61 protein-coding genes and 1 tRNA gene (2 of these 62 only partly in view) are annotated in these 57,671 nt (G+C 37.2%); 53 read left to right on the top strand and 9 right to left on the bottom strand.

Annotated features, from left to right (window positions below):
- The 3 genes from A3I9_RS0101155 to A3I9_RS0101165 form a co-directional block, all read right to left on the bottom strand.
- Positions 1-319: the 5' portion of an NADPH-dependent FMN reductase gene (locus A3I9_RS0101155; protein ID WP_018377251.1), read on the bottom strand. It extends 227 nt beyond the left edge of the window; 319 of the gene's 546 nt are visible here — the first part of the coding sequence; its start codon is at positions 317-319; its stop codon lies off the left edge, out of view.
- A 146-nt stretch (positions 320-465) separates the two neighbouring features.
- Positions 466-1,065 carry an NADPH-dependent FMN reductase gene (locus A3I9_RS0101160; RefSeq protein WP_018377252.1) on the bottom strand — a complete coding sequence of 200 codons (600 nt, stop codon included), beginning with the start codon at positions 1,063-1,065 and terminating at the stop codon, positions 466-468.
- Between the two features lie 88 nt (positions 1,066-1,153).
- Positions 1,154-1,597 carry a MarR family winged helix-turn-helix transcriptional regulator gene (locus A3I9_RS0101165; RefSeq protein WP_018377253.1) on the bottom strand — a complete coding sequence of 148 codons (444 nt, stop codon included), beginning with the start codon at positions 1,595-1,597 and terminating at the stop codon, positions 1,154-1,156.
- A 200-nt stretch (positions 1,598-1,797) separates the two neighbouring features.
- Here A3I9_RS0101165 and A3I9_RS0101170 point away from each other — a divergent pair, with 200 nt between their 5' ends.
- The 16 genes from A3I9_RS0101170 (at position 1,798) to A3I9_RS0101250 (ending at position 16,514) form a co-directional block, all read left to right on the top strand.
- Positions 1,798-2,229, top strand: coding sequence for a cell wall elongation regulator TseB-like domain-containing protein (locus A3I9_RS0101170; RefSeq protein WP_018377254.1), 432 nt, complete (start codon positions 1,798-1,800; stop codon positions 2,227-2,229).
- Positions 2,226-3,407: a pyridoxal phosphate-dependent aminotransferase gene (locus A3I9_RS0101175; protein ID WP_018377255.1), complete on the top strand. Its 1,182-nt coding sequence runs from the start codon at positions 2,226-2,228 to the stop codon at positions 3,405-3,407. Before A3I9_RS0101170 ends, A3I9_RS0101175 begins: the two co-directional genes overlap by 4 nt.
- Positions 3,408-3,462: 55 nt before the next feature.
- Positions 3,463-4,809 carry an asparagine--tRNA ligase gene (asnS, locus tag A3I9_RS0101180; RefSeq protein ID WP_018377256.1) on the top strand — a complete coding sequence of 449 codons (1,347 nt, stop codon included), beginning with the start codon at positions 3,463-3,465 and terminating at the stop codon, positions 4,807-4,809.
- 442 nt (positions 4,810-5,251) lie between these two features.
- The gene (locus A3I9_RS12955) at positions 5,252-7,705 is read left to right on the top strand and encodes a DUF6287 domain-containing protein (RefSeq protein ID WP_018377257.1); all 2,454 of its coding nucleotides are present in this window, start codon (positions 5,252-5,254) and stop codon (positions 7,703-7,705) included.
- A 124-nt stretch (positions 7,706-7,829) separates the two neighbouring features.
- Positions 7,830-8,918 carry a helix-turn-helix transcriptional regulator gene (locus tag A3I9_RS0101190; protein WP_018377258.1) on the top strand — a complete coding sequence of 363 codons (1,089 nt, stop codon included), beginning with the start codon at positions 7,830-7,832 and terminating at the stop codon, positions 8,916-8,918.
- A 260-nt stretch (positions 8,919-9,178) separates the two neighbouring features.
- Positions 9,179-10,273 carry an iron-containing alcohol dehydrogenase family protein gene (locus tag A3I9_RS0101195; RefSeq protein WP_018377259.1) on the top strand — a complete coding sequence of 365 codons (1,095 nt, stop codon included), beginning with the start codon at positions 9,179-9,181 and terminating at the stop codon, positions 10,271-10,273.
- Between the two features lie 69 nt (positions 10,274-10,342).
- The gene (locus A3I9_RS0101200; RefSeq protein WP_026217278.1) at positions 10,343-10,723 is read left to right on the top strand and encodes a RidA family protein; all 381 of its coding nucleotides are present in this window, start codon (positions 10,343-10,345) and stop codon (positions 10,721-10,723) included.
- Between the two features lie 33 nt (positions 10,724-10,756).
- The gene (gene rapZ, locus A3I9_RS0101205; RefSeq protein ID WP_018377261.1) at positions 10,757-11,644 is read left to right on the top strand and encodes an RNase adapter RapZ; all 888 of its coding nucleotides are present in this window, start codon (positions 10,757-10,759) and stop codon (positions 11,642-11,644) included.
- Positions 11,641-12,615: a YvcK family protein gene (locus A3I9_RS0101210; RefSeq protein ID WP_018377262.1), complete on the top strand. Its 975-nt coding sequence runs from the start codon at positions 11,641-11,643 to the stop codon at positions 12,613-12,615. Before rapZ ends, A3I9_RS0101210 begins: the two co-directional genes overlap by 4 nt.
- Positions 12,612-13,523: a DNA-binding protein WhiA gene (gene whiA / locus A3I9_RS0101215; RefSeq protein WP_018377263.1), complete on the top strand. Its 912-nt coding sequence runs from the start codon at positions 12,612-12,614 to the stop codon at positions 13,521-13,523. The genes A3I9_RS0101210 and whiA overlap by 4 nt, the downstream gene beginning before the upstream one ends.
- 125 nt (positions 13,524-13,648) lie before the next feature.
- Positions 13,649-13,996, top strand: coding sequence for a 50S ribosomal protein L19 (gene rplS, locus A3I9_RS0101220; RefSeq protein WP_018374814.1), 348 nt, complete (start codon positions 13,649-13,651; stop codon positions 13,994-13,996).
- A gap of 364 nt (positions 13,997-14,360) precedes the next feature.
- Positions 14,361-15,038, top strand: a complete 678-nt coding sequence (locus A3I9_RS0101225) for a beta/alpha barrel domain-containing protein (protein ID WP_018377264.1) — start codon at positions 14,361-14,363, stop codon at positions 15,036-15,038.
- Positions 15,039-15,098: 60 nt separating this feature from the next.
- Positions 15,099-15,170, top strand: a tRNA-Arg gene (locus A3I9_RS0101230).
- A 310-nt stretch (positions 15,171-15,480) separates the two neighbouring features.
- Positions 15,481-15,792, top strand: coding sequence for a hypothetical protein (locus tag A3I9_RS13670; RefSeq protein WP_018377266.1), 312 nt, complete (start codon positions 15,481-15,483; stop codon positions 15,790-15,792).
- A gap of 10 nt (positions 15,793-15,802) precedes the next feature.
- The gene (locus A3I9_RS0101245; RefSeq protein WP_018377267.1) at positions 15,803-16,144 is read left to right on the top strand and encodes a hypothetical protein; all 342 of its coding nucleotides are present in this window, start codon (positions 15,803-15,805) and stop codon (positions 16,142-16,144) included.
- A gap of 1 nt (position 16,145) precedes the next feature.
- Positions 16,146-16,514 (top strand): hypothetical protein, encoded by a 369-nt coding sequence (locus tag A3I9_RS0101250; protein ID WP_018377268.1) that lies wholly within the window; start codon positions 16,146-16,148, stop codon positions 16,512-16,514.
- Positions 16,515-16,541: 27 nt separating this feature from the next.
- Here the strand turns inward: A3I9_RS0101250 and A3I9_RS0101255 are convergent, their stop codons facing one another.
- The 3 genes from A3I9_RS0101255 to A3I9_RS0101265 are packed head-to-tail and all read right to left on the bottom strand — an operon-like array spanning position 16,542 to position 17,973.
- On the bottom strand, positions 16,542-16,730 hold the full coding sequence (locus tag A3I9_RS0101255; RefSeq protein ID WP_018377269.1) for a competence regulator inhibitor paratox: 189 nt from the start codon (positions 16,728-16,730) through the stop codon (positions 16,542-16,544).
- Positions 16,731-16,765: 35 nt separating this feature from the next.
- Positions 16,766-17,635 carry an ImmA/IrrE family metallo-endopeptidase gene (locus A3I9_RS0101260; RefSeq protein WP_018377270.1) on the bottom strand — a complete coding sequence of 290 codons (870 nt, stop codon included), beginning with the start codon at positions 17,633-17,635 and terminating at the stop codon, positions 16,766-16,768.
- Positions 17,632-17,973, bottom strand: coding sequence for a helix-turn-helix domain-containing protein (locus A3I9_RS0101265; RefSeq protein ID WP_018377271.1), 342 nt, complete (start codon positions 17,971-17,973; stop codon positions 17,632-17,634). The genes A3I9_RS0101260 and A3I9_RS0101265 overlap by 4 nt, the downstream gene beginning before the upstream one ends.
- Before the next feature lie 145 nt (positions 17,974-18,118).
- On the opposite strand from A3I9_RS0101265, the gene A3I9_RS12340 reads away from it, so the two are divergent.
- Entirely contained in the window at positions 18,119-18,331 is a 213-nt protein-coding gene (locus A3I9_RS12340) for a helix-turn-helix domain-containing protein (RefSeq protein ID WP_018377272.1), read from the top strand.
- Here the strand turns inward: A3I9_RS12340 and A3I9_RS12345 are convergent.
- Together A3I9_RS12345 and A3I9_RS0101285 are read right to left on the bottom strand one after the other, a co-directional pair.
- Positions 18,328-18,720, bottom strand: coding sequence for a helix-turn-helix domain-containing protein (locus tag A3I9_RS12345; RefSeq protein ID WP_018377273.1), 393 nt, complete (start codon positions 18,718-18,720; stop codon positions 18,328-18,330). The two genes, A3I9_RS12340 and A3I9_RS12345, sit on opposite strands and share 4 nt — an antisense overlap.
- A gap of 377 nt (positions 18,721-19,097) precedes the next feature.
- Positions 19,098-19,526 carry a hypothetical protein gene (locus A3I9_RS0101285; protein WP_018377275.1) on the bottom strand — a complete coding sequence of 143 codons (429 nt, stop codon included), beginning with the start codon at positions 19,524-19,526 and terminating at the stop codon, positions 19,098-19,100.
- A gap of 727 nt (positions 19,527-20,253) precedes the next feature.
- Here A3I9_RS0101285 and A3I9_RS13320 point away from each other — a divergent pair.
- The 36 genes from A3I9_RS13320 (at position 20,254) to A3I9_RS0101470 (ending at position 57,515) form a co-directional block, all read left to right on the top strand.
- Positions 20,254-20,412: a hypothetical protein gene (locus A3I9_RS13320; RefSeq protein ID WP_018377276.1), complete on the top strand. Its 159-nt coding sequence runs from the start codon at positions 20,254-20,256 to the stop codon at positions 20,410-20,412.
- A 10-nt stretch (positions 20,413-20,422) separates the two neighbouring features.
- A complete protein-coding gene (locus A3I9_RS0101295; protein WP_018377277.1) occupies positions 20,423-20,713 on the top strand; it encodes a hypothetical protein in 291 nt (96 codons plus the stop codon).
- Positions 20,703-21,329: a hypothetical protein gene (locus tag A3I9_RS0101300; RefSeq protein WP_018377278.1), complete on the top strand. Its 627-nt coding sequence runs from the start codon at positions 20,703-20,705 to the stop codon at positions 21,327-21,329. Before A3I9_RS0101295 ends, A3I9_RS0101300 begins: the two co-directional genes overlap by 11 nt.
- Positions 21,330-21,433: 104 nt before the next feature.
- Positions 21,434-21,703 (top strand): hypothetical protein, encoded by a 270-nt coding sequence (locus tag A3I9_RS0101305; protein WP_169333642.1) that lies wholly within the window; start codon positions 21,434-21,436, stop codon positions 21,701-21,703.
- A gap of 15 nt (positions 21,704-21,718) precedes the next feature.
- Positions 21,719-22,435: a class A sortase gene (locus tag A3I9_RS0101310; protein ID WP_018377280.1), complete on the top strand. Its 717-nt coding sequence runs from the start codon at positions 21,719-21,721 to the stop codon at positions 22,433-22,435.
- Positions 22,436-22,600: 165 nt separating this feature from the next.
- Positions 22,601-24,859 (top strand): LPXTG cell wall anchor domain-containing protein, encoded by a 2,259-nt coding sequence (locus A3I9_RS0101315; protein ID WP_018377281.1) that lies wholly within the window; start codon positions 22,601-22,603, stop codon positions 24,857-24,859.
- Positions 24,859-26,607: a glycerophosphodiester phosphodiesterase family protein gene (locus tag A3I9_RS0101320; protein WP_018377282.1), complete on the top strand. Its 1,749-nt coding sequence runs from the start codon at positions 24,859-24,861 to the stop codon at positions 26,605-26,607. The genes A3I9_RS0101315 and A3I9_RS0101320 overlap by 1 nt, the downstream gene beginning before the upstream one ends.
- A gap of 89 nt (positions 26,608-26,696) precedes the next feature.
- Complete coding sequence (locus A3I9_RS0101325; protein WP_018377283.1) at positions 26,697-27,005, top strand: hypothetical protein; 309 nt, start codon at positions 26,697-26,699, stop codon at positions 27,003-27,005.
- A complete protein-coding gene (locus tag A3I9_RS0101330; RefSeq protein WP_018377284.1) occupies positions 27,005-27,469 on the top strand; it encodes a hypothetical protein in 465 nt (154 codons plus the stop codon). Before A3I9_RS0101325 ends, A3I9_RS0101330 begins: the two co-directional genes overlap by 1 nt.
- Before the next feature lie 3 nt (positions 27,470-27,472).
- A complete protein-coding gene (locus A3I9_RS0101335) occupies positions 27,473-29,125 on the top strand; it encodes an FtsK/SpoIIIE domain-containing protein (RefSeq protein ID WP_026217281.1) in 1,653 nt (550 codons plus the stop codon).
- Between the two features lie 289 nt (positions 29,126-29,414).
- Complete coding sequence (locus A3I9_RS0101340) at positions 29,415-30,668, top strand: replication initiation factor domain-containing protein (protein WP_018377286.1); 1,254 nt, start codon at positions 29,415-29,417, stop codon at positions 30,666-30,668.
- Between the two features lie 80 nt (positions 30,669-30,748).
- Complete coding sequence (locus A3I9_RS0101345) at positions 30,749-31,078, top strand: hypothetical protein (RefSeq protein WP_156809151.1); 330 nt, start codon at positions 30,749-30,751, stop codon at positions 31,076-31,078.
- 81 nt (positions 31,079-31,159) lie between these two features.
- Positions 31,160-31,453, top strand: a complete 294-nt coding sequence (locus tag A3I9_RS0101355) for a hypothetical protein (RefSeq protein ID WP_018377288.1) — start codon at positions 31,160-31,162, stop codon at positions 31,451-31,453.
- A 68-nt stretch (positions 31,454-31,521) separates the two neighbouring features.
- The gene (locus tag A3I9_RS0101360) at positions 31,522-31,893 is read left to right on the top strand and encodes a hypothetical protein (RefSeq protein WP_018377289.1); all 372 of its coding nucleotides are present in this window, start codon (positions 31,522-31,524) and stop codon (positions 31,891-31,893) included.
- A gap of 79 nt (positions 31,894-31,972) precedes the next feature.
- Complete coding sequence (locus A3I9_RS0101365; protein WP_018377290.1) at positions 31,973-32,182, top strand: hypothetical protein; 210 nt, start codon at positions 31,973-31,975, stop codon at positions 32,180-32,182.
- Positions 32,183-32,186: 4 nt separating this feature from the next.
- The gene (locus tag A3I9_RS0101370) at positions 32,187-32,663 is read left to right on the top strand and encodes a hypothetical protein (RefSeq protein ID WP_018377291.1); all 477 of its coding nucleotides are present in this window, start codon (positions 32,187-32,189) and stop codon (positions 32,661-32,663) included.
- A 60-nt stretch (positions 32,664-32,723) separates the two neighbouring features.
- Positions 32,724-33,413, top strand: a complete 690-nt coding sequence (locus A3I9_RS0101375) for a hypothetical protein (protein ID WP_018377292.1) — start codon at positions 32,724-32,726, stop codon at positions 33,411-33,413.
- 33 nt (positions 33,414-33,446) lie between these two features.
- Entirely contained in the window at positions 33,447-34,412 is a 966-nt protein-coding gene (locus A3I9_RS0101380; RefSeq protein ID WP_018377293.1) for a conjugal transfer protein, read from the top strand.
- Positions 34,413-34,426: 14 nt separating this feature from the next.
- Positions 34,427-34,648: a hypothetical protein gene (locus A3I9_RS0101385; protein ID WP_018377294.1), complete on the top strand. Its 222-nt coding sequence runs from the start codon at positions 34,427-34,429 to the stop codon at positions 34,646-34,648.
- 1 nt (position 34,649) lies between these two features.
- Entirely contained in the window at positions 34,650-35,060 is a 411-nt protein-coding gene (locus A3I9_RS0101390; RefSeq protein ID WP_018377295.1) for a conjugal transfer protein, read from the top strand.
- 84 nt (positions 35,061-35,144) lie between these two features.
- A complete protein-coding gene (locus A3I9_RS0101395) occupies positions 35,145-37,697 on the top strand; it encodes an ATP-binding protein (RefSeq protein ID WP_018377296.1) in 2,553 nt (850 codons plus the stop codon).
- Between the two features lie 11 nt (positions 37,698-37,708).
- Positions 37,709-39,616 carry a hypothetical protein gene (locus A3I9_RS0101400; protein WP_018377297.1) on the top strand — a complete coding sequence of 636 codons (1,908 nt, stop codon included), beginning with the start codon at positions 37,709-37,711 and terminating at the stop codon, positions 39,614-39,616.
- A complete protein-coding gene (locus A3I9_RS0101405) occupies positions 39,600-40,721 on the top strand; it encodes a CHAP domain-containing protein (RefSeq protein WP_018377298.1) in 1,122 nt (373 codons plus the stop codon). The genes A3I9_RS0101400 and A3I9_RS0101405 overlap by 17 nt, the downstream gene beginning before the upstream one ends.
- A 74-nt stretch (positions 40,722-40,795) precedes the next feature.
- The gene (locus tag A3I9_RS0101410) at positions 40,796-41,047 is read left to right on the top strand and encodes a hypothetical protein (protein WP_018377299.1); all 252 of its coding nucleotides are present in this window, start codon (positions 40,796-40,798) and stop codon (positions 41,045-41,047) included.
- Positions 41,040-41,285 (top strand): DUF4160 domain-containing protein, encoded by a 246-nt coding sequence (locus tag A3I9_RS0101415; protein ID WP_018377300.1) that lies wholly within the window; start codon positions 41,040-41,042, stop codon positions 41,283-41,285. The genes A3I9_RS0101410 and A3I9_RS0101415 overlap by 8 nt, the downstream gene beginning before the upstream one ends.
- A gap of 136 nt (positions 41,286-41,421) precedes the next feature.
- On the top strand, positions 41,422-41,967 hold the full coding sequence (locus A3I9_RS0101420) for a hypothetical protein (protein WP_018377301.1): 546 nt from the start codon (positions 41,422-41,424) through the stop codon (positions 41,965-41,967).
- Between the two features lie 167 nt (positions 41,968-42,134).
- Complete coding sequence (locus A3I9_RS0101425) at positions 42,135-42,470, top strand: DUF771 domain-containing protein (RefSeq protein ID WP_018377302.1); 336 nt, start codon at positions 42,135-42,137, stop codon at positions 42,468-42,470.
- Between the two features lie 37 nt (positions 42,471-42,507).
- On the top strand, positions 42,508-43,641 hold the full coding sequence (locus A3I9_RS0101430) for a site-specific integrase (RefSeq protein ID WP_018377303.1): 1,134 nt from the start codon (positions 42,508-42,510) through the stop codon (positions 43,639-43,641).
- Between the two features lie 202 nt (positions 43,642-43,843).
- The gene (locus A3I9_RS0101435) at positions 43,844-44,554 is read left to right on the top strand and encodes a LytR/AlgR family response regulator transcription factor (RefSeq protein ID WP_018377304.1); all 711 of its coding nucleotides are present in this window, start codon (positions 43,844-43,846) and stop codon (positions 44,552-44,554) included.
- Complete coding sequence (locus A3I9_RS0101440) at positions 44,554-45,864, top strand: sensor histidine kinase (protein ID WP_018377305.1); 1,311 nt, start codon at positions 44,554-44,556, stop codon at positions 45,862-45,864. The genes A3I9_RS0101435 and A3I9_RS0101440 overlap by 1 nt, the downstream gene beginning before the upstream one ends.
- A gap of 171 nt (positions 45,865-46,035) precedes the next feature.
- Positions 46,036-49,110, top strand: coding sequence for a glycoside hydrolase family 3 C-terminal domain-containing protein (locus A3I9_RS0101445; protein ID WP_018377306.1), 3,075 nt, complete (start codon positions 46,036-46,038; stop codon positions 49,108-49,110).
- Position 49,111: 1 nt separating this feature from the next.
- Positions 49,112-49,549, top strand: a complete 438-nt coding sequence (locus tag A3I9_RS0101450; RefSeq protein ID WP_018377307.1) for a hypothetical protein — start codon at positions 49,112-49,114, stop codon at positions 49,547-49,549.
- 159 nt (positions 49,550-49,708) lie between these two features.
- A complete protein-coding gene (locus tag A3I9_RS0101455; RefSeq protein WP_018377308.1) occupies positions 49,709-52,258 on the top strand; it encodes an alpha-L-rhamnosidase in 2,550 nt (849 codons plus the stop codon).
- A gap of 3 nt (positions 52,259-52,261) precedes the next feature.
- Positions 52,262-54,637: a glycoside hydrolase family 2 TIM barrel-domain containing protein gene (locus tag A3I9_RS0101460; protein WP_018377309.1), complete on the top strand. Its 2,376-nt coding sequence runs from the start codon at positions 52,262-52,264 to the stop codon at positions 54,635-54,637.
- A 27-nt stretch (positions 54,638-54,664) separates the two neighbouring features.
- A complete protein-coding gene (locus A3I9_RS0101465) occupies positions 54,665-56,104 on the top strand; it encodes an MFS transporter (RefSeq protein ID WP_018377310.1) in 1,440 nt (479 codons plus the stop codon).
- Positions 56,105-56,363: 259 nt separating this feature from the next.
- Positions 56,364-57,515: an iron-containing alcohol dehydrogenase gene (locus A3I9_RS0101470; RefSeq protein WP_018377311.1), complete on the top strand. Its 1,152-nt coding sequence runs from the start codon at positions 56,364-56,366 to the stop codon at positions 57,513-57,515.
- Between the two features lie 37 nt (positions 57,516-57,552).
- Here the strand turns inward: A3I9_RS0101470 and A3I9_RS0101475 are convergent, their stop codons facing one another.
- Positions 57,553-57,671, bottom strand: the end of a protein-coding gene (locus A3I9_RS0101475) for an AraC family transcriptional regulator (RefSeq protein WP_018377312.1). It continues 850 nt past the right edge of the window; the window shows 119 of its 969 coding nt (coding positions 851-969); the start codon falls outside the window, past its right edge; it ends in the stop codon at positions 57,553-57,555.

The following is a 57,671-nucleotide window of genomic DNA, read 5'->3' on the forward strand; positions in this document are numbered from 1 at the left end:
GAGCAGAAGGTCCTGAAGGATCTGTCAAGTCAAGTGCACGACTCAACCAATCAAGTGTATTTTTCAAAACACCTGGAATGGCAAAGTTATAAACTGGAGAGAAAATCCAGATAGCGTCAGCAGCAACCACTTCTTCACGAAGGGCAGCAATTTCAGGTAATACAGGTGTTTCAAGCTCTTGGTTAAACAATGGAACTTTTGTGATATCAAGGTAAGAAACCTCTGCTTTACCTGCCAATGCTTTTTCAGCTTGTTGAGCTAATTGGTGATTGAATGAACCTTGGCGTAATGAACCAACTAAAAATACTACTTTTGTCATGTTATATCCTTTTCTATTGAAAAATCTAGTGGGACTGAAGAATCCTACCTATAGCTATATTATCACTACGTAGCGTCAAAGTCAATTTTGATGTTTTCAAAATAAAAAAACTAGAAGTCATCTTCTAGCTTTTGTTTTGAAAGTGATTAGTTGATAGCTGCAAGGACTGCTTCCACTTGTTTATGCAATTGAGCAAGTGTAGCTTCTTCCGCAACAAATTTGCCATCAGCCCAAGCTGAACCATTGATGCTTGCAAGAGTCAATTCATCTACGAAGTTTGTGCGGATGAATGGGAGCAATGCACGGTATTGATCGGCAGCTTTTTCGTGATGTGCAGCAGAAGTGATGGTAACAGTTGTGACTTTTTCGTTGATTGCAGAAACACCTGATGTGTCTGAAAGATCTAGAGCGCGACTTAACCAATCAATTAAGTTTTTCAATGAACCTGGAATATTTGCGTTATAAACTGGTGAGAAGAACCATACAGCGTCTGCAGCAAGCACAGCATCACGCGCAGATTGCACAGCAGCTGGTGTTTCAGCTTCAAGGTCTTGTGAGAAGACAGGAACATCTTTCCAGTTCAAGTAAGAAACAGTTGCTTTTCCTTCAAGTGCTTTTTCAGCGTTTTGTGCCATTTGTGCATTGAATGAACCTTCACGGAGTGAACCAACTACGAATAAAATGTTTTTCATTTCTTTTACCTCTTCTTTTTGAAAGAATTTTTTAAAAGTGTCTAAGATTGCCATCTTGGGCTCCTTTTTTATGTGATTAGTAATTTATTTATCACTATGTAGTGATTATATTACAACAAACACATTTTGTAAAACATTTTGCTCACCGTTTGAATTTTTTTAGAATCCTTGCCAAATCTGCTTGTTCATCAGGCGTCAAGATTGAAAAAATGTGACCGATATTCTCATAATGCTCTGGTAAAATCTTTTCAATAGTCTTGCGTCCGAGTGGTGTCAAACCAATCAAAAAAGCACGTTTATCGTTTTCATCAGGCACCTTAAAAATATAGCCATCACGAATCATATTGCGGATGACAACGGTCATATTTCCTGAAGTACTTAGCAGTTTGTCAATGAGGTCTTGTATCCGAAGGTTCCCCTTATTATAAAGGGTTTCCATCACACCAAACTGACTAATGGTTAAATGGTGCTTTTTGATGGTCTCAATTTCTTGTCTGCTGATGGTGTTAGAAGCACGCCGAAAAATAACGAGATCTCTCAGGGCTTGTTCATTGTTTCTTAGAGTTTCTTCAATATTCTTCTTCATAAAAATATTTTAGCAAGATTTTGGATAAAATTCAATCCATATCCTAATTTTATTCTATAGAAATATTTTGCCAAATTTATAGAAACCTAGCAATCTATCTCAAGTTGTAGTATAATAAACCTACTATGGCAAACTCAAGACGAAGGACTCAATCTAGGAATAGGCGCTCATTTAGTACATGGAAACAATATCTGATTGGCATGTTTGTATTGCTTTCTGTTATTGCATTTTCAGCACTCTATTTATTGGATATGGCTGAACAACCATTTGTAAGAGTGAAGAAACAAGCAGTAGAAGTGGCGCAAAAGTATACAGACTTGAAGGAAGTATCACAGGTCAATATTTACAACGGAAAAGAAACGTACTATCAAGTGACTGGTCGAAATAAAGCTGGTGAGGACTTGTATGTTCTGGTGCCAGAAAAAACATCGAATATCTTTGTGTATCACCCATCTGAAGGAATTTCTCAAGAAGATGCACAAGCGCGTGCGATGGAAAATGGTGCGCAGGATATAGAACGAACGGTATTGGGCTATATGGATCAGCATGCTATCTGGGAAGTGAAGTCAGGGACCGCTTATTATCTAATTGATTTTAAAACAGGTGAATTATTGAAGAAGGAGGGGCTATGACGAGATTATCAAATCGAGTGTTGGAAATGGAAGAAAGTGTTACTTTGGCAGCCAATGCTAAAGCCAAGGCTTTAAAAGCACAAGGACGTGACATTCTATCATTGACCTTGGGGGAGCCTGACTTTGTGACCCCTAAGAATATCCAAGAAGCAGCCATTGCTTCGATTGAAAATGGAAAGGCAAGTTTTTATACGGTTGCTTCAGGTTTACCTGAGTTGAAGAATGCGATTAGCCAGTACATGGAACAGTTTTATGGCTATTCGGTGGCCCGCAACCAAGTTGTTGTGGCAACTGGGGCCAAGTTTGTTCTCTATGCTTTTTTTGCAACAGTCATTAATCCTGGAGACGAGGTGATCATTCCGACACCTTGTTGGGTATCTTATGTGGATCAGGTCAAGATGGTGGAGGGGGTTCCTGTTACGGTACCTACTTTAGAAAGCCATCAATTCAAAGCAACTGTAGCACAACTCGAAGCAGTTCGGACGGACCGAACGAAGGTTCTCTTGCTCAATTCTCCGTCCAATCCAACAGGGATGATTTATACCCGAGAGGAATTACAGGCGATTGGGGAATGGGCGGTTGCGCATGATATTCTGATTTTAGCAGATGATATTTATGGTCGTTTGGTATATAATGGAAATACGTTTACGGCTATTTCTAGCTTGTCAGAAGCCATTCGGAAGCAAACCATTGTGGTCAATGGTGTGTCAAAAACCTATGCTATGACAGGTTGGCGGGTTGGCTTTGCTGTGGGGGAAGAAGAAATCATCTCAGGCATGGCAAAGATCATCAGCCAGACAACGTCTAATCTGACAGCAGTTGCCCAGTATGCAGCCATTGAAGCGCTGACTGGAGACCAATCTTCTATCGAAGAAATGCGTCTTGCCTTTGAAGAACGCCTCAATACCATTTACCCATTGCTGACTGAAGTGCCGGGCTTTGATGTCATCAAACCACAGGGAGCCTTCTACCTTTTTCCAAATGTCAAAAAAGCTATGGAAATGAAAGGTTATACAGATGTGACAGACTTTACCAATGCAATTTTGGAAGAAGCAGAGGTCGCTCTAGTGACAGGGGCAGGATTTGGAGCGCCAGAAAATGTTCGCTTGAGCTACGCCAGTGACTTAGACACCCTCAAAGAAGCGGTTCGCCGCCTGAAAACCTTTATGGAGAAGTAAGTTTCCAAAAGGTAAATAAAAGAAAATAACGATAAAAAATTAGAAAAGAGAAATTATGTCAAAAGAATTAGTCAGTATTATTGATGTCCCTAAGCATGTTGGTGAAGAAGTAACGATTGGCGCATGGGTTGCCAACAAGTCTGGTAAAGGTAAAATTGCCTTCTTGCAACTCCGTGATGGCTCTGCCTTTTTCCAAGCAGTGGCCTTTAAACCAAACTTTATTGAGAAATTTGGTGAAGAAGAAGGAACAGCTAAGTTTGATGTCATCAAGCGTCTTAGCCAAGAGACTTCTGTCTATGTGACCGGTGTGGTCAAAGAAGATGAACGTTCAAAATTTGGCTACGAGCTTGATGTGACAAATCTTGAAGTAATTGGTGCATCTGAGGATTATCCGATTACACCAAAAGAACACGGCACAGACTTCTTGATGGACAACCGTCATCTTTGGTTGCGTTCACGCAAGCAAGTAGCTATCCAACAAGTGCGTAATGCCATCATTTACGCAACTTACGAATTCTTTGAAAAAAATGGCTTTATCAAGTTTGATAGCCCAATTCTTTCAGGCAATGCAGCAGAAGATTCAACAGAATTGTTTGAGACAGATTATTTCGGTCAACCAGCTTATTTGAGCCAATCTGGTCAGCTTTACTTGGAAGCAGGTGCGATGGCACTTGGTCGTGTCTTTGACTTTGGTCCTGTTTTCCGTGCTGAAAAATCTAAAACACGTCGTCACTTGACAGAATTTTGGATGATGGATGCGGAATATTCATTCCTATCACATGAGCAGTCTCTAGACCTCCAAGAAGCCTATGTCAAAGCCCTTATTCAAGGCGTTCTTGATCGTGCGCCACAAGCACTTGAAATCTTGGAGCGTGATGTAGAACTGCTTAAGAGCTACATTGACCAGCCTTTCAAACGTGTACCGTACGATGAAGCCATTGACCTGCTCCAAGCCCATGAAAATGATGCAGATACGGATTACGAGCACTTAGAACATGGAGATGACTTTGGTTCGCCACATGAAACATGGATTTCTAACTACTTTGGTGTACCAACCTTTGTGGTCAACTATCCAGCCAGCTTCAAGGCCTTTTACATGAAACCAGTACCTGGTAACCCAAAGCGCGTACTTTGTGCTGACTTGCTTGCACCAGAAGGATATGGTGAAATCATTGGTGGTTCCATGCGTGAAGATGATTACGATGCTCTTGTTGCCAAGATGGACGAACTTGGCATGGATAAGTCGGAATATGATTTCTACCTTGACCTCCGCAAATATGGCTCTGTCCCACACGGCGGATTTGGTATCGGTATCGAGCGTATGGTGACCTTTGTCTCTGGTACAAAACACATCCGTGAAGCCATTCCATTCCCACGTATGTTGCACCGTATCAAACCTTAATGAAATAATTATAAAACTGGAATCTATTTCCAGTTTTATTTTTTGCCTCGATAAAATGAGTCTCCATGAGTTTCATGGGGATTTTTAGTTCGTCTTATTTTTAGTAGATAAAAAAATCAGACAAAAAAGAGAAAAAATCAAAAAAATTTTACATTTTTTTTGAAAAAGTATCCAAGTGGCAATATGCTTGCTAGGCGATATGGTATAGTGAGGCTGACTAGTTTCTGGAAGGCTTGTTTGGGAAGTAAAACTCGTTTCTAAAATCCTTTCAGGGAATAGACTGCTATCAGATGAAGGAGGAAATGGCTAAATGCACTGGTTCACATAAAAAGAAAGAATAGACGTTACAGGTTTGAAGAGGATATTCCCTATCGTTGAGGGAAGGATTGTTTTGAAAGGCTTGGAATAGCCATAAATCAAGTTTTTAAAAAAGGAGTATGATATGAAACAAAGATTGATTCGAAATAGTTTCGCTGCACTAACAGTGGCTGCTGCGCTCTTCCTAGGAGTTCAAGCCAAGGCAGACACTGGCCTCTACCGCCTCTACCACTCTGGGCTCAAAGTCCATCTCTTTACCAAGGATACCAATGAGTACAAGGTCCTCGGACAACGTGGCTGGACGCAGGAAGGACTGGCTTGGAATACCGCTGACGACAAGGGAGAAATCGTCTACCGTCTGTATCATCCAGGACTCAAGGTTCACCTCTATACCAAGGACACAAATGAATACAAGGTACTTGGTCAGCGTGGTTGGCGACAAGAAGGTCCTGCCTATCGCTCATACGGAGAGTTGCCGATTTATCGCCTCTACCACCAAGGAATGAAAAAGCACCTCTATACACGAGATGCCTATGAATACAAGGTACTTGCCACACGTGGCTGGAGACAAGAAGGCGTTGCCTTCTATGGCTTGACTGAGCCAAGCAAGACTGTCCCACCGGTTGCCAAAACGACCACAAAGGTAGCTACAAAGGCGACAACCAAACCAGCCACTCAAAAACCAAACACCACTACGAAAGTAGCCATCAAACCTGTAACAAAGGCGACGACCAAATCTACAACCAAAGTCGTGACAAAGCCAACGACCAAAGTGACGACTAAAGCCACAACAGTAAAACCGAAACCAACAACAAAGCCTATTACAAAGCCAGTAACTAAGGCAACAACACTCACAACAAATCAGTCACAAGAGATATTAATCTCAGGAACTGCTATTGATTCTCAAGGAACTATTCTCAAAAATACAGAACTTACTCTTGAGAAAAATGGTAATAAAGTAGAGACTGTCAAAGTTCCTGATGATGCCTACCTCTATTTCCACACAGAAAAAAATCAAACATATACTTTGTCTGGACCTCGTTTTACAGTTTCATTTATTGCAAAAGGTGATAATGATATTCAAGTGATTACTAAGGAAGGCAACTTCCAGTTGGGGCGTCAAACGACGACTCCAAACGGGAATGTCACCCTCCAACCGTCAGCTGTTGAATTAAATAAAACACTATCATATCAAGTTAATGAGTCAGAAAAAGAGGTTGTAATACCTGCAAATCAGGAATTGCAAGCGGGAGATGACGTTATTCTACCCCCATCTGAACAATATCCAACTGGTTATGCTTTTGAAGTTGTTTCAACCACAACTAGTGACGGCCAAACAAAGATACAAACAAGAGAAACTTCATTTGATCAGTTAGTAAGATATGTGGACATAGTTAAAGAGCAAGATATTAGTGCTAGCCAATTTATACCAGCCCCAGGAGTATCTGTGATTTCGCAAGAAAATGCCGTTCAACAAATGGAAGGTTCAATTAGTGCGTCATATGGTGCTTCTTGTACTTATGCTATACAATATAAAACATTTGAATTTAGTATAGCACTAACTGGAGCAATTAAAGCAGGTATTGACTATGATATAACAGCATTAGCTGATACAGAGATTTTTATTTCGCCAAGTATTACTAGTACTGTAAAAATTAGTTCATCAAAGGAATTTGATAAAATTTCTGACCATGCGGAAAGAATACGTTTAGGAACTATTCCGATTAGTTTATATAATTCTATTAAAGTTGATGCAGAATTATTTGCGGTAATTAATCCAAATGGAACAGTTGAAATTTCTATTTCAACTGAATCAGAATTAAAAGGGGAGATAGGACTTAAACAGAAGAAACCATATGCAAGTTTTGATAGTACTTTATCTACTAGTTTAGAACTAGCATTAACTGGAGAACTTTCAACAGGTCTATCTTTAGAGTTTCAACCTGGTATTGCCCAGTTAGATATTGCAGCGTTTGATGTGACTGTTGATACGGGCATTCGTGGTGAACTTTCTACAAAACTAGTCAGAGAAAATTTTGGTGAACTGAAATGGGAGTATCTAACAGGAAAGGGGACATTATTTGCAAGAAGAAGTGCTGGTTACAAAGTTGATTTAGAACTTGGCAGTTTGGAAATTTTAAATTTGGAAGGTCGCTTTACAGATGAGCTACTATATGAACAAGAGTTAAAAACTACTCCTTCAGATAATCAGGGCAAAACAAGTTCGACCCTCGATTTTTCTGCTATGATAGCTGGCGATTATGCTAGTCTTGCTGGTACATGGAAAAATGCGAAAGGGGATGTCCTTGTCATTGATGCCAAAGGCAATGTGACAAATAAAGAGTCCAACCGAATTGAAATGAGAAACATTTCAGAAAATGGAGAAGGTTCAGGTATTTACATTGCAGGGATGTATGGAGCAAGTATCAGCATTCTTCCAGTGGGTGTGCCTTTGACAAATTTTGCTACTCCAGGAGAGGTCGATATTAGTGATACTTCTAAAGAAAGAATTTTTATTACACAATCATTCAGGACACCTGAAGAGGCGGCAAATGAGATGTATTACCGTCAAAAATAGTCTTCATCAAGCAATGAAGGCAGCTGCTTTCATCCAATATGGCTGTTTTAAGGAGTAAATGCCAATCATTCATTTGTGTTCGTACATAGTTGAGATATAATAGTGAGAGAGTAACGGAGGTTCTATGGTTCAAAAAGATAATAGTGGTAAGAGGCAGATGGCAATGTTGCTTCAGTTATTAGATGGTCAGAGGTTAAATAAAAAAGACTTGGAGTCACTGTATCATGTATCGCCTCGTACCATCCAAAATGATATTGCTCAAATTAAGCAGGTATTGGAAGAGTATATGACGCAGCGATATGATGTACTAGCAGAAGGCAAAGTACCAGAGGATATGTTGCGGAATCGCTATCAAGTGCAATTAGATAAGTCCAGTGGGCTGGGGGAGTATTTTGTCTGTGAAAATATTACCAAACTATCGAGTTTGAGGAGGCTGTTGTCTATTGATGAACGTGCGATTATCATTAAAATTTTGCTTGAAAGTCGTGCCTTATCAAAGGACGAAATGGTGACACTGGTTCAACGGATTGTGCAATTAGGGGAAGCTAGTCCATATCTGGAGGAAAGTATCCGCAATGAGGTATTTCTTTATCAAGGCGTCCCAAATAAGCAGATGATGAAGATTTTAGGGGTCATCTATCATGCGATTGAACAGCGATTGGAAATCAGTTTTGATTATACAAAAAACTTTGTCAAACACCATTTCCGAAAAATACCAGAACAAGTATACTTTCAGGACCTGTATTTCTATATGGTGTCTGAGCATCATACCAGCCAAGATGACCGTGATTTGAGTCAGTTGAATAAGTTTCGTATCAATAATATGGAAAATATTCAGGTACATAACAAAGGTCGAAGCTTGGATCTTCACAATCGTTTCCAAGCGGGAGAGCTTCGAAATCACTCTGGCATGTGGGGCTATTTTGGTAAGCCCATTACTCTTAGTATTGAATTTTACTATGACCCTGTTTACGTCTTAGACCGATTTCCAGGGGCAAAAATCATTTCTCAGCATTTTGATGAAACACTACAGCAAATGGTGAGTCGCATTGATATCCCGACAAATGATGGCTATGGCGTGAAGATGTGGCTCTTGATGCAGTCTGATCAGTTGAAAATCTTATCTCCAAAATCGGTTCGAGATTATGTGATTCAAAGTGCGCAGAATATGCTAGCCTATTATTCGGATGATGAGAAAAAATCTAAGGGTTGAATATCTTCACAAAATGGCGACAACAGACCGAGGTCGATAGTGTGTTTCAACCATCATGTAGTAGGAAAAAGACACTGCCGAGTGAGCAGCAGACGAGGACCAGATGCCATATATCGTCAGAAATTGAGCACTTTACAGGGTGCTCAATTTTCCAAAATTAGTTGTTGCAATTTTCAGAAAATTCTGTTATAGTATCATTTATACAGTTTTTGAGGTTCTTTTCTCAAAAATGACAATCATGTATTTTAGGAGGATATCAGATGGCAACAAATGTAATGGCAAATTATAGTTATGGCGAGGACTGTTTTCAAGAAATTCCAAATGTAATGGCCTCTTATCATGTAAAACGTGTTGTTTTAATTGGTGGGAAACGGGCTCTTGAAAGTTCAGCGGCTGAAGTAAAAGCCGTATTGGAGCAAGCTGGTATTCAAGTAACAGGTAGTTTTGTTTATGGGATTGATTCTACTCAATCCAATATTGACAAACTGGTTGCCACACCAGAAGTGCAAGAAGCAGATGCTATTTTCGGTTTTGGCGGGGGGAAAGCCATTGATACTGCCAAGGTAGTCGCAACGGAACTTGAAAAGGATATTTTTACATTTCCAACTATTTGTTCGAATTGCTCCGCCGGGACAGCGATTGCGGTTGTCTATAATGACGACCACTCCTTTTTAAAATATAGTTTGACGGTAGCGCCTCTCCATATCTTTATCAATACGCGTGTGATTGCTCATGCGCCTGAAAAATATTTTTGGGCTGGTATCGGGGATGGTATATCTAAGGCACCTGAAGTAGAGCGGGCAGTGAAAGAAGCTAAGAAGAATGGCCTCGACCATCTCCCGCATACAGCAGTTTTGGGGCAAGCTGTAGCCCTCTCATCCAAAGATGCCTTTTATGAATATGGTGCCCAAGGCTTGTCAGACGTTCGAAATCATCACGCTTCCCGAGCAGTTGAAGAGATTGCTCTTGATATTGTTGTATCAACGGGTTACGCTTCAAATTTGGTCAACCAACCAGACTTTTATTACAATTCCTGTCATGCCCATGCCTTTTATAATGGGACAACAGCAGTTGCGCGTGAAGGAGAGTACTTGCATGGTGTCGTTGTGTCATTTGGTGTTCTAGTTCTCCATGCTTATTTTGATGAGCAGGAAGAATTGGAACGTGTCGCACGATTCAACAAGAGCATAGGTTTGCCGACAACTCTAGCAGAAATTGGTTTGACGGATAAGGATATCCAAACGGTAGTCCAAGTGGCTCTGACTACGAATGAGTATAAGCATACGCCATTTGATCCAGACAGATTTGCAGAAGCCATTCGAGTGGCTGATCGTCTAGGTCAAAGTTTAACCTAAACAAGTGAGTAATCCCCATCTCCATTATGGGGATTTTTTGATATAATAAATAGTAAGAAAAGGAGGAGATTGATGAAAACGATTCAGACGGATAAAGCGCCTGCTGCGATTGGTCCATATGTACAGGGGAAAGTTGTAGGAAATCTCTTATTTGCTTCAGGACAGATACCGCTATCACCTGAAACTGGGGAAGTTGTTGGAAAGACTATACAGGAACAGACAGAGCAGGTCTTGAAAAACATCCAGGCTATTTTAACGGAGGCCGGGACGGATTTTGATCATGTGGTAAAAACGACCTGTTTCTTGAAAGATATGAATGATTTTGCTGCCTTCAATGAGGTTTATGCGACGGCATTTAAAGAGGAATTTCCAGCTCGCTCTGCGATTGAAGTGGCTCGCTTACCACGAGATGTTAACATTGAGATTGAAGTGATTGCTGTTGTTGAATAAGTAAGGACAGGTAAGCTATTGAAAGGAGAACAGATGGAAGATAAAATTCATCTTGTTGTTGTAACCGGGATGAGTGGAGCAGGAAAAACGGTTGCCATTCAGTCCTTTGAGGATTTAGGGTATTTTACAGTGGACAATATGCCTCCAACCCTTTTACCAAAATTTTTAGAATTGATTCGCCATAATCAAGATAACGATAAATTGGCAATTGTAGTGGATATGAGGAGTCGTTCCTTCTTTTCACAAATTCGTACGGTTTTAGATGAGATTGAGGCTGCAGATGATCTTGATTTCAAAATTCTGTTCCTAGATGCAACGGATAGTGAATTAGTAGCGCGCTATAAAGAAACGCGCCGTTCCCATCCCCTATCTGCAGATGGCCGTGTTCTGGACGGTATTCACTTGGAGCGGGAGTTATTAGCACCTTTAAAAAATATGAGTCAGAACGTCATTGATACAACGGAACTGACCCCTCGTCAATTGCGTAAGGCTATTTCTGAACAGTTTGCCAGCAATGACAATCAGCCATCTTTCCGCATTGAAGTCATGTCATTTGGCTTTAAATATGGGCTTCCACTGGATGCTGACCTTGTATTTGATGTGCGTTTCTTGCCAAATCCTTATTATCAAGTCGAACTACGGAATTTGACTGGTTTGGATGATGCAGTGTTCAACTATGTGATGGATCATGAAGAGTCAGAAGAATTTTACAAGCACCTGTTGGGCTTAATCGAGCCTATTTTGCCTGGTTATCAGAAAGAAGGAAAATCTGTCTTGACCATTGCAATTGGTTGTACAGGTGGACAACATAGAAGTGTTGCCTTTGCGAAGCGATTGGCAGATGATTTGGAAAAAAATTGGATTGTCAATAGGAGCCATCGTGATAAAGACAAGCGTAAGGAGACGGTCAATCGCTCATGAGAAAGCCTAAAATAACGATTATTGGTGGTGGAACAGGGATTCCTGTCATTTTGAAGAGTCTTCGGGACAAGGATGTGGAGATTACAGCCATTGTGACGGTAGCAGACGACGGCGGATCTTCCGGTGAGATTCGTCAAGCGCTCCAAGTCACGCCTCCCGGGGATTTGCGAAATGTCCTTTTAGCGATGAGTGATATGCCCAAGTTGTACGAGCGGATTTTCCAATACCGTTTTGCAGAGACGGATGGTGCTTTGGCAGGTCATCCCTTAGGGAATCTGTTAATTGCAGGGATTTCAGAGATGCAGGGTTCGACTTATAATGCCATGCAACTCTTGTCCAAGTTTTTCCATACAACAGGTAAAATTTATCCATCAAGCGAGAATGCCCTGACCTTGCATGCAATTTTCAAAGATGGTCATGAGGTTGTTGGCGAAAGTAAAATTGCGGGTTATTCAGGCTTGATTGACCACGTATATGTGACGAATTCCTATAATGATGATGAGCCGACAGCTAGTCGTAAGGTGGTCGATAGTATTTTAGAAAGTGACATGATTGTCTTGGGACCAGGTTCACTCTTTACCTCTATTTTGCCAAATTTGATGATTTCTGAAATTGGTCAAGCCCTTCGCCAGACAAAAGCAGAAGTGACATATGTCTGCAATATCATGACCCAGCGGGGAGAAACGGAATTTTTCTCAGATTGTGATCATGTACGCGTGCTCAATGAGCATCTAGGTGAAGATGTGATTGATACTGTTTTGGTGAATATCGAACCCGTACCACAGGATTACATGGATACGCATCAATTTGATGAATATTTGGTGCAGGTAAAGCATGATTTTTCTGGATTGCAGGAGAGAGTCAAGCGTGTGATTTCCTCTAATTTTCTTCGATTGGAAAATGGTGGAGCTTTTCATGATGGGGATTTTGTAGTAGAAGAACTGCTCAAGATTATCAAGGTGCGGTCATGAGTTTTACAGTTCAAGTAAAGGAAGAATTGCTAGCCCAAGGACAGATGGCTAAGACGGAATTGGCAGCGATTATCAAATTGTCAGGGAGTATTGGGCTGTCCTCTAACGGATTGACGTTATCAATTTCGACTGAGAATGCCAAGATTGCCCGCCACATTTATGAGATGATTTGGCATTTTTATGGTCTCAAGGCAGACATTCGTCACCATCAGAAAACGAATCTGAGGAAAAATCGTGTTTATACTGTATTTTTAGATACAGGTGTGAATGAAATTTTGGACAAGCTGTATCTAGCGGATTCCTTTTTTGGAATGGAAACAGGGATTGCACCAGCGATTTCAGAAAACGATGCGCGTGCGCAAGCCTATTTGAGAGGGGCTTTTTTAGCCAGTGGATCGATTAAAGACCCTGAAAAAGGACGTTACCAGTTAGAAATTGCTTCTGTATACAGTGACCATGCTCATGACTTGGCAGCACTCTTACAGAAATTTTTGCTGGATGCAAAAGTGATTGAGCGCTCTAAAGGGACGATTACCTATTTGCAACGAGCAGAAGATATTATGGATTTTTTGCTAGTGATTGGTGCGGAAAATGCTAAGGTAGAATTTGAAAATGTTAAAATTTTACGAGAAGCACGAAATGATATCAATCGGGCCAATAATGCCGAAACAGCTAATATTGCTAGAACCGTCACAGCAAGTATGAAAACGATCAATAATATCGCTAAAATCATCGATACGATTGGCTTAGACCAGTTGCCTGCTGATTTACAGGAAGTGGCGCAACTGCGTGTCCATCATCCAGATTATTCGATTCAACAATTGGCAGATAGCCTGACACATCCTATTACCAAAAGCGGGGTCAATCATCGCCTTCGGAAAATCAATAAAATTGCGGAAGAATTGTAGAGAAAATACTTTACAAGCACCAGCCTATTTGCTAAAATAATAAGAGTGTGTAATGGACGCACAAAAATACAGTTTATCCGCTGGGTTTAAAAGCACCTAAGATTGACAAAGATAGGAGAAAATAAATGAATCCATTGATCCAAAGTTTGACAGAAGGTCAACTTCGTACTGATATTCCATCATTCCGTCCTGGTGACACTGTCCGCGTTCACGCGAAAGTTGTCGAAGGAAACCGCGAACGTATCCAGGTTTTCGAGGGTGTTGTAATCTCTCGTAAAGGCCAAGGCATTTCAGAAATGTACACAGTTCGTAAAATTTCTGGCGGTATCGGTGTGGAACGTACATTCCCAATCCACACTCCACGTGTTGACAAGATTGAAGTCGTACGTTACGGTAAAGTACGTCGTGCGAAATTGTACTACTTGCGTGCGCTTCAAGGTAAAGCAGCTCGTATCAAAGAAATCCGTCGGTAATTAGGATACAAAAGGCGTGAAGAAATCCGTATGAAAATAGGAAATTAGTTGAAAATCAAAGATTTTCTAGCTAATTTATCTTTTTCACTAGGATTTTAGCCTGTGTTCAACTACGGTGAAAAAGTTCTGTTTGCAAACAGAACTTTTTCTTTTTTTACACCGCTCGTTGGCTGTGCTCGATTCGGGTTCCGAGGTTCTCGGATAAGTTTTTGGCATGTTTTCACTATAGTATTGAAGGTTCTGTTCCAAGTAGGACTGTTTCATTTTGTTAAATATTCATAAAGTAATTGTAAAATTCTACTGATTTTATAGTATTTTACATGTTAAATACTGTATAATATAATGTAAAAAGTGAGGGTGCATCATGTTAGAAGAAAAAAAGATTCCATCGGTGTTGTCAGATTTGAGACAAGAAATCATTGAAGTCCCGAATGCCATCCAAGAATGTTCCGGTATTCGGATTTACGGCCGTGTCATCCGTTCGATTTTGTTTTCAACAGATGTTGCGATTATTGCGAATCATAATGCGGATGCTGTCTTGGCGGTGTACCCATTTACTCCTCATCCAGCTATTTTAAAAAGTATTATGCAGGTGGCTTCTGTTCCTGTACTAGCAGGTGTAGGCGGTGGTTTGACCAAAGGGACGCGCTCAGCCAACATGAGCCTTTTTTCGGAATCAGAGGGAGCGATGGCGGTAGTTGTGAATGGCCCAACAAATGTTCAAACGATTGAGAAGATTGAACAGATGATTGATATCCCCATCATTTATACTGTTGTTTCGGAGAAGGTGGATTTAGATGCTCGAATTGCGGCAGGAGTAGATATTTTAAATGTGAGCTGTGGACCAGACACGAGTGTTGTAGTCCGTAACATTCGGAAATCTTATCCAGACTTTCCAATTATTGCGACAGGGGGGCCGACTGAAGAAAGTATTCGTGAGGTGATTGCTGCGGGCGCGAATGCTGTGACCTATACACCACCTAGCAATGGGGACTTGTTTAAAGAAAAAATGAAAAAATACCGCCAGCAGTTACATCAGTAGGCATTTCATCTACTTTTTTCTTGAATTTTTCTTTGGAATAAGGTAGTATGGAAAGTGTCTCTTCCCTTAGTTAAATGGATATAACAAATTCCTCCTAAGAATTAGTTGCAGGTTCGATTCCTGCAGGGGAGATATTTCAAAACATAAAGAAAAGTAAATTATTGGTATAATGGCAATCGTCACAATTTGATTTTTAAAAAATACTTTAGATTTTTTAAACTTTTTGACCAATCACTGACCATATTTTGTCCAGGCATGGTTATTTTGATCAAAAATAATAATAATATTGAATATGAAATAGAGAATGTTATGGAATATAATGTTTTTTATTTTGCAGTTGATAATATTAAAAAAATAGTTTTGATTGAAATGTATTATAATTTGATTATTTTGTTTAAATGCGTTATAATTGATTTACAAATGTAAAAGGAGTGTATAACAAATGGCTACAAAAGTTTTTTCAAAGCGAGTTGATTCAAGATTGCTAGATAATGTGTCGGAGATATATGCTTCTTTAGGTACTAGTACTCAAGAGGCGTTTGTGATGTTTCTTAAGAAAAGTCAAGAAGTCGGAGGCTTACCATTTGAATTGCGTAAGCAAGTTGATATTACGGATTTTGATAATGACGGAAAATATATTACCGATGAAAGAATAGCGATGGCAAAAAAACGTATTGGAAGTTACGATGAAAAGCGTGCTATTGATTTTGATAGAAGTAATCCAGAACATATGAAATGGTTATTTGAGGAATAGGAAGGTATAAATGGCAGAAATAAGTGAATTTGACATTCTTATATCTTATATTGAGTATGCGGATGGTTCTGGTGGTAAGACAAGACCTATTGTCGTTACAAAAGTAAATGAAGATACAATAGTTGTTCGTAGGATTACGAGTAAATTTTTTAATAAGTCGGCACATATTCAACAAAAATACTATGAGATTAAAGATTGGAAGCGAGCAAACCTTAATAAGCCTTCATGGGTCGATATAAAACCACCTATGCGTATGGATAAAGATGAGTTTGTGATTAGTATTGTTGGTCATTTAACAAAGCGTGATATAGATGGCTTGTTAAGATTTTTAGAAGAAAAAGGAGAACTATAAAATGAAAAAAAATGTTTATTTTTTGGTAGGATTATTTACAGCAGTAATATTAAGTGCTTGTTCGACTTCTAAAGCTGGGGAACTTGAGGGAAAATATTATTCTATTAGTGATGTAGATGCCAGTTTAGCAATGACGATTACAGCTGAAGGGGGCGGTAGTATAGGTCGTTTTGCTATTACAGAAGTTGATCCTGAAAAAGGTCAGGTGGCATTTTCAAGTGATTTGGGGGAGGTAACTCGTAATTTGGAATATAAGGATGGTAAAGTAAAAGATCCAATATATGAATATGATATTTATAAAAAGGGAACGAAGGCTTTTGATAAAGCAATGAAGAAGTATGGTTATACAGAAGAAGATTTGACTGATTAAAGTTATATAAGAAAAGGCTAGAAAATTCTAGCCTTTTTCTTCTAATTCTTGTAATACTGTAATTACATTTTCTTCTATAGCTATTTCCCAAGGTCTGATTTCTTCACGGGGTAGAACATAGTCAAAAATCTGACCATTTTTTCTAACAATCATGACAGTTTGGCCTTTAATAAAACCTTTGTCTATTGCTTCTTTAAATTCATCGTAAGTCATCATAAAAATCCTTCTCACCTTAATTATTCGTAAAGGATTTAGAAAATGAGGTTGAAAAGATAATTTTTTGCAATTTTTTTAGCTTCTATTTGTGATAACTTATCAGTTTTGTAGAGATAGTGGATTGATTTTCCAAAATCAAAATAAACTCCTGATGATAAATTTGGGTGATGTTGCAATACTTTTTGGATAAAGTGCTGGTCTAATATTTCGTCACAGTCCAGATTGCTTATAAAGTCATTTTCTTTAAGCAAACCTTTCGCAAATTCCAATGGATCGATCTGAATTGCTTTAAAATCTGAAATAATAGGCTCTTCTATTTCTCTTAGTAGTGTGAGTAATCGTTCTTTAGCAGGTGTATTGGCTCTGTAGCTGGTTATAAGGCCTTTTGCGTTTGGATAGGGTAGATTAGTGTATGATTGTATAAAATGTGTTAAACGGACTTCTAGGGCTTTGTTAGATACTTGTAGTTGCTCTTGTAATTGTTGGTAACTTAATTTTTGATAGAGTATTTTGGTGATTAGTATAATATCAGGTGAAAGTACCAGGGATGCAAAATAATCAGCTTCTAGTTCTTGTTGGTCTTTGCTATTTACTCGTTCTGCGAAAACTGATCCTTCATGTTGGAGAATTAAGTGGCCAATTTCGTGGCACTTAGTAAAATTTTGTCTACTTTGAATGCTATTTGCTTCATAGGATATAGAAATACCTTTCTCATCAATCATGGTAACTCCTAGAATTAGGTTGTTATCAAAATGGTGCGGAAAGGTTTTTATTTTATGTTTGGATGTGATGTATTGAAAGTAATCATTGAAAGTATATGTTGTAAGTTGTACTGCGTTTGTTTTGATGAAGCTGTAAATTTCTTTATGAGCAATTTTAGATACAGATTGATAGATAGGATTCATTCGCTATCTTCCTCAAATACTTTTTTCCGTTGTTCAATAAAATTGATTATATCTTTTTGAAATTGTTCTTCTTGTTCTTTTGTAAGTTTCATATCAGAAACAGCTTGACGGAAAAAGAGTTCTGGTTTAGTAGCTTCTTTTGTGTTTGAATTACCTAATAAATAGTCAGGAGTGGTATTCAAAATATCAGCTAATTTTTCAATAGTAGGAAATAGAGGCTCTCTATTTCCATTTTCCCAGTTAGAGTATGAATTTTGGGCAACATTTAATTTTTGAGCTAGCTCTTTTTGTGTAAGACCAGCTTCTAATCGTAGTTCTTTTAAACGTTTAGTGAACATAGTTTTAGCCTTTCAAAAAAATATTTTTAAAAATTTAAAGAAAAAGGGTTGACGAGAATATCCCATTGTGATATTATGTAAATATCTCAACGAGATATAGGGTTATAAAATAAAAGCGAGGATAGTATAACAAAAATAATAAAAAATGTTTACTAAAAATTTAAGAGAACAACGTATAAAAACAGGTTTAACACAGAAACAGGTTGCTGAAGAGTTAGGCACTAAACAACAAAATTATATGAGGTGGGAAACAGGAAAGAACTCTCCAACTCTTATAACTTTAGAGAAACTAGCTAAGTTTTTCAATATCACTGTTTCTGAACTTGTATCAGAAAAGACAGAAGAAAGCGAAAATTAGTCTTTTTTATCAGTAGAAGCCCATTTTCCATTATTCAATAGAATATTCTGTGTCATTTTTCTTTCTGAATAATGTTTAAGATAAGTTTTGGTAAAAGATTCAACGTGCATTTTGAATGTTTCAATTTCTTCTTGAGTCAACGGTTGATCCAAATAATCTATATATTCAGCATTAAAAATATCGTCGATACTAAAAATGTTATTGAATACTAATTTTGAAATAGGAATATCAAATACTTCTGCGATTTTTTCAATGGTTCGCAAAGTTGGAGACATTTTCCCGGTTTCCCATTTCATGTAGGTCTGTTGAGAAGTTCCTAGAGTTTCAGCTAATTCTTTTTGAGTTAAGTTATACTTCAAACGAAGTTCTTTAAGATTTTTGGTAAACATAATGACCTTTCAAAAAATTTAAAAAAATAACAAAAAATCATTGACAAACATCCGGAACGATGTTATCATATATTTAACATCGGATGAGATGTCGAAAAGTTCTTATAGTTTATAGGAAGACAGAAGATGGAAGGTAGAGAAAATAAATTAAATTTTCTAAGCGAGTTAATTAAAGCAAAAAGACAAGGAGATTTTACAGAGTATCTTTTAGAAGAATAAATTTTTCAATGTGATATTTCAATTCTGCATAGGCATTTGAAAAATCTTGATAAATTTGTTCATTCATAAATTTCTCCTTTAATGGTTAAAACCATGGAGCAAAAAGTCTTCGCTTTGTTTCATGCTTCTAGCTATTAAAAGCTAGACTAGTATTTCTATTAATGAACTATGTATAAGTCAGGATAATATTTCTTAGGATAAAGTGATTGTAACAAAAACAATTTATCTTTGGCTGTTGTCCACTTATTCAGGGGAAGTACAATAATAAAATGTTTCATGTTAGGATATGTTTCTTTTATTAAAACTTCCTTTTTAGGCAATGATGAGAAAGAAGTTGCTTTGTTAATGTGGTTAGTAAACTTTCTTTCTTTGCCTACTTTGTAGATAAAATCAATGTAGTTGAAAGTAAAATGTCTTCTAACTTCTATATAAACAATTGGTTCAGTTGTTTTGATTTTGTAGGAATGAAGCAAATGTTTCTTTTTTCTCTTAATAGATTTCTGAGTGATGGTTTTAGTTTTTCCGAACTTATCATCATAGTATAGTTTACCTACGAGGTGTTTAACTTTATTGTTCAATGCTAACATAAAAGAACTCCTTTTAAAAACGTTTTTTAATTGTAACTGATTTAACTTTAAGAAATTAAGTCAGTTAGAGTTAATAAACTCTAAACTAACAAAATTCTATAAGAATATTAAAAATCCAAAGTGTTTATACATTTAGTACTTAATTTTTACAAACTATCATTACAAATGAAAAGATGATGATAGCTTTGTGAGATTGAGGACTTTAAAGAATGATAAAGTGAGCTTTTGTGGTTTAGTAATACTCTTTATGAATGTTAGTAAGAACATTGAAAACAATAAATAAAAAGTACGTCAGACAACCTACTTGGTTAGTAGCCATCCAACGCACAAGTTGTAGCAAACTTATTATACGTTGAAAAGGCTAAAAAGTCAAGTTATGTATGATAAGCTAAGGTTGGTGTTCCAGACCTGTGTTGAGCAAAGAGTGGAAAACTGCTAGCGTGCAAGCGTTGGAGAAAGCGATTAGTGGAAGCAGAGAGAGATGTGAAAGCTATGGTGCTTTGGGCGGTCTACGGATTCTTAGAATGATCTGTTACGGGAATTACAAGGCTTATTTGTTATGTCTTGTAATAGTATGCGAAGATACGAGCATACATTTTTAGAGTAAAGTAAAGGCTTCACAATTTGAGATCATATTGTGAGGCCTTTTTTATTTTAACAAAGCAATGATCATCAACAGGTATCGTTGCTTTCTTAAAGTAAGGAAATAGGAAAAAAGGAGTAATAAATGTTAGTAAGTATTGTTGGAATGGTAATTTCATTGATTTCATTTTGTGTGATTTTATTTTCAGATGGAAATAAAATTGAAGGAAAGAAATGGATATATTTTGGTGGAGGTATTGCTTGTTGCAATTTAGGCTGGTTTGTGTGTATGAGTTTGTTTTGAGGTAGTATGAATGGAAGTAAGAAAAGATATAGGTGATAGTGTTTATTTAGGTTGTTTATTATCTGTAAATGGTATGAATGCAGTCAATTATTATAAGACTGCAGGTGGTTTTTTGTTTGAGTTTTTATCTGAAGGAGATAACTTTTTTGTACCTGGAATAGTTTCTGTAGGCATTCATGAAATGGTTGCTTTTTTGAATTTGTTTTTGAAGTTTAGTCAAAATACAGAGGTTGAAGCAGGACAAGAGTTATTGCCGACTATCATTAAAGAATTAGAAAGGGGTAAAATAAATGATTTATGATGTAGTGGCTCTTATGCAGGAAAAGAGGATGAAAACTCTTGAAGACCAGAAAGAGTTAAGAAAAACTGAAAAACAAAGTCAGTTGGAAAGAGAAGAAAAGTTGCTACAAGAGATTGTCAATAAATTAGAGCAACAAGATTTTCTTATCAGTGAAAATGTTGCTTTTTTATTTTTTGAAGGAATAAATCCAACACTTGATTTCAGAAAGATAAATGAAGTAGTAAGACCTTATAATCTTTGTGTTATGGAAGTAGAAAGAACCTTTTTGTTTATCGGAAATGGGAAACCAACATATTGTTTACCTCTTTTTCCTATTGATTGGTATGTGCGTAAGTATTTCTTTTCTGAAGTAGTTAATTCATTGTATGATGCAAATGAGTTTAGTAATGTGATACATTGTTACGTGGCAACTGCATTTGAAAATAGTTTTTTAAGTGATGGGGCTAATGCAGAATTTGGTTTTCAACAATTTTTGATTTCGGATAGAGGACGAAAGTATTCTAAACTTTTTAAAAGAGGTATACGTTCATTTCTACCTTTTGTAAATTATGATGTAAGGGATTATTTAGTAGATATGGAGATACACTATAATTTACAGTTAAAGTCGAAGAAGTAGGTGTGATTATTGAATTGTCTATTTTAGTAGACAAAAGATAAGGAGGGATTAAAATTTGTATTATTAAGATAGTGAAAAGGCCCATTTATGAGCCTTTTATTTCGTTGAAAAATCAAACGTATGTATATAGTTTGAAAGTAGTTGATAAGGCAGGTAAGGAAAGTTATCCAGTTTATCCGTTTGTAAGGAGCAAGAATGATGTTGGGATATTGGAGGAGTTTTTGGATCAATACCTGGAGGACTTGAAAATATTCTTTACCTCTAAGGAAAAGTACAATTTTAATAGTTTTGCTTTTTTTAAGTTTGAGTTTGACACTGCTACCAAGGATAAGTTCAAAAGTCGTTGGTTTAAGCGTGGTTTGGTTGTAAATTAAAGAAAGGAGCTATAGATGAAAATAGTAAAACGTATTATTTTTGTTTTATTTGGTTTATTGGCTGTTGCCTTAATATTTAATCGTCCTATTAGGGATCTGATGATTGGGTATAAATCAAATCAATACCAGGTTATGGAAGTTTCTAAAAAAGAATTGAAGAAAAATAATCAAAAAAAGGTTGATTTCACATTTGAGAAGGTAGAAGCTATTTCTACAGAATCGGTCATTAAATCTCAAATGGCTTCACAAAAGTTACCTGTTATTGGTGGTATTGCTATTCCCGATTTAGAAATTAATTTACCAATTTTTAAGGGATTAGGCAATGATGAGTTAACTTATGGGGCAGGTACAATGAAAGAAGACCAGAAAATGGGAGAAATCAATAATTACTCATTGGCAGGTCATCATGTATTTGGTTTGATAGGTTCTTCTAAGATGTTGTTTTCGCCTTTGGAAAATGCTAAGAAGGGTATGGCAATTTATTTGACAGATAAAGAGACTGTTTTTCATTATGAGGTCATTGAAGTAAAAGAAGTTTCTCCTGAGCGGGTTGAAGTGATTGATGATGTACCTGGTCAGCGCTTAGTGACACTTATCACGTGTACTGATTTTGAAGCAAATGGTAGAACAGTTGTAGTTGGTAGATACAGCGAGAGCATACCATGGCAAAAAGCAGATGAGAAGATTTTGACTGTTTTTAGAAAAAACTATAATCAAGTAGGGGAGGAGTGATTTAGAATGAGAGTTATCAGGGCGCCGTCTTGATGAAAGATTAATAGTGAGAAATCACTATTTTTTTATTAGAAAATTAAAAGAAATTTTAGTAACAATTATTAATAATACTTTGACCGAGATGTCATAAAACTAAAAAAATAAAAAAGAAAAAGGAGATTCATCATGAATCAAGAAACAAAACAAATTTTTTCAATTCGTAAATTCAAAACAGGTACTCATTCAGCCTTGTTAGGTAAATATGGGATTGTACTTGCAGCAACTACGGCTCTAATTGGTGCTGGAAGTGTTGTAAGCGCTGATGAGACAGTGACTGGTACAAACGAGAGTATCGTTCGTGCGGTACAGAACGGGGATGGAACAGTATCAATGACTGAGCCATTTCAGATTTCAGATAGCCAAGGAAATCCTGTTGATTCAACGATTGTGACAACTGCAGCACCATTTAAAGTAGAAGAGACTGTTGATATTGCTGAAGGAGAAACAGTGACAGCTGAACCAAATGAAAGCTTGAGTAATGCTATTGATGGAGCAAATCAAGCAGGACTTGAAGTTAAGCAAGGTGATACTCAAACAGTTGCGAATGCAGAAGAGGCTAACGTTGATTATGATAAGCAGGCAGAAGAAATTAATAAGACTGTCCAAGGTTATGAAAATGACGTAACAGCTAATCAAGCAGGTAAAGCCAAGTTGGATAATGCTGTTAAAATTGCTAAGGATAGTGGTATTACAGTTGTTGATAAGGGAATTAAAGCAGTAAAAGCTTTTGATGAAACAGATTATGATTCTCAAGTAAAAGCAATTAACAAGACTGTCCAAGGTTATGAAAATGATGTAACGGTTAATCAAGCAGGTAAAGCTAAATTGGATAATGCCATTAAGAATGCTAAAGATGTTGGTGTGAATATTGATGTTTTATCAAAAGTTGTTAAAACAACTGGTGAGACTGACTATGATAAGCAAGTTAAAATTATTAATCAGATTGTAGCAGATTATAAAGCAACATTAGCAGGAGCTGAGGCTTTAAATAAACAACTAGATCAGTTGACAGTAGAAGCGAAAAAAGCTGGTTTTACTTTCAATGTTACAACTAAAACTTTGACAGTAAATAGTAAGAGTGAATTGGACTTGAAAGGAAAAGAAATTCAAGCCAAATTGGATCAATATCGGAAAGATTTGGCGGCTTATGAAGCGAAGGTAAAATCGCTGGAAGACATTACTATTCAAAAAGATGGTGATATTGTCATTACAGGTAAATTCAACGAAGACCAACGTGGTTTTGATTTTTATAAAGATATCAAGGTTGTTTATGTCGGTGATGACCAATCTGTTACTTTAGTTGATAAATTGGGGTGGACTGACAATACTATTGCTACGAATGCTAAAGGGTTGAAAATTTCAAATTTTGATAATGGTTCTGGTCGTGGTTATAGTAGCAGCGCTCCGACAGGTACAAATATTGTTTCTTCTGTAACAGGAAAATATTTGTTAACAGATATTACGGATGGTTCTAGCCTTAAATTAAAGAATGTAGGTAAGTATCAAAATGGTAAAACCATTGATATGTTACTAACCTTCAAGGTTGATTCTGAACATAAAGGAAAAACAGATAAACTAATGCCATACCTGGTAATGGGCTATGATTTTGGTGATACTCATAAGCCTATTTCGTTTGAGATGATGTCAATGGACCATGTGACAGTTGACTTTACTTATCTAGATGAAGCTGGTAATAAGGTTAAAGTGTTAGATGCACGTATTGTTTCAGACGTGGATTGGGGACAAACATCTAATGCTAAGATGAGTAACAAATATGGAATTATCAATCCTAAAGGTTCTCGATTATTGGAAGATAATAATGGTTTGAAATCAGATGGAGCAGGTGCTAATGGTATGGAAAGCGCTCCTGTAGGGACGTTCTTGTATTATGGTTTCGGTGATACTTTTACTTATGACCATTATACAGAGTTTGATACTACTACGGGCAAATATAAGACCGTGCTTGCAAGATCTTTCGTAGAATTTTCTCTCTTTGGAAGTGCTGGACAAATTACGCAGGAGTTATTTATTAAACCAACTCCAGTGAAAATTGACGTGGTGAAATATACGGTTGAAAAGCCAAGTGTTAAGGCTACTACGTACACTATTGAGAAACCAAGTGTTGAAGTAACTAGTTATACGATTGAAAAACCAGTGGTAGAATATCATTTGAATACTTACTCTAAACCGACACCGCCGACTCCAGCAGTTGTGACACCTCAACCACCAGTTAAGGTTGAATCTTCGCCAGTTACACCTGACGTTGTGAAAGCGACAGTGTTGCCAGAAACAGGAGAAGATTCCTCTAAAATGAGTGTGATTGGTCTAAGTATTCTTGGCTTACTTGGATTGGGAATATTTGGCAAACGCAAGGAGACAGAATAATGTTACGTAAAACGAAGTCTTATGGATTAGTTTCGGTGGCTTTATTTAGCTCATTATTGATTGCAGGCAATGTTGTAAAGGCGGAGGAAACTACCTCTGCCTCTACAACTACAGTAACAAGTTGGAGTACTACTGAACAGCCAATTATAACAACTGTCCCTACGACAACGATTGTTTCTCCAGAAGAGTATCAAGATTTGGCTCATCAGATTGAAGATAAGAAAGCAGAAGTTTTGAAGACTGAAGAACAATTAGGACAGTCTCAAAATGATATCGCTACTCTTACTACTGAAGTCGATACGAAGACAAAAGAGCTGGAACAGGTGGAAACGGATCTTTCTAATCAATCCCAGAAGCAGGCAGATTTGGTAAAGGCTCAAACAAGCCAACAGACAGTTGTCTCCAGTTTGAGCAGTGAAGTAGACCATTTACAAAAGCAAGTCGTCGAATCTCCTACAGTGGTCTCTCATCGAGGATACAATGCCAAATATCCTGAAGGGAGCAATCTTGCTTATTCAGAAGGCATTAAGAACGGATTTTCTGAATTTGAAACAGATATTCGCTTTACGAAAGATGGTGTACCTGTCATTCATCACGATTCGACGATTAATCGGCTTGCTCGAAATCAAGGTGGTTCTTCTATCAACGGGAATAAGTATGTTGGTAGCTATACCTTAGATGAATTAAATCAATACGATTATGGTATCTATAAAGGAGAAGAGTTTCAAGGAACAAAACTCCAGACTTTTGATGAGTTGATTAAAACTCTTTCAACGCTTGGAGCAACGTCGCTCCAGGTGGAGTTAAAAGACAATCACAGTAAGGAGCAGAAGCGCCTTTTATATGATACAGTAGCTAAATATCATTTCACAGACAAAACAACGTGGATTTCTTTCTATTGGGATTATCTTGATGATTTCAAAGAATTTAACCCTAATTCAAAATTTGTCTTGCTTGCAGGCGAGAAGAAAGCAGGGTTAATTGATAAAGCAAATAGCTTGAACAACGGTCAAAAGAATGTAGCAATCTCTATGTTTTATCCAGTTATTTCAAAAGCATTGGTAGACGAGTATAAGAGCTATGGTTACGATACTTATGCCTGGACTGTCAATGATCCAGTTACAGCTAACAATCTTGTGACTATGGGTGTGAAACGTATCATTACTGACCAAGGCTATGGCATTGGAAGTCAGTTTACTAATGATGAGTTAGTAAGTGCTTATAAGTCAAAACAAGGCTTTTTAGCAGAAGAACAGCAAAAGTTAGCTAGCTTAGATAAAGCTTTGTCTGCAATCGATATGAATGTTTTATTGTCGAAAAAAGGACAATTAGAAGCTGAAATCAAGGCTTTAAGTGAACAATTGCACCAGGAATCTAAAAAGACGGAAAGCTTACAAATTTTGCTCCTTCAAAAGAAATCAGAATTAGCAGAACTGGAAAACTTGCTTCAAACTTATGTAGTGGCAGATATTCCTAAAGATAATCTTGTAGAAGAAAAGCCAATTTTGTTGTTGGATAACCCATCAAAAGAAGCGCCTGTAAAGCAGATGAATAAAGGAACTGTTCAAAATGTCTCTGTGTCTGGTAGCAAATCAGAACAAGCAGTCTTAGAACGATCTGATAAGAACGATAATGTGACCAATAATCTTCCTGAAACAGGAGAATACAAGTCTGTATATAGTCTTATTGGTATAGCATTATTAGCTGTTATGGGATTGTTTGGATTTGGAAAGAAGTTTGTTAAGTAAATTTATAAAAGAGCCTTGTTTTTCTAGTTGGCAAGACTTTTTAGATTTAGACTAGAACAAAAAAATAAGAAAAAAGAGGAAAAATTTCTATGAAACGTGAAACGTTAAAATTAAAAGATGATTTTTTAGGTATTTTTATTTATGAAGGTTTAGGTGATGCACCACGCTATGTCGATGGTAAACAAGGAAATTATCAACGTCATTTATTGCTTAGTGAAAAACATGGTGTAGTGCATGTAATTACTGAAGCAAGTGCAGATGTGATTCCGTTTGATTCGGAAGTAAAATTGGTAGATGCATTGTTTTATCCAGACCGTAACTTAAATGGTCGTAATGTTGCTCCTGCCATGAATGTATTGGCTAAAAAAATTGAAATTGTGAAAGGTGGTACTAACTAATGGCGAAAGTTGGATTAGATTTTGGACAAAAATTACAAATTGCTGATAAATCATATCGTATTTTGAATGATGGTATTGATGTTGCAGCTGTATTAGGAGATGTTTCTTTTGCTCGTATTGAAGGTTCAGATGTAATTTATGAAGAAGTACGTGAAAATGGTGCTGTTCGTAATGAAACGACTGGTGAAGTACGTGGTGTTGTAGTTGCTCTACGTTCTGCAGAGCAAAAAGAAACAGTGTTTGTGACAATCACAGATATGTCAGAACATGAAATTGCGGAATTGAAGTTGAAATTCCGTGATGATGTAGAGTTGGATAATCCTGTAATGTCATATTCTGCGATTGATGCAAATGATGTATACAAGTTATTTGCTTCAAAGATTCGTAAGAAAGGTGCTGGTAAGCAAGAGCAACCTAAAAAAGACCAACATCAAGGTGATCAAAAAAATAAAGGTAAGGTGTAATAGATGAGATTGATTCCTAGATATAGAGGAGTTAAGGTTCGTCCATATATGCGCTTTGCCAGGGAAATTCTTTTTGGGCTTATTGGAGTGATAGGGATTATCCCTATCACCTTTTACGCCTTTTTAATCAAAGATAAGTTGCTTCAGGTAGAGGTTGTTTCAATTTCAATCATTGTAGGTTCAATAGTTTTTTGGTTATTATTTTCTTTTTTGTTTTCTAGAATATTGATTGAACAGACGGTGTTATTTGCAAAATGGGATAGATATGCCCGTTTTGCTCGTTTTTTGTTTGAAAATCGGATTGTTTATGAAAAGAAAAGAGAAAAGGGAAAGACTCGTTATAAGTTTCCAAGGATATATTTGAAACAAAATAAGTTTGATTTAGAGGTTTCTTTTGAATTAGCTGGTTCTAAGTTTCAACAGAAGTTTAAACAGATTGGTGGAGAGTTAGAAACTACATTTGCAATGGACTTTATGGAAACTGAAGATGATGAACGTTTTAAAATGTATCGTTTAGCTTATTCTGCTTTATTGAATCGTATCAAGATTTCAGATGTTTCATTCTCTTATGAAAAGGGAGTGATGTTGATGAAGAATTTTGCATGGGATTTTTTATCAGACCCACATTTGCTTGTTTCTGGTGGTACTGGTGGCGGTAAGACGGTATTTTTAAATGCTTTAATCTTATGCCTAGCAAAAATTGGTGTGGTAGATATTTGTGACCCTAAACGTGCAGATTTTGTGACACTTGGTGATGTTTTTGCGTTTAAGGATAGGGTAGTGTTTGATACTGATGATATTATCACTAAGTTTGAAGAAGCAGAAAGAGTGATGTTTGCTCGTTATGATTTTATGCGTAAGCAGATGGCAGAAGCTGGTGAAAAGGATTTGAGAAAGTTTTATGAATATGGACTAGAGCCTTATTTTTTAGTTTGTGATGAGTTTAATAGCTTTATCAATTCGCTTGATTATAAACAGCGTGATCGAGTAGAAAAAGCATTGATTAAATTAACGCTTTTGGGTCGTCAGGCAGGTGTCAATGTTATTCTTGCTATGCAGAAACCAACTGCAGAAGATATTCCGACAAAGGTTCGAGATAATATGAATATGCGTATTGTTGTCGGTCGTTTGTCTGATATGGGATATGATATGATGTTTGGTGATGTGAATAGAAACAAAGAGTTCAAGTTCATGAAGTATGTTGGTGGTATGCGTGTATATGGCAGAGGTTATTCTGCAGTTAACGGTGAAGTGGCACGTGAATTTTATTCTCCGTTACTTGAAAAAGGATTTTCATTTCATGAGGTTTATTCTAAGTTGGAAAGACGAGATAATCCATTTGATGGAAGAGTGTCTGTTTCTGGTAACAAATCAGAACAAGAAGGAGATTCTAATGATGAATATGAAGATTTAGAATTGAAGTCACTTAATGATTTTGTTAGTCAAAATGAATTGAGTGTAAAGACTGTTAAGAGAATAATTGACCTTTTGCAAAAAGGGGAGAAGTATGAATTTTTTAAGGACGACAATGGAGAATTTTTGTTAAGCCAAAAGGACGAAAAAGTTTTGTTGTGGCTTATTTCACAGAAGTCTACGACTACGTACACATGGAAGGAATTGGTGGATTCTTTCGAGGAAGAAGCGCTATTGCAGTAAATATAAGTGCCTCTTTTTGAGGAAAAAACAGATTTGGGGTAAACGAACGAGGGGTAAAGCTGGAAGCCGAGAGGCTTCCAGCTGCCGAAGTGAGTGCCGAATCTGTTCCGAAAAAAAGAGGTACTTATATTTATTTCGACCCCCGTATTTCTAATAGGGGGGTAGAGAAATGAAAAATGACAATTTCCAACCTCCCTAATCGCTTGGGGGAGTAGGGTTGAAGACGTGTCGGAGGGTGTACTAATTTTGCAAAAAAAGCGTACTATAAAAACGGTAAAAAGGAGTAAAAATGGCAAAAGAGAGTGTTATTTCTGGTAAACATTTAGCTGAGTTGAGAAGGAGTACAAAGATGAAGCAAAAACAGTTTGCGGAGTTAGTTGATATTCCTGTTGATACGATACGCTCCTGGGAGCAAGGTCGGAGAATGTTGACCGCAGATAAGTATCGTGATATTAAAAAGAAATTGGGTTATGTAGAATCTAGTCTTGATGGTGTTAGGGTAATGATTGACTATTTACGTATCACTTTCAAAGATGTGAGGGATTTAGATTGGTTTTGTCAAGAATATCTGTACTGTTCAAAACAAGATTTTGTGAGTGTAGAGAAGAAATTGATGAATTACACGCACTTGTGGCAGAGGGGGGATATTTGGATATTTGATTATGCAGATAAAACTCAAACAGACAATTATCAAATCACGCTTCAGTTATCTGGTGCTGGATGTAGGCAGTTTGAATTACTGTTGGAAAGAGCCAACACGAATTGGGTGTTGGCTTTACAAAAAATGATGTTTGAGCGTAAAGACACGAATGTTACTCGGATTGATATAGCAATGGATGAGATGTATAAAGGATTCGGTCGTGAACATGAGCAATTTCATTTATCGGATATGATTTCAAAGTGTTATAATGATGAGGTTGTTTTGGATCGAATGAAAAAGTACAACCATATTGGAGGAGGTAGTTTAGGAGATGACGAAAGCAGTGATGGTATCTCTATTTATTTTGGAAGTCGGCAGTCAGCTTTGTTTTTAAATTTTTACGAAAAACGCTTTGAATTAGCCAAGAAAGAAAATATATCTGTCGTAGAAGCATTAGAGGTCTTTGGAATTTGGAATCGGTATGAGTTACGTTTCTCTGATGAGAAAGCACATAGTTTGGTTGATGAATTCGTTAATGGAGTAGATATAGCAGAACTTGCTAAGGGGGTGTTGAATAAAGAAATTCAGGTCTATGATGGTACGAATGAGTATGGTGCATTTTTACCAGATAAAAAGTGGCAGTCTATGTTTGGTGGTGTTGCTCCTTTGAAATTGAGCACTAGTCCAGAGCATTATGATATCATGCGTACAGTTAAGTGGTTGATTTATCAGGTATCTGATTCATTGCGAATGGTGATAGAAGCTGATAAAAAGATGGCTACTGAATATTTAAAAATCATCATGGATGCAGGTGAATTGAATGAAAGGGGGCAAAAGGTTGTAGAACAACTATCTGTTGAAGATAGGAATGCACTAGATGAAATTCTAGGGATTTCATCTTAAAATTGAAAGGGGGAATTAGTATAAGAGATAGAATACAGTTAGTTGAACAATATCTTATTCGACATATAGATAAATTGGACTTGATTATTGAACAAGTCCTTTTTTTATTGCCCGATTCGTATTTTTATCGCCCTGAAATGAATAGTGGTATATTTCAGAGATTAAGAGATGAGATGGCAGAGGTGAGGAGAAAACAAAATTTTCCAGCTTACTTTGGTGATAAATCATTAAAGCAGAAACACCAAAAATTAGTGAGTGAGTATGAGAAACAACTAACTTATTTGGCAAACTCCAAAAGAGAGCTGTTAAAAGAAGAATTATTATTAGAAAGTGAGGGTATGAAATGTGCTTGTTTGATTAGTCTAATTAGTCAGTATCGGTTATTAGACCATTTAAGAAAATTTCAATGAAAGTATGAAAGTGATAAGAAGTCCACCTGAAAATAAGGTTATAAAAATAAAAAAATTACAAAAAGATAAGGAAAAATTGAAATGAATAAAGAAGAAAAACAAGCTATTATTAAAGCTATAAAAACTGTTGCCAATGAATTTGGTGAAGCTCTTATTGCTCGCAATTGGGAAGAAGCTGATGAAATTCACAGTAGGTTAAAACCACTATTGGAACAAGATGAGTTGCAAGACATGACAGAACGTGAGCTAACACAAGAAGGTGTTGTACAAATCAAAGCTGATGTGAAGAAATTTTATTATTGGTCTAGTGAACGTCGCAAAGTTGAAGGGGCGTTGGCTGCTAAAGGGAAGTCAATTTTATCAGCGATTTCATGATGGTTGGTATGGAATTTTGTGAGGAGGGCTAGTCATTTAACTAGCCTTTTTAATTTAAGGAGGAAAAAATGTCAGTAACAGTTATTCATGATTCATATAGTGAACTATGCCATGATACCTTTTATGGTAAGCATTTTTTAGAATTACCAGAACATATTATTGAGGCTTTAGATGGTTATTTTGATGGTCAGACGATCAATCTTTCAGGTGATGGTAGTCATCCTGATAACATATGGGTTAATTCCTATGTTTGTTTAGATAGTGATGAACTTTTAACCTATCAGACTAAAATGCTTTCACATGAAGAATTTGAGGCATTGCAGGAATCGGATTCTTTGTATGATTACATTGAAAAAAATGAAGATGAAATCAATAATCGCTTGAGTGAAAAATTCTATGTTTTAGGTCGTGACGACTTAGAGTGGCATTTGTTGCAGTGAGAGGAGAAATCACGTGGAAAAAAATGAAAATGATAGATCGTTAGAATTGAAATTTTAAATAAATAATAAAGGAGAAGCAATGATTAGAGCAAAAATTAGAAATCCTGTAAATGGTCGTTCGTTATGGTTTAATTTTCCATTATATTTTGGTCGGCTTTCGTTGATTGGACATAGTTGTAACTATGAAGATGAGGTGGAAGTGATAGAGCTAGAGGGAACTCCAGAATTTCCAATTGGTATTTGTAAAGTAGCTGATTTGGAGGAGTTGAATCGCCTGGCGGAGAGGTAATTATATGTTAGCACGTATTAGATTACACAATAATGGTGAAGGTCGGAATCTTCCTAGAGTAGTAGATTTGTTACGTTTTAGTGAAGAAGATATTCGCAATCGTTTAAGGGATTTGGGTTATTCTTATGATTCGGAATTACTGGTAACTGGCTTTGAAGATTGGGAAGTCGAATACAATATGTCACTTACTCAAGCCTATATGTTGAAAGTCGTACTAGTTGGCTATTATGATAATGATGAATTTATTTTAGTTCATCAGTTGAAACGTAGAATACCTATAATGGATATTTGTCTTAACCATTATAAATTTCTCTCTAGAAATGAAGTAGAAGTTATGAAACATATTTTGAAAAATTGTGAGATGAACTCCGTTATTGAGTTCTTTTTTCAATCTCAAAATTGGGTCAATGCTGTATCTGCTTATGTTGAAAGTGGATATTTGTTAAATACAAACAATGGATTTTATTACTTGGATGAATAATTAGTAAGTATAAAAGTATTAGATAATTTCAAAGTTATCTATAAAAGAAAGGAATAAAAAGTGTTTATAAATAAAGAAATTTTTAGTTTTCGAAAAATTAAAGTAGGTCTTGTAGGATTAGTTGCTACAACCACTATTTTTTCAGGTAGCAGTGTTACACTTGCGGATGAACTTTTAACCAATTCAGATGACATTTCGGCTGATGTTGTTAATGATAAGGAACCCGTTTTGGTTGATTTAAAATCAGTTGAAACATTAGATGGACTTGAGCCAGTTTCTCCAACTCCATCTGAACCACAGGAAGAGCCAGTTTCTCCAACTCCGTTTGAACCACGGGAAGAGCCAGTTTCTCCAACTCCGTTTGAACCACAGGAAAAGCCAGTTTTTCCAACTCCGTCTGAACCACAGGAAAAGCCAGTTTCTCCAACTCCGTCTACTCCTCAAGAAGAACCAGTTGTTGTGAATCCTGTAGAAAATCCCATAGAAATATCACAAGGAAAAATTGTTGGTACACAAAATGGAAGTTTAGTAATTCAGGGTTCTGATGGTCTAGTTAATACTTTTTCTGCAGATAGTGTTGGTGGGACTATTCGGGAAGATGGAACAATTTTAGTGAAAGATTCAACTGGTAAGTTAACACGACTTCCAAATACAGGTCAGAAAATGCTTGATTCGCTTATTATGACTGCTATGGGTGTTATTGGTTTGTTTGGAGTAGCTTTTATAAAATTAAAAAATGCTTTAGGATAACTTTTTTAAGTTGTTGTTTGAGAAAGGAGAAACATGAATTTTGAAAAACTTATTGATTATATCAGTCAGTTTTGTAAAGTCAAGAAAGTAAAAGAAAAGCCATCAGTAAAACATGTAAGACAACGTTCTGCAAATTTTTTAGTATATGGAATGTTGTTTTTATTTGTATCTATTGGTTTGCTAGGAAGCTTACGTGCAATTAGTTTATCTAGTCAAGTTAGTTCTTTACAAATGCAAGTAAAAGAATTTAAAGGGACTGTCTCTGATTTTCCAACTAATCAAACGGATATAGATATATCAAAACTTCGTCAGTATATGTTTGACTTTTTAAAAGTTTATATTAATTATACTGATGAAACAGCTTCTGATAGGCAAGTAGAGTTACAGAAATATTATTCTTTCTCTAATGATTTGGATTCTAGTGAAAGTGTAAATGAAGTACGTACTTTGACAGGTCAAAACATGATTGGTTTGAATAAGGAAGGTGATTTGTATATTGCAGATTTGAAATTGTCTTACGATACTGTGGAAGAAGGTAAGACTGTATCTCGTTTGCGAGTACTTGCAGTTCCTTTTAAAACAGAAAATGGGTTATTTTCGATTGTCAGTCCTCCTTTCTATAAACAAGAAGATGTGTTGACAGGAAAGTCAGAAGCATTATTACGTAAGAAAACTGAAGATGTAGAACGTGTGGACGAAGAAGTTTCAAAATCTATCAAAGAATTTTTATCTGTATTTTTTGAAAAGTATGCGTCAAGTAACGAAACAGATTTGGCATTATTGATGAAAACCCCGTTTTATATGGGTGGTCAATATGTAGTTGAATCGATTAATGATAGTTCTGTTCTGATTTATAAAAAAGGAGACAATACGATTGTACAGTTGTCAGTTATTTTTAAAGATAGGAGCGGAAGTACTCATTCGGAGAATTTCACACTCTATCTTGTGAAGCAAGATAGTGGTTGGTTTGTAAATGATTTGTATCATTATTTTAAATAAAAAGGAGTATATATATGTTTAATGGTTTATCGGAATTTATGAAAGGTGATGGAACAATTGCCATTTCAGCTATTGCAGTTATTCTTTTGTTAAAAACATGGAAAAAATCAGACTGGGTTGGCTTGGGAACTACGCTAGTTTTTTGGGGAATTATCATGAGTGTTATTCAAGGACAACAGATTCTTTCATTTGTTGGTAAAGTGCTACGTTGGGTTGGTATTGAGACGGGTTTGTAATATGAAGTATGAAGAAATTTTTGATTATTCAGAAGGTCTTTCTGCACCATATTGGATTCAAGAAATTCGTACCAAAAAGGGAAAGTTGATTGCTAGTTTTTCAGTACCAATTCAACTTTCCTATTTTGTTGTATTTATTGCTGTAGTTTTACTATTAATGACATTGTTTAAACCAGTGATTGATTTTCTACATTTTTTTGTTAAGGGTGCAGTTTATGTTCTGTATTATTTTGTACCGAATAGAATTGCTCGTTGGTATTCAGAATATGATGTTGATGGAAAACCAATGCTTTATTTTATAAGGGATTGGTTTTTTTATATGTTTGATTTTGGATTGAACAAAAAATCTATTTATCAGTCTGATAGAGTTAACAAAATTGAAGAAATTCAATTTGAAAAAACACAATTATGATTTAAGTAGATGTCAAAGTCTACTTAAATATAAGGGTTAAAAATCCCTATAAATATTAAATAAAAAAGTAGAAAAGGAGAAGGAATGGTTATTGATTTAGCTTATCCAATTGTGAGTACAAATAAGAATATAGCTCTACGTAAAGATAATAGCGCAATTGCATATTATCGTATCCCTAATACACCTATCACTGTAACGGATAAGGTTAAAAAAGAAAAGCATAAAAAACTTATAGAACGTGTTCTTTTAAAGTTGAAAAATCAAAAGAATTTTGAGATTAAGTTAATTCCAAAAGATTATTTACTGGAAGAAAAAATGCGTGATTTTGCAAGTGCATTGAGTGAGGAAGCATTAGAAGTAGGTAAGTATTATCAAGAGAAGCTAGTAAAGGATTTGACTGCTGAAATGCAAATACCTTATCAATATGATTGGCTGATTGGAGTGGATATTCGGAGATTGACGGTTGATGCAAGCTTACAAGCACTTGTATTTGAAAAAATCAATTTACTTGCAAAATCTGTTCTATCCGCTTTTCAGTATGAAGTACCACTTGAAGAGGATTGGTATAAAAACTATAGCGAAGATGAAAATAATGTTTATCAAATATTGCGTCCTTTGAAAGCAAAAAGATTGACAGATAAAGATATGTTTTATTATCAGCGAATGCAGTTTTTACGCTATATCCCTCATTTAAAAGAGGAAGTAATTGCGAATCGTATGCTTGAAAATGTAACAGATACTAGATTGACGGTGATTGAAGATGGTGTCTTAAAACTAGAAAGTTCTTATGGTATATCCTATGTCGATATTTTGCCTATCGGAGAATTTCCTATTATTTTCAATAAATTTCATATTGCAGAGTTTGTTCAACGTTTTAATTTTGCGGTGGAACTTGATATTTTTGGAGAATTTATTGATAACTCCTCTATTAAAGGAACGATGGCTAGAAGTAATGTGCGTTATTTAAATATTATGAAAGAAGCACAGTCTAGTAATACAGTTCAGCAAGAGAAAATCATTTTAGGAAATCGTAGTTTAAAAGATCTTATGCGTAAGGTTGGCAATAAACAAGATTTGATTGAGTTTTCTACTAATCTTATTTTATCTGCTTCTAGCTTAGAAAGTTTACGTAAACGTAGACAGATTGTATTGAATTTTTTTCAAGATTTGAAAGTGGGAATATATGAATCACGTTATGATACACCGTATTTATTTCAGGCAAGTTTAATGGGACAGCGTTTGTCTCGAACAAGTAAGTTTTGGAATCATTTGACACTTGTTAAGGGGGTGTCAGAATTGATGTTATTCACTAATACATTTTCGGGAAATAGGATTGGCTGGTATATTGGGCGTGTCGATAACAATATAAATCAGTGGGATGACTTATCAAGTGCTGTTAGTGCCTCGAAGAACATTGTTCTGTATAATTCAACTGTTGGTAACAAGGAAGGAGTAGAAGGAAAGCAGACAAAGAATCCCCATTTTGCTATTACAGGAGCAACGGGGGAAGGGAAGTCTTATCTAGCAGAACTAATTTTTATTTTAACATCATTTGAAAGAGTAAAACTTCTTTATATTGATCCGAAGCGTTCTATTAGGAAACATTGGGAAGAAAAGATTAATTCTGAATTATTTAGGAAGAAATACCCATTATTATCTAAGCATATTTCAAAATTTAACTTTATTACTTTAGATGCAAAAAATGCGAATAATAAAGGAGTATTAGACCCTATTGTAGTTCTACTAGATGAGAGTATAGATAAGGACGGTCATGTAACGTATGATGAGAACAATGCTATTAGTACTTGTAAGAATATGTTGTTTTATTTATTACATGATGAAGATTTATCAATGAAACAGAAGACTGTTTTAGGGGATGTTATTTCTAAAGTTGTTCGTCGACGTGTAACAGGTGAGAAAGTAGGTTTTAGGACAGTTCTTGATTTATTAGTTGCGGATAAGCGTTCAGATATATCAGAGTTAGGAGAGTTTTTAATTTCGGTAGTTAATGATTCTATTCTTGAGTTAGCATTTTCTGATGGTAATGTGCAAGGCTTGAGTTATGATAAGCGTGTAACGGTATTAGAAGTGGCAGATTTATCTCTTCCAAAGTCTTCAGGTCAGAATAGAGATGTCAAATTATCAGATCATGAACAAAAGTCAATTGTATTAATGTTTTCACTTGGAGCATTTTGTCGGAGATTTGGTGAACGGAATCAGGAAGAAGATACAATTGAATTTTTCGATGAAGCGTGGGTTTTGTTGTCAAGTAATGAGGGTAAAACCGTTATTGATAACATGAAGCGTATTGGTCGTTATTATAATAATGTATTAGGTTTGATTACTCAATCTATACATGATACCAATACAGAAGATGATTCGACTGGTTTTGGTACTCTATTTGCTTTTAAGGAGCCTTCGGAATTAGGCGATATATTGGAACATTTAGGATTAGAAAATAATGAAAAAAATATGGAGTGGATTTCAAATATGATTTCAGGTCAATGTCTCTATAAGGATGTATATGGTAATTTAAATATGATTACAGTACATACTAATGCACAAGGTATAGATGAATTGTTGAAACCAATGAAATCTACTGTCGCAAGTAATCTTGAAAATAAATATGCGGGATAGAAAGGAGTAGAATGGAAAAATTAAAAGGAATAGATATTTTTCTATTTAGATCATATTTAGAAAAGCCTGGTTTTACGGATATTGGTGCGGGTATATGGGAAATTTTAAATTTTATTTTTGTGAATCTTCCATTTATGCTACTCAATGTGATAGTGCTTTTTTATTCAAATCTTTTAAAATTTATGGAAAATTTTTCTATTTATCACCTATATAAAACCATTATTTATGATAATTCTAAGACTATATGGAAATATATGATTGGTGATGGAAGTGGTGTATTTTCAAATACATCAATTCTTTATGTTTTGCTGACAATATCTGTTGTTTATCTTTTTATCCAGTGGGCGTTATCCCGTGGAAATTTTTCGCGTAAGGTACTGCACTTATTAATGGTTATTACACTTTCCTTTGGATATTTTGGCACAATTAATGGAACGTCAGGTGGTATTTTTTTATTAGATGGTATTTATAAGTTATCTGATGAAATGATTAAAACCGTTAATTCTGTATCCATCAAAATAAAAGATAATGAGACTGTAGATACTACGGTAAATTTTTCTGATAGTTACATTGAAGATACCTCCTATCAGACTTATCTATATGTGAATACAGGTAGAATAGATGGCAAATTTTTCAATAATCAAACAGAGAAAGAGGAAAAATTCCCTACCGATAAAATCTTGGGCAAAGTCGATGACACGGGTACCTTTAAAGCTGTATTGGAAAAAGATAGGGTTGATACAATTAATCGTTTGGGTAGAGATTCTGGGGACAATAAGGAAAAGAATAGATGGCTTTCCGCTGTTCCAGATTTCTTATTCATGAAGATGTTCTATGTGATATCTTCTATCTTTAAAGCAATTGTTTTACCGCTTCCTTACCTTGTCATTTTTATATTAAAAATGATGGCTGAATTATTGGTACTAGTTTTAATGCTTATTTTTCCGATTGCTGTTGTTTTATCATTTATTCCACGTTTTCAGGATATATTATTTGGATTTTTTAAGTTGATTTTAATATCTGTGACGATACCATCTTTTGGCTCTATTATGTTGTTGGTAGTATCTGTTGTTAACTTACTTATTTCCAGTTTTTTAGCTAATGCTCTTTCAACTGATGGACAAAGTACTGCGACTAATTTATTAGTCACTAATTTCATATTTTCTTTCATATCTGCGATTATCTATATTGCATTTTGGAAGAACAAAGGCTTTATATTGACTTTTCTTGCAGGGAATATTGGATCCAGTGTTTCTGATGGAGTGGATGAAGGTGTGCTTTTTGCAGGTAGTGGCTTTTATAATTTGAATGATTACGTAAACTATATGAAAACTCGTTATCAAGATACAGAGATTACACCTGATTTAGAAATGCAGGATTATGAAGTAGATGATACACCTGAAATGGTTGAAATTGAAGGAGAGGAAACTTACGTAAAGCAGTCTGATATAGATGATTATGAAGTATCTGAAGAACAGGAGAATCCTTTTGACAAATCAGATGAAGAAACTGGTGATGTTTCTAATCCAGAAGGAAGTGGTGAAGAGAAGGTAGATTCAGAGGCTGATCTTTATAATGAATTTGAGGCAGAAGATGATCAGAATCATTCTCCAGAAGAATCAGAGGTGTTTCCTTACCAAGAAAAACATATAGAAAATCTAGATGACGAACCTACTATCATGGAAACGGAAGATAGTGATAACATGACTGATTTAGAAGATGAGTTTTCTGGTGAAAATCAAGCAGAAAAGGAAATAAATGATCTTCCAGAAGAATCAGAACAAGAACTGGAAATAGAAGATAATCAGGTAGAAGAACGACCAGTTGAAAATGTTGATAGAAATGTTGAGACTTTGATTACTGAATTTAGAGATGATGACAATAAGAAAGGAGAGGGAGCAATTGAAGAAGTGGATTAAACGTACATTGTTTATCACTTTGATTACGGTATTCTTTCCAGTTATATTGATTATCATTGTTGCAGGTGGAAGTGCGAGTAGCAGTGCTTCTTCTGTAGTAGATGGTATTACGTATGTAGAACATTGGACAAATGGTGATGCGTATAGTCATAATTTTCTTCATCAACGTTACGGTATCACTGTAGAGCAAATCGAAGGTTTTATCCGAAGTCAGGGATTTGAGCCAGTAGGTCGAGCCAGTGGCGAGAAGTTTTTGTATTATCAAAAAATCAGTGGAATAGATGTACGAGTTTTAATGGCTATAGCCCAAATGGAGAGTGGTTATGGTTCTGCAGGGGTCGCAAAACAATTTCCTAGTTCCAATATGTGGGGTTATGGTGCTTTTGACAGTAATCCCAATAACGGAGGTGGCTGGAGTAGTGAGATGGCTTTAACTAATTTTAAAAGTTATCAAATTCTCACTCTTGGCAATACCTCGTTTAAGATTATGGATGAACGTGCTATCCAGTACAAAAATGGGACCTTGCCTGCAGGTAAAGGCGTGTATTATACAGATACAAGTGGCACTGGTAAAGTTCGTGCGGATTTGATGGAGAAGTTTGATAAGTATATTGATGCACATGGTGGTACTCCAAAACCACCTCAAACCAGTGTAGTAGCTGTTTCTGGTGGTGGAACTCTAGCGTCAAGCTGGGATTTTCCTATTCAGTATGCTGGTAAATTAAAATATGGTCAACCATCATCTGCGTCATTGACAACTCAGGCTGGTAGTGGCTATCCAGTAGGACAGTGCACTTGGTATGTGTACAATCGTTTAATGGAGGTAGGCATTATCACTGCAGGTGATGGATATGGCTACTTAGGTAACGGTCAAGATTGGGTAGGCAGTTTAGTAGCACGTGGTTGGACACAAGTTTCTCAACCAGTAGCAGGAGCAGTTGTGTCCGAGAGGTATGGTGCTTATGGACACGTTGCATTTGTTGAATATGTGAATCCTGATGGCTCGTTTTTAATTAGTGAGTGTAACTATGCAGGGAATCAAACACAAGTACATTTTAGAGTATTAACTCATGCACATAATTTTACATATGCGGTAAGGAAGTAAAAAAATAGATTTTGCGTTTTTGTATTTGTTTATAAAAAGTGCTATAATAATAGAAAGCGAAAGGAGGGGTAATCATGATGAAAGAATTTGGACTTACGGTTTTAGAAGTGTCAAAAGAAGATATTGTGAAGAATCCAAGTTATCCAGTACTTCGGATGTATGATGAAGAAGAACTAATTGGCACGTTTAGCATCCGTACAGGAGAGGTTATAGAAGATATTGACTTGGCAGATTACGATATTCGTTTTGCTCAAAAACAAATTGCAATTAATCGTGATAACTACCTTGAGACGTGGAGTGACTACGTGGGGATGTTACATGCCTAAATATTCATTTGAAAAATATGGAGTAGAGATTCGTCCAAATGAACACAATCATAAGGGACAAAAACCGCATGTGCATATTTATATCCATGGAGAAGAAGTTGGCTCAATGTTTTTAAATGGAGACCTTAGAGACGGTAAGTTAAAGTCCAGGGATTTGAAAGTTTTACGACAGTATGTTTTAGAGCATGCTTCGGAGTTTCAGGAACTTTGGGAAGAATACCAAGGAAGTGCATACTAAAATAAAATACCTTAAGAGCAAGTTAGAAATAACTTGTTCTTTTTTTAAAAATAATTTAGGAAAATAAGACAAAAATGCTTTGTTTTTGTTTTGCTCTTTAGAAGGGGCTATAAAGGTATGAAGGAGGAGTAAATGTGTGAAAAAAATAGAAATTTTAACATTAATGCTTTTTACAAGTCTGTTGATGATTGCTTGTTCAAATGAAAAGAAAGAAACGAAAACAGCGACATCACAATCCAGTATTGTTAGAATCGCTGATTCACATTCTGGTTCTGATGGTAAAGTTCAGACTGATAATCAATTACAAGTGGCAGATGAATTTATGGTGACTTATATTGAACAGTCATTTGATCTTGTAAAATTAAAAGAAAAGGAAGAAAAACTAAAAAAATACGCAGGAGATTCGTCGCTTGATGTAGCTATTCAAGAAGTTTCTTCCTTACAGATGGAAGTAATTGATTATAAGAAAAAAGGAAAAATAGAGAATATGGGTAGTGTTACCCTAATTGAGCGTGCAATACATGATGTTACTATTTATCAAAATGGAGCGTTGTATTTTGCGGATGTATCGTATTCAGAGAGCAGTCCAGCTTTTGAAGGTTCTTTTGATAGACGTAGGCAGTTTACATTTAAGATTGAAGGTAATAAAGTTATTAAATTTGAAGAAGTAATATACAAATGAAAATGTAAAGATTTTGGAAAGAATACAAGGAAGTGCATACTAAAATAAAATACCTTAAGAGCAGGTCAGAAATGACTTGTTCTTTTTTATGTTTTTAATCAAAAGCCGAACGATTGTCAGACCTGGTATCCAGGTAAAGTTAGTGAATAACGAATGAAAGGAAGATTATGGAGGCACAGAAACAAGTATTTAATATAGAAGTCCCTATCCCATCCGATATGGTATTGATTAGTCGCTCGGAGTATTTGGATTTAATACAGAGTAATGAAATTGGTCAATGGTGGACGATTGATAAAGTAGAGGAGTTGTTGTCTATTAGTAAAAGTAAATTAGTGAATGATATTTTGTTGAATCCAAAAATTAAGAAAGAAATTGATATTGAACAAAATCCAGATGGATTTGTTTTTTATCCAAAAGGGAAAGGTTCTCCTTATCGTTTTTTAGCGAGAAAAACAAGAGATTATTTTGATAAAAATTATCAAAAAATATTGTTAATGATATAATGAAATGGTGATGATTTGCCATTGGAAAGGAGTTAATTTGGCAAGTTTTAGACAACGTGGCAAGAAGAAATTGTGGGATTATCGCATTTTTGGTAAGGAAGGTAAGGTTATTGCCTCTAATTCGGGCTTTAAGACTAAACGTGAAGCCATGATAGAAGCAAATGAGATAGAGAGTAAACTACAGCGATCTAATCGTATCGTTAGAATGGATAATAAAGTTACTCTTTATGAATTGTGGAAAGAGTGGTTTGAATTAGTTATTTTACCTTCAGACAAAGCGAAATCTACAAAAGATGGCTATTATTTTAGAGGAGAGGCAATTAAGAAAAAATTTTCGGATATATCAGTTATAAATTTAACTCATAGTGGTTATCAATCCCGTTTGAATGATTATGGTAAGGAGGTTTCAAGAGAGTATTTAAGTAGATTAAATAGTGATGTTAGGGCAGTTGTTAAGTTTAGTAAACGTAGTGGTTTGCTATTGACTGATTTTAGTGAGGGTGTTAAAATATTTGGCAAAGAAGGCGGTCATATTGATGATAAGTATTTGCATAGCATAGCTGAATACAAGTTATTTTTAACTTCTTTAAAAGAGAGATTTGATTATAGAGAATCTATCATGCCTTACTTGTTATATTTGCTATTTAAAACTGGTTTTAGAGTTGGTGAAGGTATGGCAGTATGTTGGTCTGATATTGATTTTGAAAGAAAAACAATTAGGACGTACAGGCGCTTTGCGGGTGATAGACAAGAATTTTCACCACCAAAGACTGCAACCTCTATAAGAGAGATTCCAGTTGACGACGATTTATTGAGTGTTTTGAAAACACTAAAAACTGAACAGGATAAAGTGTTGTATGATCGAGAAGAGCTTGGGAAGCATGATTTAGTATTTTATGATAGAAGGTATAAGATACCGACCAATTCGGGATTAAATAAATATTTTAGAGTTTGTTTGGCGGAACTTGGTATAGGAAGTCAGAAAATGACAGCAACTGCAGGCAGACATACATATGGGTCTTATTTGTTGGCAAAAGGTGTTGATATTTGGGTAGTTGCTAGAATATTAGGTCATAAAGATATACAGCAGATAATTAAGACATATGGACATGTATTGCAAGAAATCATTGATAAAGAATATGATACAGTAAGGCAATATATGCTTGATTAAAGAAGAATAAAGAAGCAATATAGAAAGACCAAATATTGACCAAATGGTTGAAAAATCCTTTTAAATAGGCGTTTTATTGATGTTAAAATATTTTTGCAGGGGAGATAGAAATAAGCAGAGCTCCCTTTGAAATGTCATGTTTCAAAGGGCTTCTATTTTTATCGGTTAGATATAGTCAGGTGGGTTAGATTGGAGATGAAGAATGATTCGGATTGCGATCGTTGAAGATGATCAGCAGTATGCTGAAACGTTGCTAGATTTTCTAGAGCGGTATGAAAAAGAAAATGGTCAACACTTTCAGGTTCAACGCTTTACAGATGGAGCAGAAATTGTGGCAAACTATCCTGAACAATTAGATATTATCTTGATGGATATTGAGATGGAGCAGATGGATGGGATGACAGCTGCGGAGAAGGTTCGATTGGTTGATAAGGAAGTCGTGATTATTTTTATCACGAATATGATGCACTATGCGATGAAGGGCTATGCGGTAGAAGCTCTGGATTATGTGTTAAAACCTATTAATTATTTTGCATTTTCTCAACGAATTGCACGTGCACTTGAGAGGATGACAAAAAAGAGGAGTAAGCAATTGCTGATTAGTCGATATGGCAATATCAAACGGATATCAACAGATGAATTGCTCTATGTGGAGGTCTATAATCATGATATAGAGTATCATACAGTAGATGAGGTCATCCGTGTCAGGGGAACGTTACGTTCTTTGGAAAAGGAGTTGGAAGGGCTTCCCTTTTTCCGTTGTAATAGTGGATGTTTAGTTAATCTTGATTATGTAGATGAAATGGATAGCAATGATGTACTGGTTCGTGGAGAACGGATACCAGTCAGCAGGGCTCGGCGTAAGGATTTTTTAGATCGGATGAATCATTATCTGAATGAGGTTGGAAAATAATGGGAACAGCTTTACAACATACGCCTGGTTTATTTTATGCCTTCGCTTATTGGTGCAGTGCCTGTCTGATTATACTGGTGAGTCCCAAACGGTTAGATTGGAAACGGTTGGTCGGTATCCAACTACTATTTCTTCTTATGTTGACATTTTTAATGGTGGTCAGTGATGGTGTAACAGTCATTTTCTTTCCAATGATGCTCCTTTATATGCTCCTGATATTAATGGATATCCATTTTACTTGTCGATATGACTGGATGACGAGTGTGTATTTTGCAGTACGCACCTTTATTATTGGGGAATTTATTGCATCACTGACATGGCAAGTAACCTTTTATATGGCCAATATTCTGCATACACAGGTTCAATACCAGACGTATGCTATCGGAATGCTCTTGACCTTACCGATTGTGGTAGCAAGTCTATTCATTTTAGAACGCAGTCAAAAACAGTTCAATCAGCATTTGTCGATTAGCCAGCATGAAATGATTTCGACATTGATTATCGGAATGGCTGTATTTGGAATTAGTAATCTGAGTTACGTTGTTGGCGAGAGTTTTATCAGTGTGAATGTATCCAAAGAAATCTTTCTGATTCGGACGCTAGTCGATTTTGCGGGTGTTGCACTTCTAAACGCCTATCATTTTCAAATCAGTGGACTCAAAATGCGGACTGAAAAGGATAAATTGCAAGATATTCTGAATACACAGCATATGAACTATGCCATGCTAGAGCAGAGCATGGGTGTTGTGAATCAAAAATACCATGACTTGAAATATCAGATTCAAGCGCTTCGTGAGGGGATGAGTCAGGAAGAAGGCCAGGCTTATCTAGATCAAGTTGAAAAAGAGATCAAATTTTATGAAGCTCAAAATCGGACAGGTAATCGAATTGTCGATACGATTTTAACTGGAAAGTCCATTCAATGTCAGATGAAAGAGATTGAATTTACGACTGTAGTGGATGGGCAAGCCTTAGCGTTTCTAGATGCGGTTGAGTTGATGACCCTATTGGGAAATATGCTGGACAATGCGATTGAAAGCACAGAGAAAATTACAGATCCGCATCAGAGGTTAATTCATTTAGTGGTGACAAAAACTAAAGGATTTGTTCGAATTCGCCTAGAAAATCGCTTTGAAGGGCAACTGGAATTTATTGATAATCTCCCTAAAACAACGAAGGAGAAATCAGGCTACCATGGTTTTGGCTTGAAAAGTATTCGTTCCATTGTGCAGAAATATGGTGGCTCTTTGGAAATTGTGACGAGAGAAGGATGGTTTGAATTATCTATTCTTTTTCCACCACAAAAATAGCAACGACTGATGGCAGTCAATTTTCCAATTACGACAGAAAAAAGACGATTTACGACAGAAGTGTTGTAATCGTTTTCTTTTTCATTATAATAATCTTGTAAAAACAAAACGCTTTCATGAGTGCATGTCACAAATTGGAAGCTTTTGAACCACACAAATGGAGGTTATAAAATGAAAAACTCAAGAAGAGTATTTCGAGGGATGTCAGCTCTATTCCTGTCATCAACTGTTGCATTAGCGAGTGCTACAGGGATTGTCAATACGTGGCGCAGTTCTATTGACTTTGCTTTGGGAACATCTAGCACTGTAACAACTAGCGATGATAAATTCAAGCCTATTTATGAGACATCAGATGCATTGGTTGCAGCTCATAAGGACTTGGGTGAGCGTGTATCAGAAGAAGGAAGTGTATTGTTGAAAAATACGAATGCGGCTCTTCCTCTTCAACAGAAAAAAGTCACTCTTTTTGGAATGGGTAGCCAGTATCCGTTCCTTGGCGGTGTGATGGGAAGTACAGTAACTGGGGAAGACCAAGTTAATTTGGTGAATGCCTTGTCAGAAAAAGGTTTTGAAGTCAATCCAACGATGATGGATATTTATAAAACTTTTGGAGAAATCAAAACTGGGGAAAAGAAAACCTGGACAGGGACAGCCCCTATATTTGGTTATCGTCCAGCTGAATTTGCAACTCCGTATGAACCGTCAGAACCTGCGGTAGCAAGTTATACAACAGATGGCAAAGCAAAAGCGAATTATCAAGATAGCTTTAAAGAGTACAACGATGCAGCGATTGTCGTGATTTCACGTCCTGGTTCGGAAGGGAGTGACTACTATCCAGGTGCCGAAGGGATTGACACGAAAAAACATGAAACAGATAGTGTGTTATCTTTAAGCAAACATGAGAAAGAAGTCCTTCAATTAGCCAAAGATAACTTTGAAACAGTGGTTGTCTTGGTAAACAGTGGCTCTGTCATGGAAATCGAAGAATTGAAAGATGACGAAGCGGTTGATTCTATCCTTTACATTGGGTTTCCTGGTGCGTATGGTATGAACGGGGTGGCGGATGTGTTGAGCGGAAAAGCGAATCCTTCAGGCCATTTAGCAGACACTTATGCAGTAGACAACAGCATGGCACCAGCTGCACAAAACTTTGGTCGTATCGAACTCAAGGATCTTTCAAATATTACAGCTCCTGACTCACGGATGGGAAATCTAGCAGCGACTTCACCACTTGGAAGCTTTGGTGGCGAACCGTCAATGTCAGCTAATTTCTATCTTGTAGAAGCAGAAGGAATTTACACTGGCTACAAATACTATGAATCACGCTACTATGACAGTGTTTTAGGACAAGGAAATGCTCAGAGTGCCAAAGGGGCTTCAAATGGGGCAAGTTCTTGGGAATATGACAATGAAGTTAGCTATCCATTTGGTTTTGGTCTTTCTTACACCACCTTTGAACAAACATTGGATAGTGTGAAAGTTGATGAGGATGCGCAAACGGTTACGGCTACAGTGACTGTTAAAAATACAGGAGATGTAGCGGGTAAAGATGTTGCTCAATTCTATTACCAAGCACCTTACACAGATTATGATAAAGAGCATCAGGTTGAAAAATCAGCTCTTGAATTCCTTGCAATGGGCAAGACAAAAGAATTAAAACCAGGGGAATCTGAAACTCTTACCATCACAGCAGACATGAAATACATGACCAGCTGGGATTCCACTGCAAAAGACGGCAAAGGTGGCCTTATCTTAGATGGCGGAGATTATTTCTTTGCAATCGGTGAAAATGCCCATGATGCAGTGAATAATATTTTGGCAGCACAAGGCAATAAAGATCTCGGTAAAGCAGATTTGGCAACGAACCATACGATTGGTACTGAAGGAAAAGTTGATGAAACAAGCTTTGCAAAATCAAAAACAACTGGCAAAGAGATAGTGAATCAATTAGAAGATGCAGACATCAACTACTACAAAGAAGATTATGCAACCTATCTGTCACGTTCTGACTGGGAAGGAACATTCCCTAAGAAATACGATGATTTGACCATTGATGGTGATAAGGTAGAAGAATGGGTAACAAAATTAACCAATGAAATTTACCAATTTGATGCTGACGGAGAAGTTAAATCTATGTATTTAGATGGTTCAAAAGGTAATTTAAAATTATCTGATTTAGCTGGCAGTGCTGATTCTGGAGATCCACGCTGGGATGAATTGGTGAACCAAATTCCATTGGATGTCTTGCTTGCTAAAATCACAAAAGGTGGTAGTGTGAGTGATGTCATCGAAGAGATTGCTTCACCGCTGGTTTACCAAAATGATGGACCAAACGGATTCTCCAACATCTTGAGTTCTCGTGGAGAATATGAAGATGACAAGAATGCGAAGTGGAACATGGGAACAATGGCTAATGAAGTTGTTCTTGGAAATACCTTCAATAAAGAAATGGTCGCTGAGTGGGGACAATTGCTTGGTAATGATGGTTTGATGAGTGGTAACTGGCTGATCTGGGCTGTTGGGGCAAATGTTCACCGCACAGCTTACAACGGTCGTAACTTTGAATACTACTCAGAAGATGACATGTTGTCGAACTACATGGCACGCGCAACAGTTGACGGTGCTTTGGAGTACGGTGTCTTAGTCGGACCAAAACACTTTGCATTCAATGACCAGGAAACACAACGTTCTGGTATTGCTACTTACATGCATGAACAAAAAGCACGTGAAGGAGATCTTCGTGCCTTCCAAGGTGCCTTTGATGAAGGGAATGGTTTGGCAGTTATGGCATCCTTCTCACGGATTGGGGCAACACCTGTGAATGGTTCAGTCGCAGTCTTGACCAATATTCTGCAAGATGAGTGGGGATTTGAAGGTCTGATTTCAACAGATATGAATAACAATGCGGGATACTTCCGTCCAGAAATGCTGATCAATGCAGGGGTATCCATGATTGCTGACTTCTCAACCAACGAAACAATGAAAGAAGTAACCGAAACATGGCCATACTTTACAACTGAATTGGTGAGACAAGATGAGGCTTTTGTGGCGAAAGCGCGTGACAATATGAAACATCAATTGTATGCTTATGCACATAGTGCAGCTCAAAATGTTCAGACTAAGAAAGTAACGCCTTGGTGGGAAACAGCCTTCTACAGTATCATGGGTATTTCAGGAATACTCGCTCTAGTATTTGGTGGTCTTTACCTCAAACCAGGTCGTCAAGGCAAGAAAGAAGAGGTGTAACATGACAAAATTAACACGACAAATGGAGTTTTATCTTAATGCGATTGTCACAATTCTGTTGGTAGTTGTAACTGGTTTTTATATTGCAAATGTGAACCAACCCTACTATCAAGATATGAATGTCGTCATTCTTGCAACATTGATTGCGACCTTGTTCTTGAGTGTTTTACCATTTGGTTTAAAAGGAATTCATTCAGAAAAAGCTAGATTTATCTTTGCAAATGTGTTGAAAATTGCTTTACCAGCCTTTATCATTTTTTCTGGAGTGCAATTTTTGGCAATGCGTGTTGAATCTTTTGGATACATCTTTGCTTCTAACCTTGAAGCTGGGAATACAGAAGCAACGACTGCAGGTACACAAGCAATTTTTCTCTTAGTTTTGTTTGTGATTACTTGGTTAGTATCGGTTGTGACTTCGTTTGTATCAATTGAGGATTAACGAAATAGTGTGGGGCGACTCTACCAATCTACTAAGCGGATGCGCCCCGCTTTTGCTTTTAAAAATAAGTTAATTATTTCAAGTAAATCTATGAACAGTGTGGATACTGGTTCATAGGTTTGGTTTAGGTAATTAGCATTAGACGGGAGTGTAGGAAAGATGTTAACGATTAAACGATTTGCCTGTGAAGAGCTTGAAAAGGGCTGTGTGACAGATAAGGAACACCCTTCCTTCACTTATAGCTTGGAAAGTGACCAAGAAGCTACCTTTGTAAAAACAGCGGTTCTGACAGTCAATGGGTGGGTTCTAAAAACTCAGGATCAAATTGCCTTAGAATATCATGGTGAGGCGTTAGAGCCGTTTACGACCTATGAAGCTCAGTTGGAAGTAGAAGACAATCATGGTCAGACAGCAACGGCTCAATTGACATTTGAAACAGGGCGGTTATCACACTCTTGGAAAGCAGAATGGATTACGGATGGAGATTATCGATTTACAGAAAAAAAGGTTTCACCAAAACCGATGACCTTTCAAAAGACATTCTCACTGGAAAAAACAGTTCAATCCGCAAAGATTTATTCTACAGCCATTGGTATTTATCATTTGGTCTTGAATGGACAAAAGGTGGGAACGGATTATTTTGCACCTGGATTTACTTCTTATAAAACGAATCTTCAATATCAGGTCTATGATGTCACAGACCAGCTACAACAGACCAATCAATTGTACGCAACAGTTGCTGGTGGTTGGGCAGTTGGTAGCTTTATTTACACTCGAAAAAATCGTGTGACGGCGAATCGACAAGCCCTGTTATTAGAACTTCATGTGACCTATACTGATGGGAGTCAAGAGGTCATTGTCACAGATGAAAGCTGGAAGGTGACGACAGAGAGTCTATATGAAATGGCGGATTTTTATGATGGGGAAACCTACAATGCAACGAAAGAATTTCCATCTCTTGTTTACCACTCTGTCAAGCGGGAAACAGTAGCCATTCAGCCTCGGATTTCAGCCACCTATGGTTCGCTGGTACAGGCGCACGAAACCTTGTATCCGACGATTGTGTCGCAACACAATGGGGAAATAATTTATGACTTTGGACAGAACTTTGCAGGTTTAGTACAGTTCACGGTTCGTGGAAAAAAAGGGCAAGAGATTGTTGTCAAACATGCAGAGATTCTAAATCCAGACGGTAGTTTACAGACGACTTTTCTACGGACGGCCAAGGCGACCTTGACCTATATTTGTCGAGATGGTGTGCAGACCTACCGTCCTGAATTTACCTATATGGGCTTCCGTTATATCAGTGTGAGTGGAATTGAGCTTTCAGAGATTAAGTCGATTTCAGCAGTAGCCTTATATTCAGATGTGCGTGAAACAGGAACTTTCCGTTCTTCCAATGCCCAACTCAATCAACTGCAGTCGAATATCATATGGAGTTCTAAGTCAAATTTTGTAGATATTCCGACAGATTGTCCGCAACGGGACGAGCGGATGGGGTGGACAGGTGATATTGCAGTTTTTGCACCAACTGCTACCTACTTATTTGATATGACCCGATTTTTGGATAAGTGGCTGACGGATGTCAAAAATGAGCAACTGCCAACTGGGGGAATTCCCAATACAGTGCCGGTACAAGGATTTGGTTTTCCAGTCACGATGCCTACGATGGCGATTGACTTCTGGGGCGACGCCTGCATTTTAGTGCCATGGGCGCAGTATATGGCAAGGGGAGATAAAAGGATATTAGAATCCTATTATCCAATGATGAAAAAATATGTGGACGCTTGTAAATTCTGGGCAGGATTAGGGAGTTTTGGACAGCATCGTTATATTTGGCATACCCATCATAGTTTACACTTTGGAGATTGGGTCGCACCGGATGTACCACAAATGGCTCAATGGCAAAAGCGCAGCAAATACACTGCCACAGCAAGTTTGCGAAATACTAGTCAATTACTGGCTAAGATTGCTCACATTTTAGGATTTACGCAGGATAGAGAGAACTATCAAGAAATGAGTCAACGAACGGCAGAAGCGTATGAAAAACTATTAACAAATGGTGGCCGATTAAAAGAGGAATTTCAAACAGGTTATGTCTTGCCACTTCATTATGAAATGCTGAGTCAATCGGCTAAAAAAGTAGCGCTTGAGCGCTTGGTGACGCTTGTAAAAGAGAACGATTATAAGATTGGCACAGGTTTTCCTGGGACGCCGTATATTCTCTTTGCCTTGGCAGACAATGGGTATGCAGATGTAGCTTATCGGATGTTGCTCAATGATGCTTGTCCTTCGTGGCTGTACGAAGTCAGAATGGGAGCGACAACGATTTGGGAACGCTGGGATGGTTTGGATGAAAATGGTCAGTGTCCGATTGGAGATGATGGAACAGACCAGATGATTTCTTACAACCATTATGCCAGTGGAGCTGTAGGTGACTTTCTTTATCGTCGTGTAGCAGGCATTGAAGCGATTGAGCCAGGATATCGTCGGTTTAAAGTGGCCCCTCTTTTTGGCGGAGACTTGTCAGAAGTAGAAGCCACTCACGAATCCCCTTATGGACTTATCCGAGTTCATTGGATAGAAGATGAACGTACAAGAACAGTCAGGATACAGATTCCAGTTGGAACTCAGGCAGAATTGGAGTTGCCAGGTCGTGATAAAAAAGTCTTCCCAAGCGGAAGTTATACAGTTCAGATGGAGAAATAAATTATGGAAAAACGAAATTTTTCGACTGGTTGGCGATACAAGCATTTAGGTAGTAAAGAAGCGTTTAAAGAAATTACGGTCCCTCACGATGCCATGTTTGCAGAGAAACGGACAGCAGAGGCAGTTGGCGGAAAAAACGTTGGATTTTTTGAAGGATTTGATTATCTCTACCAAAAAGATTTTTTGGTAGGAGAGGAGTTTTTTGGCAAACGTTTGGTGCTGGAATTTGAAGGTGTCTATCATAATGCCGAAGTGTATTTGAATGGAGAATTACTCTGTTTCCGTCCCTACGGCTATACCAACTTTTTTGTTAACCTAACGGATAAAGTGATATTAGGAGAAAATCGTCTAGAAATAATTGCACGAAATAGTGATCAACCAAATAGTCGCTGGTATTCAGGAGCAGGATTGTACAGGCCGGTTTTCCTCTATGTAGGAGGGGAGCAAACCATCTTAGAACAAGGAATTCGACTCACTACCCTCTCCATTTATCCAGCAAAAGTACAGGTTGAACTTACTGCTAGTCAAGCTGGGATTGCGACAGTTTCTTTTGCACATAAAGGAGAGGTCGTTGCAACAGCAGACATCCCGTTGAATGAAAAAGGGATGGGTTCAGAAGTTGTCCAGATTGATGGGGCGCTCCTCTGGTCAGCAGCTGCTCCAAATTTATACGATGTAACTGTTCAATTTGGCGAAGATCAAGTAACGGAGAAATTTGGAATTCGGACGCTTGAATGGAATGCTGAAAAAGGGTTAACTGTTAACGGACAGCGAGAAATTTTGCGTGGTGCTTGTATTCACCATGACAATGGCTTGCTTGGAGCCTGTGCATTTCCAGAAGCAGAGGAACGCAAAATCCGTTTACTCAAGCAAAATGGCTACAATGCGATTCGTTCGGCGCACAATCCTTGTTCAAAGGCATTACTGGATGCCTGTGACCGCTTGGGAATGTATGTCATGGACGAGTACCTGGATGTCTGGTATATCCATAAAACAGACAATGACTATGCTCATTATATGGCAGACTGGTGGCCAGAAGATTTGAAAGACATGGTCAACAAAGACTATAATCATCCAAGTGTCATCCTGTATTCGACAGGAAATGAAGTTTCTGAAACAGCACAGGCGCGTGGCATACAACTAACAAAAGATATGACCGAATATCTACACCAATTAGATAGCACGCGGCCAGTGACCTGCGGGGTCAATATTTTCTTTAATTTCTTGAGTTCCATCGGTCTTGGTGTCTATTCGGATGAAAAGGCGAAAAAAGAAGTAGTCAATCATGGGAAAAAGAAAAAAGCACCTGTCGGAAGTGAGTTTTACAACACCTTAGCTGGCTTGACTGGGGCAGAATTTATGAAACGCGGTGCGACTCTTCATGCCTGTGACGTCAAGACACGGGATGCCTTTGCGAATATGGATATGGCAGGTTATAACTATGGCATATTGCGCTATCAGAAAGATCTGAAAAAATATCCAAATCGTCTGATTCTAGGGACAGAAACCTTTTGTAGTGATGCCTACTCTTTCTGGGAACAGGCGAAAGAACATCCGCGCATCATTGGTGACTTTGTCTGGGCAGGAATGGACTACATGGGAGAAGCCAGTGTTGGCGCGTGGGAGTATGAAGACTACTATCCGAAAAATGCTCCTGAAGAAGGCTGGTTAACCGCTGGTAGTGGACGGTTGAATATCCTTGGAAGACCATTAGCAGAAGCTAGTTATACAAAGGTAGCCTTTGAATTGCTCAAGCAGCCAGTACTAGCAGTAAAACCAGTTTATCAGACAGGCAAACACAGCCCTTCTGCATGGAAAATGACAAATGCTATTTCTTCATGGACCTATCCTGGATGTGAGGGAATGAAAGCTACAGTAGAGGTATATGCTCGCGCAACTCGTGCAGACTTATATCTCAACAGTCAGTTAGTAGCCAGCAAGAAATTTAAAAATGATTGCCGCCTTATTTTTCATACTAGATATGAACCAGGTGAGCTAAAAGTTCTGACGTATGATGAACGTGGAGACCAGATTGGGCAATCCTATCTTAGAACAGCATCGGACGAAACCATTATCTGCATAGAACCTGAAACGAAAGCAGAAGCAGGGAAATTATTGTTTGTACCGTTGCGGTATACAGATAAAGAGAGCGTACTGAAGCCAATGCACCGCGGTCGCCTGCAGGTGACAGTCAAAGGTGGCGAATTGGTTGGCTTAGGCCATGCTTGTCCTTATAATCAAGATGGGTATTTACTGAATGAAACAGACACCTATTATGGTGAAGCGATGGCGATTATTCGCCCGCATCAAGCAGAAGAATTGATCGTTGAGGTCACAGATGGAGAGTTAGAAACGACAGTAGCACTCCCCATTGTATGATGTGAACCAATAAATGAAGGAGAGATAATGAACCGATTTTTTAATCAAGCGATAGTAGATAGTCGCATTAAACAGGATACAGTTAGCCTATCAGAAAAAGGACTGGGGTATTTTGTAGGACCATTTTTAGCATTGATTTCAAATGCTATTTTGGCTTCATACCTCAATCGTTATTACTCAGATGTGATTGGATGGACAGATACTAGCAAATTTGGTGTATTTGCAGCAACTTTACCGATTGTATCTGTGGTATTTGTCGTGATTGGAAATTTGGTATTGGGGAGACTAATTGATACGACACGTACAAGACAAGGAAAAGCTCGCCCCTATCTCTTTTTATCCGCTTTTCTAGTTGCTCTTTCTTTAATTTTCATGTTTACCCTGCCATTAGAAGGAAGCCCGTTGTGGCAAATGATGTGGATTGCCTTGTCCTATAACTTCTATTATGCAGTAGCCTATCCTTTCTTTTATACTTCGCATAGTTCAATGGTGTCTCTTTCGACGCGAGATTCCAATAGTCGTGGCTTATTGGCCACCTTATCCAATGCAGCAGGGGTAGCAGCAATTGGACTCGGAGCGAGCATACTGGTTCCAATGTTTTTACAAAATATCTTATTTGTGGAAAAAAATGGAGTTTTAAATCGTGTGGCCAGTTATCAAAATTGGCGTTGGGTGATTGGTATTCTTTGTATTGTAACCTTGCTGGGTATTTTATTGGAATATTATTTCACAAGAGAACGGGTAACAGAAGAGGAAAGTCAGACGGAACAAAAGCAAGTCAAAATTCCCTTGTCAAAACAATTGAAGGTTTGCTTATCTGACAAGTACTGGTGGTTGATCATCCTCTATTTCCTTTTGTTCCAACTTGGTGGTCTTGTGAAAAATGGGTCCATGAGCTACTATAGCCGTTGGATGTTTGAGGGAGTCACCACTGAAGCAGCAGCTGGGAATGCCATGGGCATGTTAGGATTGATTGGAGGAATTCCAACAGCACTAGGTATGGTGGTTGCCTGGCCAATTGCCAATAAATTAGGAAAACAAAAGGCTATTGTATTGGGATTGATTTTCTCAGTATTGGGCGGATTAATCAGTTTCTTGAATGTCCATCATTTTGTGATAGTATGCATTGGAGTAGTGCTAAAAGGGATTGGTTCCATTCCAGCTATGTACGTGACCTTGGCGCTATTATCAGATGTATTAGACTATTTAGAAATCAAAAATGGTTTCCGCAGTGACGGCTTTACCATGTCGGTCTATGGTGCGATTATGGTCGGAATGGCCGGAATCGGAAATGGTGTCATTAACAGCTTGCTTTCTGTGGCCGGTTATAACCCTAGTTTGACAGTACAAAGCGATGCAGTGAACAATATGCTGGTCTTCTGTTATCTAGGAGCAGAGTTAATCTGTTATGCGATTTTAATTGTTCTTCTCTCCTTCTTAACAGTTGAGAAACAATTGAAAAAATAAGCAAAACCATCCGTGAAAACGGGTGGCTTTTTGCAGAAAAAGGAAATGGCTTTATGAGAGTTATGGCCGCTACTTTGCAATTGAACACTTACTGAGCAATCTGATGTTTCCATGGATAATATTCCTGTAAATTTGATACAAAAAATCCTGTGTTTTGATATTGTGAAAAAACAAACAAGTGATATAATGAATATTGTAAACGGTTACTAAACCAACTATTATTAAATGGGCTTGCCCTAAGAAAATGGAGGAATTTCCAATGTCTGTATTTTACGTACCTGCTGTCAATCTGATTGGACGTGGCGTCATCAATGAATTTGGTAGCCATGTGAAAGAGCTTGGCTTTAAGAAAGCTCTAGTCGTCACAGACCACTTTATCGCTTCAAGTGATATTCTGCCAAAAGTGACAAAGACACTTGAAGCAGAAGGAATTAGCTACGTAGTCTTTGAAGATGTAGACCCAAATCCATCTGTCAAAAATGTCGAGGATGGTGTTGCAGTTTTAAAAGAACACCAATGTGATTTTATTGTTTCAGTTGGTGGTGGCTCTCCTCAAGATGCTGCAAGTTGTATTTCGATCATTGCAACCAACGGTGGTCGTCCTCAAGATTACGAAGGGGTTCACAAGTCAGAGAAAAAAGGTCTACCAGTAGTTGCCATCAATACAACCGCTGGTACATCTGCAGAAATCACCATCAACTATGTGATTACGGATGAAGAACGCAAAGTGAAAATGGTAATGGTGGACAAAAATAGCCTTGCCCTCATGTCAGTCAATGATCCAGAATTAATGCTTTCTAAACCAGCAGCTCTCACTGCAGCAACTGGTATGGATGCCCTTACCCATGCTATTGAAGCACTTGTGACACCTGGTGCTTATGGAGTGACCAAGAAATTATCTATTGGAGCGATTGAGTTAATCAAAGAATACCTTCCACGTGCAGTCGCAAATGGACAAGATATCGAAGCGCGTGAGGCCATGGTCAACGCCATTTTCCTAGGTGGTATGGCCTTTAACAATGCAGGATTGGGCTATGTTCACTCAATGGCTCACCAACTAGGTGCTGTTTATCATTTGCCACACGGTGTTTGCTGTGCGATGCTACTTCCCATCATTGAAAAAGAAAACGCCAAACGCGTACCAGCAGCTTTCCGTGATGTAGCTAAAGCTTTAGGATTGCAAACGGAAGGTAAATCAGATGAAGAATGTGCAGCCTATGCCATCCAAGAAATCGAAACTCTTTCTGAAACAGTAGGCATTCCTAAGAAATTGACAGAGTTGGACATCAAAGAAGAAGAATTTGACTTTGAATATCTATCTAAAAATGCTCTCATCGATGCCTGCGCACCGGGCAATCCATTCATGCCAACATTAGAAGAAACCATTGCCTTTTATAAGGAATTGTTCTAAAACGCAGATAGTAAAAGACCAACTTTTAGCTGGTCTTTTATTTTTCTCGTTCATCTTTTGGACTATGACCGAAATAGGCTCTGTATTTTTCATAGAAATAGGTCTTATTAGAGAATCCCACTTGCTGGGCGATTTCGTAGATAGGGAGTTGTGTGG

Source organism: Streptococcus ovis DSM 16829, from assembly GCF_000380125.1.
GTDB lineage: Bacteria > Bacillota > Bacilli > Lactobacillales > Streptococcaceae > Streptococcus > Streptococcus ovis.

Excerpts from the sequence above, each read along its gene's own strand:
- A3I9_RS0101450 (WP_018377307.1), top strand. The coding sequence starts at position 49,112 with ATGACAAAATTAACACGACAAATGGAGTTTTATCTTAATGCGATTGTC.
- A3I9_RS0101395 (WP_018377296.1), top strand. The coding sequence starts at position 35,145 with ATGGTTATTGATTTAGCTTATCCAATTGTGAGTACAAATAAGAATATA.
- A3I9_RS0101315 (WP_018377281.1), top strand. The coding sequence starts at position 22,601 with ATGAATCAAGAAACAAAACAAATTTTTTCAATTCGTAAATTCAAAACA.
- A3I9_RS0101210 (WP_018377262.1), top strand. The coding sequence starts at position 11,641 with ATGAGAAAGCCTAAAATAACGATTATTGGTGGTGGAACAGGGATTCCT.
- A3I9_RS0101445 (WP_018377306.1), top strand. The coding sequence starts at position 46,036 with ATGAAAAACTCAAGAAGAGTATTTCGAGGGATGTCAGCTCTATTCCTG.
- A3I9_RS12340 (WP_018377272.1), top strand. The coding sequence starts at position 18,119 with ATGTTTACTAAAAATTTAAGAGAACAACGTATAAAAACAGGTTTAACA.
- A3I9_RS0101195 (WP_018377259.1), top strand. The coding sequence starts at position 9,179 with ATGGCAACAAATGTAATGGCAAATTATAGTTATGGCGAGGACTGTTTT.
- A3I9_RS0101425 (WP_018377302.1), top strand. The coding sequence starts at position 42,135 with ATGGAGGCACAGAAACAAGTATTTAATATAGAAGTCCCTATCCCATCC.
- A3I9_RS0101265 (WP_018377271.1), bottom strand. The coding sequence starts at position 17,973 with ATGTTCACTAAACGTTTAAAAGAACTACGATTAGAAGCTGGTCTTACA.
- A3I9_RS0101440 (WP_018377305.1), top strand. The coding sequence starts at position 44,554 with ATGGGAACAGCTTTACAACATACGCCTGGTTTATTTTATGCCTTCGCT.
- A3I9_RS12345 (WP_018377273.1), bottom strand. The coding sequence starts at position 18,720 with ATGTTTACCAAAAATCTTAAAGAACTTCGTTTGAAGTATAACTTAACT.
- A3I9_RS12955 (WP_018377257.1), top strand. The coding sequence starts at position 5,252 with ATGAAACAAAGATTGATTCGAAATAGTTTCGCTGCACTAACAGTGGCT.
- A3I9_RS0101335 (WP_026217281.1), top strand. The coding sequence starts at position 27,473 with ATGAGATTGATTCCTAGATATAGAGGAGTTAAGGTTCGTCCATATATG.
- A3I9_RS0101260 (WP_018377270.1), bottom strand. The coding sequence starts at position 17,635 with ATGAATCCTATCTATCAATCTGTATCTAAAATTGCTCATAAAGAAATT.
- A3I9_RS0101465 (WP_018377310.1), top strand. The coding sequence starts at position 54,665 with ATGAACCGATTTTTTAATCAAGCGATAGTAGATAGTCGCATTAAACAG.
- A3I9_RS0101380 (WP_018377293.1), top strand. The coding sequence starts at position 33,447 with ATGAATTTTGAAAAACTTATTGATTATATCAGTCAGTTTTGTAAAGTC.
- A3I9_RS0101370 (WP_018377291.1), top strand. The coding sequence starts at position 32,187 with ATGTTAGCACGTATTAGATTACACAATAATGGTGAAGGTCGGAATCTT.
- A3I9_RS0101415 (WP_018377300.1), top strand. The coding sequence starts at position 41,040 with ATGCCTAAATATTCATTTGAAAAATATGGAGTAGAGATTCGTCCAAAT.
- A3I9_RS0101320 (WP_018377282.1), top strand. The coding sequence starts at position 24,859 with ATGTTACGTAAAACGAAGTCTTATGGATTAGTTTCGGTGGCTTTATTT.
- A3I9_RS0101360 (WP_018377289.1), top strand. The coding sequence starts at position 31,522 with ATGTCAGTAACAGTTATTCATGATTCATATAGTGAACTATGCCATGAT.
- A3I9_RS0101225 (WP_018377264.1), top strand. The coding sequence starts at position 14,361 with ATGTTAGAAGAAAAAAAGATTCCATCGGTGTTGTCAGATTTGAGACAA.
- A3I9_RS0101330 (WP_018377284.1), top strand. The coding sequence starts at position 27,005 with ATGGCGAAAGTTGGATTAGATTTTGGACAAAAATTACAAATTGCTGAT.
- A3I9_RS0101255 (WP_018377269.1), bottom strand. The coding sequence starts at position 16,730 with ATGATGACTTACGATGAATTTAAAGAAGCAATAGACAAAGGTTTTATT.
- A3I9_RS0101355 (WP_018377288.1), top strand. The coding sequence starts at position 31,160 with ATGAATAAAGAAGAAAAACAAGCTATTATTAAAGCTATAAAAACTGTT.
- A3I9_RS0101245 (WP_018377267.1), top strand. The coding sequence starts at position 15,803 with ATGGCAGAAATAAGTGAATTTGACATTCTTATATCTTATATTGAGTAT.
- A3I9_RS0101285 (WP_018377275.1), bottom strand. The coding sequence starts at position 19,526 with ATGTTAGCATTGAACAATAAAGTTAAACACCTCGTAGGTAAACTATAC.
- A3I9_RS0101365 (WP_018377290.1), top strand. The coding sequence starts at position 31,973 with ATGATTAGAGCAAAAATTAGAAATCCTGTAAATGGTCGTTCGTTATGG.
- A3I9_RS0101165 (WP_018377253.1), bottom strand. The coding sequence starts at position 1,597 with ATGAAGAAGAATATTGAAGAAACTCTAAGAAACAATGAACAAGCCCTG.
- asnS (WP_018377256.1), top strand. The coding sequence starts at position 3,463 with ATGTCAAAAGAATTAGTCAGTATTATTGATGTCCCTAAGCATGTTGGT.
- A3I9_RS0101435 (WP_018377304.1), top strand. The coding sequence starts at position 43,844 with ATGATTCGGATTGCGATCGTTGAAGATGATCAGCAGTATGCTGAAACG.
- A3I9_RS13670 (WP_018377266.1), top strand. The coding sequence starts at position 15,481 with ATGGCTACAAAAGTTTTTTCAAAGCGAGTTGATTCAAGATTGCTAGAT.
- rplS (WP_018374814.1), top strand. The coding sequence starts at position 13,649 with ATGAATCCATTGATCCAAAGTTTGACAGAAGGTCAACTTCGTACTGAT.
- A3I9_RS0101250 (WP_018377268.1), top strand. The coding sequence starts at position 16,146 with ATGAAAAAAAATGTTTATTTTTTGGTAGGATTATTTACAGCAGTAATA.
- A3I9_RS0101460 (WP_018377309.1), top strand. The coding sequence starts at position 52,262 with ATGGAAAAACGAAATTTTTCGACTGGTTGGCGATACAAGCATTTAGGT.
- A3I9_RS0101300 (WP_018377278.1), top strand. The coding sequence starts at position 20,703 with ATGATTTATGATGTAGTGGCTCTTATGCAGGAAAAGAGGATGAAAACT.
- rapZ (WP_018377261.1), top strand. The coding sequence starts at position 10,757 with ATGGAAGATAAAATTCATCTTGTTGTTGTAACCGGGATGAGTGGAGCA.
- A3I9_RS13320 (WP_018377276.1), top strand. The coding sequence starts at position 20,254 with ATGTTAGTAAGTATTGTTGGAATGGTAATTTCATTGATTTCATTTTGT.
- whiA (WP_018377263.1), top strand. The coding sequence starts at position 12,612 with ATGAGTTTTACAGTTCAAGTAAAGGAAGAATTGCTAGCCCAAGGACAG.
- A3I9_RS0101325 (WP_018377283.1), top strand. The coding sequence starts at position 26,697 with ATGAAACGTGAAACGTTAAAATTAAAAGATGATTTTTTAGGTATTTTT.
- A3I9_RS0101295 (WP_018377277.1), top strand. The coding sequence starts at position 20,423 with ATGGAAGTAAGAAAAGATATAGGTGATAGTGTTTATTTAGGTTGTTTA.
- A3I9_RS0101385 (WP_018377294.1), top strand. The coding sequence starts at position 34,427 with ATGTTTAATGGTTTATCGGAATTTATGAAAGGTGATGGAACAATTGCC.
- A3I9_RS0101170 (WP_018377254.1), top strand. The coding sequence starts at position 1,798 with ATGTTTGTATTGCTTTCTGTTATTGCATTTTCAGCACTCTATTTATTG.
- A3I9_RS0101410 (WP_018377299.1), top strand. The coding sequence starts at position 40,796 with ATGATGAAAGAATTTGGACTTACGGTTTTAGAAGTGTCAAAAGAAGAT.
- A3I9_RS0101190 (WP_018377258.1), top strand. The coding sequence starts at position 7,830 with ATGGTTCAAAAAGATAATAGTGGTAAGAGGCAGATGGCAATGTTGCTT.
- A3I9_RS0101340 (WP_018377286.1), top strand. The coding sequence starts at position 29,415 with ATGGCAAAAGAGAGTGTTATTTCTGGTAAACATTTAGCTGAGTTGAGA.
- A3I9_RS0101455 (WP_018377308.1), top strand. The coding sequence starts at position 49,709 with ATGTTAACGATTAAACGATTTGCCTGTGAAGAGCTTGAAAAGGGCTGT.
- A3I9_RS0101310 (WP_018377280.1), top strand. The coding sequence starts at position 21,719 with ATGAAAATAGTAAAACGTATTATTTTTGTTTTATTTGGTTTATTGGCT.
- A3I9_RS0101160 (WP_018377252.1), bottom strand. The coding sequence starts at position 1,065 with ATGGCAATCTTAGACACTTTTAAAAAATTCTTTCAAAAAGAAGAGGTA.
- A3I9_RS0101470 (WP_018377311.1), top strand. The coding sequence starts at position 56,364 with ATGTCTGTATTTTACGTACCTGCTGTCAATCTGATTGGACGTGGCGTC.
- A3I9_RS0101400 (WP_018377297.1), top strand. The coding sequence starts at position 37,709 with ATGGAAAAATTAAAAGGAATAGATATTTTTCTATTTAGATCATATTTA.
- A3I9_RS0101175 (WP_018377255.1), top strand. The coding sequence starts at position 2,226 with ATGACGAGATTATCAAATCGAGTGTTGGAAATGGAAGAAAGTGTTACT.
- A3I9_RS0101390 (WP_018377295.1), top strand. The coding sequence starts at position 34,650 with ATGAAGTATGAAGAAATTTTTGATTATTCAGAAGGTCTTTCTGCACCA.